The sequence below is a fragment of the Caballeronia sp. INML3B genome, from assembly GCF_023631305.1.
Taxonomy (GTDB): domain Bacteria; phylum Pseudomonadota; class Gammaproteobacteria; order Burkholderiales; family Burkholderiaceae; genus Caballeronia; species Caballeronia turbans.
Genome location: NZ_JALQDI010000001.1, coordinates 343855 through 399080, shown reverse-complemented (window position 1 = coordinate 399080; position 55226 = coordinate 343855). Strand labels below are relative to the sequence as shown.

Genomic DNA, 55226 nt, shown 5'->3' with positions numbered 1-55226 from the left:
TCGCGCACGAGGCGCGTGGACAGCACGGCGAGATCGCCGGCGGTCGTGTAGTGCTGCGGATCGGGCATGCCGTTCACATCGGCGAAGTTCGTGTGAGTCATGCCGATGCGCTTCGCTGCCGCGTTCATCAACTGCACGAAGTTGCTTTCGCTGCCGCCGACGAGTTCGGCCAGCGCGATGGCCGCATCGTTGCCCGACTGCACGATCATGCCGTAGACGAGATCGTGCACGGTGACCGGCTTGTTCGCCTCGATGAACATGCGCGACTCGTCCGTGCGCACGCGGCGCACGGCCTCGCTCGGCATGACGGTCTGATCCATGTTGATCTTCTTCGCCTTCAGCGCGTCGAAGACGAGATACGCGGTCATCAGCTTCGTGAGCGATGCGGGCTCGACGCGCTCATCGGGATTGCCCGACGCGAGCACCTGATTGCTGGTGGCATCGACGAGCACCCACGAGCGCGCGGTCACGTCGGGCGGCGGCACTTGCGCGAAGGCGCTCGCGGCGGCCAGCACGGCCGGCAGCACGAGTGCGGCTTTGATGGCGCGATGTTGAACGATGGAAACAGAAGGGAGAGACAGGCCGGCAGGGACAAAGCGCATAGGATCGATCGGCGGAAAAAGCAGGCTGCGACGAGGACGATCGGGGATCGGATGATCGGCGAAGCACGGGTTGAACAGGCTGACCGTCGCTGTCGGTCGGGCTGATCGCCAGGACAGCGGCACGGGGCGCCGCGGCGAAAAGCGCTCGTTCGACAGACGGACGCGAAAACGGTTCTCGGAAGCCGGAGTTTCGATGACCGCGACAAGTTCGTCGGAGCATCGCACGGCCGGAAACAGCGAAAAAATTCTGCGCCATTATACGCGTGGCCCGCTTCCGTTTTCCTTTGAATCTGCCCTTCTGCCGCGCGTTTTAACGTTTTTCAGGCTGCGCTTAGCCGCTTTTACCGATCAGGAAACGATGCGCGCGCACAGCCCTTCAGAAGCCTTGCGCCGCTCGCGGGTCGAGCGCGTGCTCAGCGCCACGCGTCGACGATCACGCGCTTGAGAATATGCAGCTTGCGGTGAAAGAAATGCTCGCCGCCCGGAATCACGACGACCGGCAGTTCCTGCGGCCGCGCCCAGTCGTAGACGGATCGAATCGGCACGGTGTCATCGACTTCGCCGTGGATCACGAGGGTGGTGTCCGGCACGGGCGCGACCTCCCAGCGGCTCGCGGCCGTGCCGACGAACACCATCCGCTCGATTTGCTTGCCCGCTTCGAGCATGCGCTTCGCGACATGCGACAGCACGAAGGTGCCGAATGAAAAGCCCGCGAGCACGATCGGCACGTCGGCCTGCCCGGGTTGCGCGCGCATGTGGTCGATCAGCGCGAGCAGATCGTCCTGCTCGCCGATGCCGTTGTCATGCTCGCCGCCCGTCGCGCCGACGCCGCGAAAATTCGAGCGATACGTCGTGTAGCCGAGCTGAACGAAAGTGCGCGCGAGCGTCTGCGCGACCTTGTTGTCCATCGTGCCGCCGAAGAGCGGATGCGGATGCGCGACGAGCGCGATGCCGCGCGGCGCTGAATCGGTACGGTCGAGCGCGCATTCGATCTTGCCGACCGGCCCGTCGATCAGAAATTTTTCGGTTTGCGCGTTCATGCCGGTTGATCGATGAGAAGACGTTCGACGATTTTTCCGTTGGCCAGATGCGACTCCACGATTTCGTCGATATCGGTTTCATCGACATACGTGTACCACGTGCCTTGCGGATACACGACCACGACCGGCCCGAACTCGCAGCGGTCCAGACACCCGGCCTTGTTGATGCGCACTTTGCCTTCGCCCGCGAGGCCGAGTTGCTTCACGCGTTTTTTCGCGTGCTCCTGCATGGCCTGTGCGTTGCAGTTCGCGCAACTGGGGCGCGGCGCATCGGCGTCGCGCTGATTCAGGCAAAAGAACACGTGATACTTGTAGAAGGAATCCATGAGCGGGGTGCGATGAGAGTGTCGGTCGATTATAGCGAGCGATGTTCGTGCCCGCCGCGACACGCCGGGCGACACGCCGGGCGACACGCCGGGCGTCACGCCGGGCGGCTCGCCTTGCGCGCGCGACGCCGCGCGAGCCACGCGCGCTCGGCCGCGGACGCGAGCCAGCCGAGCGCCGCATACGGCCAGACCCACGCGAGCCAGTGCGCGAGCCCGTTGAAATGCAGGTAGCGTCCCTGCCGCCAGTCGGCGAGCACGATGTCGAAATACGGATTCACCGGCAGCAGATTGACGAGCGCGAGCGAGGCGACGAGCGCGGCGCCCGCGAGCGCCGCGCGCAGTCCGCGCGGCAGCGACACCGACAGCACGCCCGCCGTCACCGCGATGGCAATGCCTTCGAGCGCGCCGTCCGTCGCCCAGTCGAAGGTCAGGCCCGCGCGCGATTGCAGGAAAGTCGCGCCCGCTTTCGCGAAGAGCGTCATCGCGACGAGGCTGAGCATCAGCCGGATGCGCGGCGCGCGCTTGCGCGTGAGCAGCGTCGCGAGCACGAGCGCCGCAAAGAGGCTCGTCGACGTGATCAGCGCTTCCCAGGCGTCGTCCGGGAGCAGCGCGCCCAACCGGTCGGGCCAGCTTTCGATGTCCCATGGCGCAGGCGTCCACGCGAGGATCGCGTCCTGCATCGACGGGTCGAGCTCGTCCCATAGCACGCGCGGCAGGTCGCCGCCGCCGAAGAGATACGGCGCGGGGAACATCGCCGCGAACGGCCACAGCGCCGACAGCCCGATGACATACGCCGCGTCGCGCTCGAACCACGTGAAGCGGATGCGCCGCAGCAGGCCGCGGTCGAGCAGCGCACTCGTCGCGGGCGCGATGAGCACGCCGCCGACGAGCGCGCCGAACGCATTGGCGGCGAGATCGAGATTCGAGGCGACGCGCGTCGGCAAATACGTCTGAATGGCTTCCATCGTGCCGGACAGCAACGCGCCGCCGGCGAGCGCCGCGCCCACCGCGAGCGTGCCGCGAAAGCGCGGATAGAGCGCGAGCACGATCAGCGAGCCGAGCGGCATGTAGCCGAGCACGTTCGTGATGACATCGAAGGCGGTCAGATACTGCGGCAGCGGATCGGCGAGATACGCGAACGGACTCAGGCCCAGCGAGCGCCAGCCCGAGAACGGATAGAGCGAACCGTAGACCACGAGCGCCGCGTATGCGGCGAGCGCCTGCCGGGAAAACGCCGACGGGCGGCGCTGCCATTGCTTGATCGTCATGAGCCGCCCGGACGCCTCCGCGCTGGGCGGATGGTGAAACAACAGAAGGTCATCGCGAAGCGGAAAGGGGTTGTGCGGCGAGCCACGCGGAAAGCTGCGCGATTACATCGTCCGATGCGGCCGCGAGCGCCCGCGCGCCGCCGGATGCATCGGCGCTCGGCGCAGGCGCGCTCGCGGCGAAACTGCGCTGGCCGACCACGCGGCCTTGCTGCGTCAGCGTCGCGCGCACGGACACGAGGCCATGGCTTTGCTCGGGCGCGTCGAAGACCTGTTCGAAGCTCGTCAGCTCGACTTCGAGCAGCGGCACGGCGCGCACCGGATCGGCGCCCGACAGGATCGGGCCGCGCGCCGCGAGCGCGTTGCGCAGACGCTGCGTGAGGAGCTGCGCGGGCGGCATCGTCCAGTGGCTGTCCGAATAGCTGCCCGTGCGCTGGGCGTCTACGTAGCTCAGGCGATACGCGAACGCATCGGTTTCCAGGCTGCGCGGCGCGGCCACCGCGAGCACCTTCACCGGCGGCGTCGGCAAGGCGTTGGCCGTCGCGCTGGCCGCAGGCGGCGCGCCGAGGTCGTAATGCGCGTTCGGCATCGCGGTGGACGTCGATCCACAGCCCGCGAGCAAGGTGACGCAAGCGAGCGCGAACGCCGCGACTGCTCCTTTCATGTCGATGTCTGCCATGTGTTTTTCTCGATCAATGCGCCGCTTTCGCGGGCCACGTGAAGCCCGGCTCGCCCGGTCCCGGCTCCTTTTGCGGCGGGCCGAAGAGCACGCTGCGCGGATTGGTGCTGAACGCGTCGGCGGCGCGATCGACCGAACGCGCGGCCGCGCTCACGTCGTCGCTGAACGAATAGAAGCGCGGCAACGCCTCGAAGCCGACGCGCGCCGTCACGAAGCGCAGCGACTCGTTCATGTCCGCGAGCGCGGCGCTCGCGTCCTCGGCGGCCTTGCCCGCCTTGTTCAGATTGATGACGAACGGGCCATCCGGACGATTCAGGTTCTGCACGAGCTGGTTGGTCGAGGCGAGCGTGGTGTTGATCTGCTTCAGCGTCTGCGGCAACTGCGCCGTGACCGGCTGCACCTGCCCCGCAAGCGTCGCGATGCTGTCCGCCGCGCCCTGCAGGCTCTTCGTCGTGGCCATGAGCTGATTGCGCACGTCGTCGGAGAGGAACTTGTCGGCGTCTTCGGACAGGCGCTCGAACTTCTTCAGGATCACGTCGCCGCGCTGCTGCAACTGTTCGAAAAGACCCGGGCGCATCGGCACTTCGGCGACGTGCTGCGGCGACGAAGCAAGCGGACTCGGATCATTGCCGGTGTCGTCGAGCTGCACGAACGCGATGCCGGTCACGCCCTGAAAGCCGAGCGTCGCGAAGGTCGAATGCGTCATCGGCGCGTTCTTGTCGACGAGAATGCGGATTCGGATCTGCCCCGGATGCGCCTTGTCGAAGCGGATCGACTCCACCTTGCCGACGCCCAGACCGCGATAACGCACGGACGCGTCCGTGAAAAGGCCGGTCACGTTGGTGCGCGCGATCAGGTCGTAGGGCACGCGCACGGTGCGATCCACGTTGAAGAAAAACACGGCGAAAGCGATGGCCAGCACGAGGGCGATCGTGAAGAGCCCGGTCCAGAACGCGTGTGATTTGTTTTCCATCGGCAGATTCCTTTGACTTCGCGGCGGCGTCGGTGGAGCGTCGTTCGGCTATTTGTTGACGGCGATCGGCGCGTCCTCGAGCGCGGCCGGCGGCAGTTTCGCGCGACGCTCGGGCGGCAGCGCCTGCAGCGCGCGACGCCCGCGCCGCCCGAGAAAATACTCGCGAATGAACGGATGATCCACCGCGCACGCCTCCTCCACCGGCGCCGCGACGAGCACGCGCCGGTCCGCGAGCACGGCGACGCGCGTCGAGAGCGCGACCATCGTATCGAGATCGTGCGTGACCATGACGACGGTCAGCCCGAGCGCGCGATGCAGCGTGGCGATCAGATCGACGAACTCGTCGGATGCCTTCGGGTCGAGGCCGGCGGTCGGTTCGTCGAGAAAGAGCAGCTCGGGTTCGAGCGCGATCGCCCGCGCGATGCCCACGCGCTTCACCATCCCGCCCGACAGCGCCGACGGCATCTTGCTCGCATGCTTGCACGACAGCCCGACCATCTCGAGCTTCAGCATCACGAATTCGCGGATCAGATCCTCGGGAATCTTGCCGAGCTCGCGAAACGGCTGGGCGATGTTGTCGTATACAGTCAGCGACGAGAACAGCGCGCCTTGCTGGAACATCATGCCGGAGCGCGTGCGCAGCATTTTCGCCGTTTCTTCGTCCATGCGCGCCCATTCCTCGCCGAGCACGCGAATGGTGCCCGATGTCGGCGATTCCAGCCCGAGAATCTGCCGCACGAGGGTCGTCTTGCCCGAGCCCGATCCGCCCAGGAGCGCAACGATCTCGCCACGCCGCACATCCAGATTCAGATGCTCGTGGATCACCGTGCGCCCGTAGCGCTTGGTGACATCGCGCACCTCGATCACCGGCTCCGCGATGACGGGCGGCGGCTGATGGCGAACGGCGGTGGCGAGCGTGGTCGACATGGCGGTCAGAGTCCGACGTGCTGAAACAGGATCGCGAACACGGCGTCCGCGAGAATGACGATGGTGATCGACGTCACGACGGACGTCGTCGTGCCTTCGCCGAGACTCTGCGAATTCGCCTTGATGCGGAAGCCGAAATGACACGCGGCGAGCGCGATCAGCATGCCGAACACGACGCCCTTGCCGAGCCCGATCCACAGATTGGCGATCGGCACCACCGACGGCAGCGAGCGGATGAAGAAGTTCATGTCGATGGACAGCACGAGCTTCGCCGCGAGCGCGCCGCCCGTCAACGCAATGATGTTGGTCCACATGACGAGCAGCGGCATCGCGACGCCGAGCGCGACCACGCGCGGCAGCACGAGCCGCAGGCCGTGGGGAATGCCCATGACCTGCATCGCGTCGAGTTCCTCCGTGACGCGCATGACGCCGATCTGCGCGGTGATCGCCGAACCCGAGCGCCCGGCGACGAGAATCGCGGAGAGCACCGGTCCGAGCTCGCGGATCACCGACAGCCCGAGAATATTCACGATGTACTGATTTGCGCCGAACGCCTGCAACTGCTGCGCGGACAGATAACTCAGCACGATGCCGATCAGAAACGCGACGAGCGCGGTGATCGCGAGCGCCTGTGCGCCGGCGCTGTAGATGTTCGCCGAGATTTCCGTCCACGGAATGCGCTGCGGACGCCGGACGAGCCCGGCGAGATCGAGCATGAAGCCGCCGAACATTGCGAGACCGTCGTAGAGGTGATCGAAGAAACCGAAGATCAGCTGGCCGAGGCGCGTGACGGGATCGACGCGATCGACGGGCTCGGGTTCCTCGCGCTCGGCATCGAGCAGCGCGACGCGCTCGAAGATTTCGCGCTGGGTATCCGACAGTGCGACGGTCGCAGGCATCCTGCGGCCCCAGACACGCCACAGCGCCTGACCGCCGACGTGATCGAGCCGCTCGACGGACAACAGATCCCACTGGCTGATCGCCTCACGCCCGATGGCGCGCAGCCGCCGCGTGACGCCGCTCTTCGCGCGGTCGCGGGCGAGCGCGAGCGCGGTCCACTGGCCCGAGAGCCGGACCACCTTGCCGTGCTGGCCGGCTTCCACTCTTAGGCGCGGCGGCGTGTCGAAGTCCAAGGATCGATGGCGCGGTGAGACGCGGTTGAAAGGGAGAGGACATTGTAGCGAAGTGTGCCATCGAGGCGCGGCGATGGTGGCGCGCATGGCGAACGGACAAATTCGCGGGCGGTCCCGCGCAGCAGGCGCCCGGACCCGGCGCCGCACGTTACGAGGCGAGGTTCGGGCGCGCGGAGCGGACGCCGCCGCAGCAGGCGAAAAACGCCCATCGCGCCGCTACAATATCCGCCATGAACTCAACTCCCTTCGCCCCCGACGCGCCCTGGCGCATCGACCGCACCCGGCTCGCGACGCTCGCCGAACGGCCCGCCCGCGACTGGACCATCGACATCGTCGACGAAACGGGCTCGACGAACGCCGACCTGATGGAGCGCTTGCGCGCGTCGCGTCGCGGCAGCACGCCCGCGCCGATAGCTCGCGTCGCGTATTCGCAGACCGCCGGACGCGGACGGCGCGGCCGCGCGTGGCTCGCCGAACCGGGCAATGCGCTGTTGATGTCGGTCGGCTGCGTGCTGAAGCGGCCGATCGAAGGGCTGTCGGGGCTGAGTCTCGCCATCGGCGTCGCGGTGCTCGATGCGCTTGCGCATCTGCCGCTTTCGCCTTCCGCACGGCCCGCGCTGAAATGGCCGAACGACGTCCTGCTCGACGACGGGAAGCTCGCCGGCATCCTGATCGAAACCGCGTGGAACACGCCGGACGCGACGGCGGTCGTGATCGGCATCGGCTTGAACCTGCATGGCGCGGAACAGCTCGCCGCCCAGGTCGACGATGCGAATCGCAAGGCCTCGCAGTCCGCGCCCGGCACCGCGCCCGCCACGCTCGCGCGCGCATGGCCCGACGCCAATCTCACCGACACCCTCGCCGCGCTCCTCAACGCGCTCGACGCGGCGCTGCCGCGTTTCGAAGCCGAAGGCTTCAGGCCGTTTCGCCAGCGCTGGCTCGACGCGCACGCGTGGGCCGGGCGCGAGGTCGTGCTGATCGATCAAGGCATGGAAGTGACGCGCGGGATCGCATCGGGCGTCGACGAGAGCGGCCAGTTGCTGATCGACGCGCCCGAGGGCCCGCGCACCGTCACGACCGGCGAACTCACGCTGCGCCTCGCGAGGGAGCGTCCGTGAGCGAAGCGCCGTATCTGCTCATCGACGCCGGCAACAGCCGCATCAAGTGGTCGCTCGTCGATGAAACCGGCGCGTCGCTGACGACCGGCGCCTTCGAGCACGCGCATCATTCGACCGTCGCCGATGACGCCGCGCTCGGCGAATGGTCCGAGTTGCCGACGCCGGCGAGCGCATGGATTTCGAACGTCGCGGGCATGCCGGTGCAGAACCGCATGCAACGTTTGATCGACGCGCGCTGGCCGACGCTGCCGCGCACCGTCGTGCGCGCGCGCGCCGAGCAGTGCGGCGTGATCAACAGTTACGCCGACCCGACGCGTCTCGGCAGCGATCGCTGGGCCGGCATGATCGCCGCGCGCGCCGCGTATCCTGGCGAGCATCTGCTCGTCGCGACCTTCGGCACCGCGACGACGCTCGAAGCATTACGCGCCGACGGCGTCTTCACGGGCGGCCTGATCGCGCCCGGCTGGTCGCTGATGATGGAATCGCTCGGCAGCCACACCGCGCAATTGCCGACGCTCGACGCCGCATCGGCGCGCGAGGCGCTGAATCAGACGCGCAGTCTCTTCGCCACCGATACCGCCGCCGCGCTCTCGGCCGGCTGCCTGCTCGCGCAGGCGGCGCTCATCGAGCGCGCGTGGCATGACCTGAAAGCGGACTGGCAAGCTGACGTCCGGCTGGTGCTCGGCGGCGGCGCCGCAAATGAAATCGCGGGCGCGCTCGACGTGCCGCATACGCGCCACGATTCCCTCGTGCTGTCCGGGCTCGCGCTCATTGCGCGCGACGCGACGGCGCGGCATTCATCCTGATTAACTGATTTGACTGACGGACGGAGCAAAGAATGCTGCGCTGGCTGATCGCCCTTCTGATTCTCGCCAACTTGCTGATGTTCGCGGTCATGCGCGGCATGTTCGGCCCGCTTCCCGCCGCGGGCGCGCGCGAGCCGCATCATCTGTTGCAGCAGGTCCATCCCGAAGCGCTCGCGACGCGCCCGCTCGGGCCCGAGGAAGCGTTCGATCAGCCGCGTGTCGGCGGACCGGCGCCTGCCGCCAACGTGCAGGCCGCGCCGCTCGGGCAATGAAATCGCGAGCGCGAATCAGGACTGCGCGCGGACCTTTTTGAGCAGCGCGGTCGTTGATCGATCGTGCTCGAACGCGATGGCGAGCGCCTTGCCGCCCCAGCCGCGCACGAGCGCCGATTCCGCCAGCTTGTCCATGTCGTAGTCGCCGCCTTTCACGAGCACGTCCGGGCGCAAGGCGCCGATGAGTTCCAGCGGCGTCGATTCTTCGAACTTTACGACCCAGTCGACGCTCTCCAGCGCCGCGAGCAGCGCCATGCGATCGTCCTCGCGATTGATCGGGCGATCGTCGCCCTTGCCGAGCGTGCGCACGGAGGCATCGCTGTTCACGCCGACAATGAGCGTCGCGCCGAGCGCTTTCGCGTCGGCGAGATAGGTCACGTGACCGCGATGAAGAATGTCGAAGACCCCATTGGTGAAGACGACGGGACCGGTAAGGGCCGGACGGCGCGCGGCGAGCGCTTCGCGCGTGGTGATCTTGCGTTCGAAAATGGCGGGCATGGCGGCGCGGGTTGCGATGTGCTGAAAGCGCGCATTGTGCCACGGCGCTTTGCACGCAATTCGAATCGATGCGGACACACATGCAAACGGCCCGCCGGTTCTACCCGGCGGGCCGTCTCGTCTCCAAGGCGTGGAGGCCTGACGCTCAGGCCGGTTGCTCGGCCGCCCCGCCCGACGCGGCTTGCAGACGCTGCGTCACTTCCTTGCGATAGCGATTCAGCTCCTGCGCGGTCGCAAACGAACGCTCGAACAGAATCGACAGGTTGTGCAAGATACGTTCGACGACCTTCTTCTCCCAGCTGTCGTCGAAGCGGATCTGGTCGTCGAGCCAGCGCTCGAGCCATTCCGGGTCGGGCAGGCGCGACTGCACGGTATCGCGCGGGAAGAGCGCCTGATTCACATGCAGATTGGTCGGATGCAGCGGCTTTTCCGTGCGGCGCGCGGAGGCCATCAGCACGCCGATCTTCGCGAACGCGGCGCGCGCGGTGTCGCCCGCATTCGCGAGCGCCTTTTTCATGTAGCGCAGATACGCACCGCCGTGGCGGGCTTCATCGCGCGAAATGGTTTCGTAGATGTGCTTGATGACCGGTTCCGTGTGCCATTCGGCCGCGCGGCGATACCAGTGGTTCAGACGGATTTCACCGCAGAAATGCAGCATCAAGGTTTCAAGCGGCGGCGCCGGGTCGAATTCGAAGCGCACCGCGTGCAGTTCCTCTTCGGTCGGCACCATGTCGGGCTTGAAGCGCCGCAGATACTCCATCAGTACCAGCGAGTGCTTCTGTTCCTCGAAGAACCACACGCTCATGAAAGCGGAGAAGTCGCTGTCATCGTGGTTGTCACGCAGGAACATTTCCGTTGCGGGGAGAGCGGACCATTCAGTGATCGCGTTCATCTTGATCGTCCTGGCCTGCTCGTCGGTGAGCAGGGACGCATCGAATTTGTCCCAAGGAATGTCCTTCTCCATATCCCAGCGGACGGATTCCAGCGATTTATAAAGTTCCGGATAAAGCATGGTGTTCATTGTCCACCCCTGATGCCACTTATGCGACGTTATATCTGTATTGACTTTGGCTGAGTTGCGCGAAAAGCTTGCACGCAAGCAGCCAAGCTTTCAATTTTACGCGGGATTCGGTCGGCCAAAGCCGAAAAGCGACAACGAGCGCGCAAATTTGGCGCTGCGGGACGCTCGCGCCCTGCGAAACACTGCACTTTCCCGTGCAGATGTTGCTGTTGTGCGTCTTGTTCTACCGTGGGTGAGGAGCGAAACCTGTGCCTGGGGTATCTTCAAGTGGCGCGATCCTGCCGCCGAAACCGTGCGGGCCGGCCAGTATGACGTGCTCACATGACAGCGACGCGCATGCCACGCGAACTCCGCGCTTAAAGCTCGCCGCGGCGAGCGTTTTTCATCTTAGCACGGTCGATTCACGCCATTGCGCGACAGTTTCATCGATCGGGGTCAACCCTGCGACGTGTTGCACGCCATCGTCGAGCTTGCGACGCAGCGCCGGGCTGCTTCCGCCGACCCAGATGCGCACATGCGGCGGAAGCAGGTTGCGCAGGTCGGTGAGGCCGTTCGCGATGGACTGCGCCGGCAGCACCGCGGTAAACGACAGCGCAACGATATCGACGTCATGCGCCGCTACTGCATTGACGATATCGTGCAACGGCGTCTGCAGGCCGAGCTGGACACAATCGCACTCGGAGAGCGTGAACATCGCTTCGGCCATCAGGATGCCGAGGCCGTGGCCCTCGCCGGAGAGCGTCGTGAGCAGTACGCGCGGACGGCCGCCGCGCCCGCGCACGGCGTCGGAGAGCGGACGCAACAGCGTGCGCATCGCCGACTGGATCGCTTCGCTGAACAGATGCTCGTGATAGACCTGCAAGGTGCCCGCCGCCCACGCATTGCCGATCCGCGCCGACAACGGCGCCGCGACATCCAGCACGAAACGCTCGAGCCCGTCGCGCGTCGCGCGTTTGAGAAGCACGAAGCGGAACTCGTCGTAAGCGCTCGTACGCAACAGCGCGATCAGATGATCCAGCTCGGCGTCCGGCGCGTCCTGCCCGACGCCCGAACTCTCGGCCAGCTGCTGCAATAAATCGATGGATTGCCCGAGCACCTTGCTCGGCCGGTGCCCCGCGTCGAGCAGGCGCTTCACGAGCCGCAGCTTCGTCACCTGCTCCTGCGGATAGAGCCGCTCGCCGCCGGGCGACCGCATCGGCTGCGGAAAGCCGTAACGGCGCTCCCAGACACGCAGCGTGTCCTTCGTCAGACCAATCTCCTGAGCGATTGCGCCAATGCCGATTCCCGTGACGCCCGTCGCCGCAGTGCGCGGCGGGTCGGGTTCCGGCGCGTCGGCGCCATCGGAAACCGGCTCTGAATCGAAGTCTTGTTCTGATGAGTTCGTCATGGACAAATCGTTTCGAGACCACACGTCGCGTTCGACGCAGATTACGTGCCCGGTATTGAAGGTGGACAAGTCCTATCGACGTCGATGTTTCATCATAGACAAAATCGAGACGCTCGTCGGGGCTGAAATACATTTCGGCACGTAGACCAAGCAATGGCGCGAGACGCGGTTCGATGCAACGTTGCGCATCGAAGGAACTGGCGGCGCATTGCGCGCCGCCGGCATGGGATCAGAACGGGAGCGCCAGTAGACGCGAACTCAGACGGGCTTCTTGCGCGGCGCAGCCTTGCGAGCGGGCGCTTTTTTCGCGGCGGCCTCCGATTTATCCGCGTCGCCGTGCGCCGGCTGCCCGGCATCGGTCTCGTCTGCGGCGGGCTGCTCGCCCGATTCGCCCGTCGGGTTCAGCGGGCCAGTCATGCCCGGCTGCAGCATGGCGAGATGCGCCAGTTGATTGAACTGTGATTGCAGCACGTTCCACCAGCCGGCAGGGTCGAAGCCGGGCGGCGGTGCGGACGCGTCGCCCGCCGCCGTCTCGCCTTGCGCCGATGTTCCGCTCGCCGGCGCTTCGCGCACGGGCTCCTGTTTCGGCGCGTCCGCTTTGGCCGCGCCGCTCATCGGCCAGCCTGCGGTCGCGGCCTTCGCATTCTCGGTGGCCGCGCTTTGCGCACCCTCGACAGACGACTGCGCAAACGCCCCGAACGCGCGCAGCGTCGCGAGCGTCGCGCGCTGCACTTCGAGCGCTTGAATCGCCGATTGCAGCATATTGAGATTGAGCTTCAGCCAGTGCTCGACGGCGCGCATGTCCGTCACGCGCTTGTCGAGTTCTTCGATGTTCGTGAGCGGCGCGAGCATGTCGGACATCATCGAGAGGGAAGGACCCACGCCCTGCCCGCCGCCCGGCATCGCGGCGGCGAACGGATTCAGGCGCATCAGTTCCCACATCTTGCCCATCATGTCGGCCTGGCCGAATCCGGGAAAACCGGGAATCGTGTAGGGCGGCGTGCCGCCAGTGTTATCGGTCATTCGACTCTCCTTGTTTTCGTGCGTGTGAGATTCGCGTAGCTCAGAACGGCGCGCCGCCCGGAAAGTCCGGCGCGCGCCGCTCGCGCAGCGAGCGCATGCCTTCGTGGACGTCCGGCCCCGCGAAACCCATGAATTCGAGCGCGAGCGACGCATCGAAGGTCGGCCCCGCCGAGCGCAGCCAGTTGTTCAGCGCGTACTTGGTCCAGCGGATCGCGGTTTGCGAGCCTTGTGCAAGACGATTCGCCACCTCGATCGCCTTCGGCATCAGTTCGTTCTCGTCGACGGCGAGCGACACCAGACCGATGCGCTCCGCTTCCTCGCCGCTCACCGGCTCGCATAGCAGCAGATAGTACTTGGCCTTCGCCATGCCGCACAGCAGCGGCCAGACGATCGCCGCGTGATCGCCCGCTGCGACGCCGAGGCGCGTGTGCCCGTCGATGATGCGCGCCGACTTCGTCGCGATCGAGATATCCGCGAGCAGGCCCGCGACCAGTCCCGCGCCGACCGCGGGGCCATGCATCGCGGAGACGATCGGCTTGCCGCAGTTGATCACGTTATAGACGAGATCGCGCGCCTCGCGCCATACGCGCGCGCGCACATCGAAGTCGTTCGCCATCTCCTCGACGAGCCCGAGATCGCCGCCCGCCGAAAAGCCCTTGCCTTCGCCGCGGATCAGCGCGACGCGTGTTTCGGGATCGCGATCGATGTCGCGCCAGATATCCGCCAGCTCACGATGCATGTTGGCGTCGGCGGTAGACAGGCCGCTCTTGTTCGCGCCCGCGCCGGGCATCACCACTTCGAGCACGCCGTGCGGACGGCGGCGCAACTCCAGCGACTTGTAGCTCGCGTAGAAGGAGAGATCGCTCATGGTTCTGTTCAATCGAGAGTTAGCGCGGCTGATAGATCCACTTGCCGTCGCGGATCTCGACCATCACGCGCGCGCGCTGATCGAGGCCGATGTGATCGTTGGGCGTCATGTTGACCTGCCCGTTGGTATCGGAGAAATTCTTCGTGCCTTCGAGCGCATCGCGCAACGCGCCACGGAATGCCGGCGTGCCCGGCGCGCCCGCCTTCAGGGCGATCGGCACCGCGCGATTGAGCAGCATGCCCGCGTCCCACGCATACGAGCCGAACGCCGATACCGTGCCCGCGCCCTGCTTCGCTTCGTACAGTTTGATGTATTCGAGCGCGAGGCGCTTGGCCGGATGATCGTCGGGCAACTGCGCGGCGACGAGCACCGGGCTCGCGGGCAGGAACGTGCCGTTGCAGTCCGCGCCGCACACGCGCAGGAAGTCGCGATTGCCCACGCCGTGATTGTGATAGACCTTGCCTTTGTAGCCGCGCTGCGCGAGGGTCTTCGGCGGCAACGCGGCGGGCGTGCCGGCCGCGCCGACGACAACCGCATCCGGCTTCGCCGCGAGAATCTTGAGGATTTGCCCGGTCACGCTCGGATCGGTGCGGTTGAAGCGCTCGTTCGCGACCACTTCGATCTTGTGCAATTGCGCGAACTTCGCGACTTCGGCGTAGAAGGTCTCGCCGAGCGCGTCCGCCTGTCCGATGTACGCGAGCGTCTTCACGCCGTGATTGCTCGCGTGTTCGGCGATCGCGGAGGCCATCATCGCGTCGGTTTGCGGTGTCTTGAACACCCAGCGGCGCTTGTCGTCGACAGGCTCGATGATCTTCGACGACGACGCGAGCGAGATCATCGGCGTCTGCCCTTGCGCGACGACATCGATCATCGCGAGCGAGTTCGGCGTGATCGACGAGCCGATGATCGCATCGACCTGATCCTCGCTCATGAGCTTCTTGGTCGACTGAACGGCTTGCGTGGTGTCGGAAGCATCGTCGAGCACGATGTAATCGACCGGCTTGCCGCCCATCTCTTTCGGCAGCAGCGCGACGGTGTCACGCGCGGGAATGCCGAGCGACGCGGCCGGCCCCGTGAGCGACAACACGAGGCCGATCTTCACGTGCTGCGCCGTTTGCGCGAATGCCGCTGTCGTTGCGGCGACCGTGAGCGCCGCGCCCGCCAGAAATTTCCACTTGCCTGCCGCCATCCGAGTCTCCTTTTTTTGATAGTTCTTCTGCCGCGCACATGCAGCCGGCAAAGTGTAAGGCGAGGCTTGCGCGCATCGCATCGGGCGAAACCCGTTGCGATGCGTGGATTCAGTGCCCGGGCGGGACGATCGCCTGATCGATCGCGCCGAAGATCGACTTGCCGCTTTCGTCGAACATCTCGATCTTCACGCTGTCGCCGAACTTCATAAAGTCCGTCTGCGGCGCGCCGTGCTCGATGGTTTCGAGACACCGCTTCTCGGCGATGCAGCAGTAGCCGCGCTTCGCGTCCTTGTTCGAGATCGTGCCCGAGCCGACGATCGAGCCCGCGCGCAGGTTGCGCGTCTTCGCCGCGTGCGCGATCAGTTGCCCGAAATGGAACACCATGTCCGTGCCGCAATCCGGCTGGCCGACCTTTTTGCCGTTCCAGTGCACGATCATCGGCCGATGCACCCGCCCATCGCGCCACGCGTCGCCGAGCTCGTCGGGCGTCACGGCGACGGGCGAGAACGCGGTCGCGGGCTTGCTCTGGAAGAAGCCGAAGCCCTTCGCGAGTTCCGCGGGAATGAGATTGCGCAGCGACACGTCGTTCACGAGCATCAGCAGACGCACGCTGCGGAGCGCTTCGTCGGGCATCGCGGCCATGTGGACATCGGACGTGATGACGGCGACTTCCGCCTCGAAGTCGATGCCATACGATTCGGTCGCGCACACGATGTCGTCCGTCGGGCCGATGAAATCATCGCTGCCGCCCTGGTACATGAGCGGATCGGTCCAGAATTCGGGCGGCATTTCCGCGTTGCGCGCGCGGCGCACGAGCTCCACGTGATTCACGTACGCCGAGCCGTCCGCCCACTGGAACGCACGCGGCAGCGGCGCCATGCAGGCTTTCGGATCGAACTGAAACGTGTTGCGCGCGCGGCCGGCGTTCAGCGCCTCGTAGACGTCCATGAGTTGCGGCGCGTAGAAGGTCCAGTCGTCGAGCGCGCGTTGCAGCGTCGAAACGATTTCATCGGCGATGGCCGCCGTGCGCAGATCGCGCGAGACGACGATCAGTTGGCCGTCGCGCGTGCCGTCCTTCAGCGTGGCAAGTTTCATAGAGCGGGAGTCGTTGGCTTGAGATGACGTTAAGGGAAATCTATTTTACGATGGTGAATCCCCTGGCTGTGATTTCGCGCTTCATGCAATCGACCCAATCCGCTCTTCCCGACGACGAAGACCACCTCGACGCCACCGACTCCACCGAGGAGAAAACGCGCTCCGGCATTCAATCGATCGAAGTCGGCTTCCGGCTGCTCGACGTGCTCACCAACGAGCCGCGCGCGATGATGCTGCGCGATCTCGCGCAGCGCGCGGGCATGAGCCCGGCGAAGGCGCATCGCTATCTCGTGAGTTTCCTGCGGCTTGGCGTGGCGTCGCAGGATCCGGTGTCGGGGCGCTACGAACTCGGCGGATTCGCGTTGCAGATGGGACTGGCGCGGCTCGCGCGCGTCGACGGCGTGAGGCTCGCGCGCATCGCGCTCGCGCAGATGCGCGACCGGCTCGATCAGACGGTCGGCATTGCGGTGTGGGGCAATCAGGGACCGACGGTCGTGCACTGGATGGAATCGAGTCATCCGGCGAAGGCGTCGCTCAAGCTCGGCGACGTGATGCCGCTGCTCTCGTCCGCGACCGGCCTGCTTTTCGCCGCCTATCTGCCGCGCAGCAAGACGCAACCGATGCTCGACCGCGAACTCGCCGCCATGAAGCAGACGATGGCCGACGTCGAGCCGCTTCTCGCCGAGGTGCGCGAGCACGGCGCGGCGCGCGTCGAAGGCATGCTGCTGCCGACGATCCACGCGTTCTGCACGCCGGTCTTCGACTCGACCGGCGAGCTCGCGCTCGGGCTTATCGCGCTCGGTCACGAAGGCACCTTCGATACGCGTTGGGGCGGCGAAATCGATTCCGCCCTGCGAGAATGCGCGCGCGGCCTGTCGTACGAATTGGGATATAAAGCGGGCGAGCGCTGACCGCGCCCGTCGATGCGGTAAGGAACATCGCTTTCATTGCGCGTGTCTTACGCGTTTCGCCTGGCCCGCACTGCTCCCTTTCACGCCTCCACGATGTCACTGTTTCAATTCCGCCGTCCTCGCCCCGCGTCGGGCGAGCCGCCCCACGCTGTTTTCGATTCCGCCATTCCGCGCCGCTGTGGGCGCTGGGTGCTGGTCGTGCTGATCGTCGCGGGCCTGCACTGGAGCGCGATGCGGTGGATCGAGCACAATCGGCAGCCGACGAATGTGCCGCCGGAGGCGCCGCCCGTACAGGTCGAATTGCTGACGCCCAAGCCGATTGCGCCGCCCGCGCCGCAGCCGCAGCCGCCCAAACCGGCCGATCGCGTGCCCACTCCGACGCCGCGCAAGCCTGCCGCCCCCGCGCCCACAGCGGCGCCCGCTCCCGCTCCGGTGTTGACCGCGGCGACGCCTCAGCCGGACGCGCCGGCGGCGGACGCAGGCGTGGCGGCGTCGGCGCCCGCGCAAGCACAGGCGCAAGCGCCATCGCCATTGCCCGCGGCGCAACCCGCCGCCGTCTCCGGCGACAAGCTCAGCGTTCCGCCCTCGGGCGAGTTGCGTTACGACACGCTCGTGAACGGCATGATGAACCAGACCGGCACGATCCACTGGATCAACGACGGCCAGCATTACGAAATGGTCGTGTCGATCCCGTTGCCTTTCGTCGGTCCATATGTGTATTCGAGCAAGGGTCATATCGACGGCTTCGGCATTGCGCCGGAACAGTATTCGGAACAGCGCGGCCGCCGCGCCGCCGACGTCGCCATCTTCAATCGCGAGGCGAAGCAGATCGTCTATACGAAGACGCCGCAGAGTCAGCCGCTCGCGGATGGCGCCCAGGACCGCTTCAGCGTCGTCATGCAGCTGGCGAGTCTCGTGCGCGGCGCGCCGGACAAATACAAGCCGGGCGTCACGCGGCAATTCAGCGTCGCGGACAACGACAGCAACGAGATCTGGCCGATAGAAACCGTCGGCGATGAAACCGTGCAGGCGCGCGGCGGCTTTACGACCGCCCGCCATTTCACGCGTCTGCCCCGCAAGGAAGGCGACCGCCGCAAGCTCGACATCTGGCTCGCGCCGTCGATCGGCTGGCTGCCCGTGCGGATTCTGCAAACCGAACCGAACGGAATGCAGATCGAGCTGCTCTGGGCCGGCAGCCTCAGCATGCCTTCGTCGGCAGGACAAGGTGTCACCTCGGGCACGCAAGATGCGTCTGAGGAAACCGCGCCCGCCCCGCCTGCGACGTCCCAGCCGGACAAACCGTAACGCGGCCGTCACACTGCGTGACACGGGTTCACGGCCGAAGCGCAGCGCTTTGCTTCGGTAACAGCATCGCAAACCGCACTCTTTACGGAACCGATATGCAGCTGACGATCAATGGCATCGACACACGCTATGTTCTCGACAACGAAGGCGGCGGTCCCTGGCTCGTCTTCATCCATCAGCTTGCCGGCGACCTCTCCGTCTGGGATCAGATGGCCGGCTACTTCCGCAACGACTTTACTGTCCTGCGCTATGACTTGCGCGGCCACGGCGAAACGGCGGTTTCGCCGGATCCGTTCACGATCGACGACCTCGCCGACGATCTCGCGGTTCTGCTCGACAGGTTAGGCGCGCCGTCGGCGCATGTCGTCGGGCTGTCGATCGGCGCAATGGTGGCGCAGAAGTTCGCGATCAACCATGCGGACAAAGTGGAATCGCTGACGGTCGTGGGCGCGCCGGCCTTTATTTCCGAGGATGCGCGTCCGACATTCGCGCAACGGGCAGCCTCCGTGCGCGAAAGCGGCACAGCGAGTATCGTGGAAGCGACGCTCGACCGCTGGTTCACGCCTGAATTCCGCAAGGCGCACCCCGAAGTGATCGAACAAATCGCGGATACGATCGCCGGCACGCCCGCCGAAGGATTCGCACGCGCCGCGGAAGCGGTCGGCCGTTTCGATGCGCGAGACAAACTCGCGTCCGTGAGGAAGCGCACGCTCGTCGTTGCAGGTGAGCATGACGTTGGCACGCCGCATGCTGCTTCAAAAGTTGTCGCAGACATGGTGCCCGGCGCGCGATTCGAACTTCTCAATGCGGCGCACCTTTCACCCGTGGAGGAATCGCAACGCTTTTCCGCAATACTGGCGGGTTTTATGCGCGATTCCACGTAGTTCTTCTGTTTTTTGCTGCAAAAGAAAGCCTCGATACAGCGGGCATCACATCGAGGCCACCCCTTGAATTCCAACCCAGTCGCTCCACTTAAGCGTCAGGATTGCCACGGAGCAAACAAGGAATAAGGAGTGTCGCCATGCAAATGATCTACAACAGCCCTAACTATTGCGTAGTCGAGTTTCCACCGCAGGACAACCATCTCGCCATGAAGGCGGGCGGCTATGAGATCGTGGACAAGAACACGCAGCGGGAAATTTTCATCGACGGCGAGCTCGCCGCGAAGTTTCGCGAGCACGTCCAGCAACTGATCGCGGAAGAGCCTTCGCTCGAAGATGTCGACGAATTCCTCGGCCAGTTCGACATCTTGATGAACCAGCCCGTCGTGCTTCACTGATGCATGCACGCGCGGGCGGCTCGCTACTGTCCGCGCCCGCCGCCGCACGGCCCTGCGGTTAAGGCGACACTCGCCATCCCCCGAAGACCCCGCCCTGCAAACGGCGGGTTTTTTTTCGGCGGCTTCACGCCGATGCGCGCCCGCCGCCCGGAGGCGAGCGCTCCGCGCTGCGGCTACAATGTCAGGCTATTTCACACTTGGTGCAGGCCTCGTCCGTCATGACCCAGAACGCCCTTCCGAAAGCCCCTGCGCGCGCCTATACGCGCGGCGCCGCGCTGCCCGCGCTGCTGCAGAAACGCATCCTGATCCTCGACGGCGCGATGGGCACGATGATCCAACGCTACAAGCTCGACGAAGCCGCGTATCGCGGCGAGCGCTTCAAGGACTACGGCCGCGACATCAAGGGCAACAACGAGTTGCTGTCGATCACGCAGCCGCAGGTCATCCGCGAGATTCACGAGCAGTATCTGGCGGCGGGCGCCGACATCGTCGAGACGAACACCTTCGGCGCCACGCGCGTCGCGCAGGCCGATTACGGCATGGAAGACCTTGCCGCGGAGATGAACATCGAGTCGGCGAAGCTCGCGCGCGAAGCCTGCAACAAGTATTCGACGCCGGCCAAGCCGCGCTTCGTCGCGGGCGCGATCGGACCGACGCCCAAGACCGCGAGCATCTCACCCGACGTGAACGACCCGGGCGCGCGCAACGTCACGTTCGACGAGCTGCGCGACGCGTACTACGAACAGGCCAAGGCGCTGCTCGATGCGGGCGTCGATCTGTTTCTCGTCGAAACGATCTTCGACACGTTGAACGCGAAAGCGGCCTTGTTCGCGCTAGATCAACTCTTCGACGATACCGGCGAGCTGGTGCCGATCATGATCTCGGGCACGGTCACCGATGCATCGGGCCGCATTCTGTCCGGGCAGACGGTGGAAGCGTTCTGGAACTCGCTGCGTCACGCGAAGCCGCTCACGTTCGGCCTGAACTGCGCGCTCGGCGCGGCGCTGATGCGCCCGTACATCGCCGAACTGGCGAAGCTGTGCGACACCTACGTGTCCTGCTATCCGAACGCGGGCCTGCCGAATCCGATGAGCGACACCGGATTCGATGAAACACCGGACGTGACATCGGGATTGCTGAAGGAATTCGCAACGGCGGGCCTCGTGAATGTCGCGGGCGGGTGCTGCGGCACGACGCCGGAGCACATCGCGGAGATCGCGAAAGCGCTCGCTGAAGTGAAGCCGCGCGCCTTCCCCTCGCAATATCGCGATGCAGCCTGACATCGAACAAGAGATAACAGACATGACCGATCACACGATGCGTCTCTCCGGCCTCGAACCGTTCAACGTCACCGACAACTCACTCTTCATCAACGTCGGCGAGCGCACGAACGTGACCGGATCGAAGGCGTTCGCGCGCATGGTCCTGAACGGCCAGTTCGACGAAGCGCTCGCCGTCGCGCGGCAGCAGGTCGAAAACGGCGCGCAGGTCATCGACATCAACATGGACGAAGCCATGCTCGATTCGAAAGCCGCGATGGTGCGCTTTCTGAATCTGATCGCATCGGAGCCCGACATCGCGCGCGTGCCGATCATGATCGACTCGTCGAAATGGGAAGTGATCGAAGCGGGCCTGAAGTGCGTGCAGGGCAAGGCGATCGTCAACTCGATCTCGCTGAAGGAAGGCGAAGATGCGTTCCGGCATCACGCGAAACTGATCCGCCGATACGGCGCGGCATCGGTCGTGATGGCATTCGATGAGAAAGGCCAGGCGGACACGTTCCAGCGCAAGACGGAAATCTGCAAGCGCTCCTACGACATCCTCGTCAACGAGGTCGGCTTCGAGCCCGAGGACATCATCTTCGATCCGAACATCTTCGCGATCGCGACGGGCATCGAGGAGCACAACAACTACGCGGTCGATTTCATCAATGCGACGCGCTGGATCAAGCAGAACCTGCCGCATGCGAAGGTGAGCGGCGGCGTGTCGAACGTGTCGTTCTCGTTCCGCGGCAATGATCCCGTGCGCGAGGCGATTCACACCGTGTTCCTGTATCACGCGATTCAGGCGGGCATGGACATGGGCATCGTGAACGCGGGCCAGCTCGGCGTGTATGCCGACCTCGACGCCGAACTGCGCGAGAGAGTCGAAGACGTCGTGCTGAATCGCCGCGAGGACGGCACGGACCGTCTGCTCGAAGTCGCCGACAAGTTCAAGACCGGCGCCGCGAAGAAGGAAGAGAACCTCGAATGGCGCAATCAGCCGGTCGAGGCGCGTCTGTCGCACGCGCTCGTGCACGGCATCACGAACTTCATCGTCGAAGATACCGAAGAAGTGCGCGCGAAGATCGAGAAGGCCGGCGGGCGTCCGATCAACGTCATCGAAGGGCCGCTGATGGACGGCATGAACATCGTCGGCGACCTGTTCGGCGCGGGCAAGATGTTCCTGCCGCAAGTCGTGAAATCGGCGCGCGTGATGAAGCAGGCGGTCGCGCATCTGATTCCGTTCATCGAAGAAGAGAAGAAGCGTCTCGCCGATGCCGGCGCGGACGTGCGGCCGAAGGGCAAGATCGTCATCGCGACCGTGAAGGGCGATGTGCACGACATCGGCAAGAACATCGTGTCGGTCGTGCTCCAGTGCAACAACTTCGAAGTGGTCAACATGGGCGTGATGGTGCCGTGCGCGACCATCCTTCAGAAGGCGAAGGAAGAAGGCGCGGACATCATCGGGCTTTCCGGCCTCATCACGCCGAGTCTCGAAGAAATGGCTTACGTCGCCTCGGAAATGCAGCGCGACGATTATTTCCGCGGCAAGCAGACGCCTTTGCTCATCGGCGGCGCGACGACTTCGCGCGTGCATACCGCCGTGAAGATCGCGCCGCATTACGAGGGGCCGGTCGTGTACGTGCCGGATGCGTCGCGTTCGGTGTCGGTGGCGTCGAGCCTCCTGTCGGACGAAGGCGCGGCGAAGTATCTCGATGAACTGAAGAGCGACTACGACCGCATCCGCACGCAGCACGCCAACAGAAAAGCGCAGCCGATGGTCACGTACGACGAGGCGCGCGCCAACAAGACGAAGATCGACTGGAGCGCGTACACGCCGAAGAAGCCGACCTTCATCGGGCGGCGCGTGTTCAGGAACTATGACCTCGCGGAACTGGCGAACTACATCGACTGGGGTCCGTTCTTCCAGACGTGGGATCTCGCGGGTCCCTATCCGGCGATTCTCAACGACGAGATCGTCGGCGAGTCGGCGCGGCGCGTGTTCTCCGACGGCAAGTCGATGCTCTCGCGCCTGATTCAGGGCCGCTGGCTCACGGCGAACGGCGTCGTCATGCTGCTGCCCGCGAACACCGTAAACGACGACGACATCGAGATCTACACGGACGAATCACGCTCGAAAGTCGCGTTGACGTGGCGCAATCTGCGTCAGCAGAGCGTGCGTCCGGTCGTCGATGGCGTGATGCGCCCGAACCGCTCGCTCGCCGATTTCATCGCGCCGAAGGAGTCGGGCGTGAAGGATTACATCGGGCTCTTCGCGGTGACGGCGGGCCTCGGCGTCGACAAAAAGGAACAACAGTTCGAAGCCGATCACGACGACTACAGCGCGATCATGCTCAAGGCGCTGGCCGACCGTTTCGCGGAGGCTTTCGCCGAAGCGCTCCACGCGCGCGTGCGCCGGGAACTGTGGGGCTACGCGTCGAGCGAAACGCTCGACAACGATGCGCTGATCGCGGAGAAGTATGTCGGCATCCGCCCGGCGCCGGGTTATCCGGCGTGCCCGGATCACCTCGTGAAGCGCGACATGTTCGAAGTGCTTCAGGCGAACGAAATCGGCATGAGCGTGACCGAGTCGCTCGCGATGCTGCCGGCCGCGAGCGTGTCGGGCTTCTACATCGCGCATCCCGACAGCACGTACTTCTCGGTGGGCAAGATCGGCGACGATCAGCTCGCGAGCTACGCCGAACGCATGGCGCTGTCGACCGCGGATGCCGAACGCGCGCTTGCACCGCTGCGCTGAAGCCCAGCAATGACAAACGACATATCCCTCGCCTGATGGCGGAAATATGCACGAAACAGGCGGGAAATTTTTGGTTTCCGTAGACTTGTCAGCGCGAAAGGCCGTCGCCATGACGGCACACGCACTCTTTTCGTCAACGGAGAAAGTCGCATGAAGAAGATGACGTCCGCCGTAACCGTAGCTTTCGCCGCGGCCTTGCTAGCAGCATCGAGTTCGGCTGCGTTCGCGCAGGCGAGCAGCACTCAGGCGTCTTCGTACTCGCCGCCGCAGTCGGAGCACAAGAAGAAGCCGAAGAAGCCGAAAAAGCCGCATACGCCTGCGAAGCCCGCCGGCGCGGAAAGCGGCCAGTCGCAATAATCCGCAGCACAGCGACTAGGCCGTCAGACGTTTCATCGGAAGAAAAAAACCCGCATCGGCAACGATGCGGGTTTTTGTTTGCCGGCGCGGCGGATCACGTGAAATCAGACGCCCCAGAGAATATCCGTGTTGTGCTTTTGCGCGAGGCGCAGCATGTCGAGGAACGGATAAGCGCGCTGCGCGAGCCCGATGGGAATCTCGTGCGGCTCGTGCCCTTCCTCGCCTTCGTGGAAATGGCCGTCGTGCTCGGCGCGCACTTTCTTGTCGGTGACGATAGCGGCTTCGAGTTTCTGAATGGCCGAAGGCAGTTCTTCGTGCGTGACGACGCCCCTCTCGGTGAGCTGTTTGCCGATGATGCCGAGCAAGTACTCCGCGAGGTCTTCGAGCATCATGACATCCGGTGCGGCAGGAGTTTTGAATGTGATGAGCATGGCATGGTCCTTTTGTTTATGTTGGGTCATGGGCGGTTTGCAAACCAAACGCGCAGACGAGCCGGTCTCCCTGACAACATGACGACACCCTGATTCGACATATTAGCACCTGCTAAAATCCCCACTTTGTAGGTATATAACCGGGCTTACTCCGTTATATGTCTGCGAGGCCTCGCAGACATGGCGAATGGCGTCCGCAACGAGCCGCAACCGGGCCGCAAGCGCGCGCCATCCTCAATCCAATCGCCATACCCATCCGGACTCGCTCCACTGGATCACATTCAGCATGCTGCCCGCACATAAACACACTCTCGAAACGCTCATCACCGACGCGGTCCAGCAGGTCGCGCAAGCCACTCAAGGCGCCAGCGAAGCGGCCTTCGTCACGCCTTCGATCGTCCTCGAACGACCGAAGGTCGCGGCGCACGGCGACGTGGCATCGAATGTCGCGATGCAGCTCGCCAAGCCGCTGCGCGCGAATCCGCGCCAGCTCGCGCAGCAAATCATCGATGCGCTGCTCGGTCTTCCGGCCGCGAAGGGTCTCGTCGAGAGCGCCGAAGTGGCGGGTCCCGGCTTCATCAATCTGCGTCTTGCCGCCACGGCGAAGCAAGCGGTGATCCCGGCCGTGCTGGGCGATGGCGCAACGTTCGGCCGCTCGACGCGCGACACGGGCAGGCACGTGCTCGTCGAGTTCGTGTCGGCGAATCCGACCGGCCCGCTGCACGTCGGCCACGGCCGTCAGGCCGCGCTCGGCGACGCGCTCTCGAACCTGCTCGAAACGCAGGGCTACGACGTGCACCGCGAGTTCTACTACAACGACGCGGGCGTGCAGATCAACAACCTCGCCGTCTCGACGCAACTGCGCGCGCGCGGCCTCAAGCCGGGCGACGCCGAGTGGCCCGAGGCCGCATACAACGGTGAGTACATCGCCGACATCGCGCGCGACTACATGGCGGGCGAAACCGTCGCGGCGAAAGATGGCGAGCCGGTCAAGGGCAAAGGTGACGTCGACGATCTCGAAGCCATCCGTCATTTCGCGGTCGCGTATCTGCGTCACGAACAGGACATGGATCTGACCGCGTTCGGCGTGAAGTTCGACCAGTTTTATCTGGAGTCGTCGCTGTACAAGGAAGGCCGCGTCGAGAAGACGGTCGCGGCGCTCGTCGATGCAGGCAAGACCTACGAGCAGGACGGCGCGCTGTGGCTGCGCACCACCGACGACGGCGACGACAAAGACCGCGTCATGAAGAAGTCCGACGGCACCTACACGTACTTCGTGCCGGACGTCGCGTATCACGTGACCAAATGGGAGCGCGGCTACACGAAGGTCATCAACATCCAGGGCTCGGACCATCACGGCACGATCGCGCGGGTGCGCGCCGGCCTGCAAGGACTCGGCGTCGGCATTCCCAAGGGCTATCCCGACTACGTGCTGCACAAGATGGTGACCGTCATGCGCGACGGCCAGGAAGTGAAGATCTCCAAGCGCGCGGGCAGCTACGTGACGGTGCGGGATCTGATCGAATGGTCGGGCGGCCTCACGCCGGGCCACGAAACCGCGCCTGACCAGATCGACGAAGACACCATCCGCCGCGGCCGCGACGCCGTGCGCTTCTTCCTCATTTCGCGCAAGGCGGATACCGAATTCGTGTTCGACATCGACCTCGCGCTCAAGCAGAACGACGAAAACCCGGTCTACTACGTGCAGTACGCGCACGCGCGCATCTGCACGATTCTCAGCGACTGGAAGGAACGCTACGCGGGCGACGTGTCGAAGGCGGCGCAGGCCGACCTTTCGCCGCTGTCGAGCGACCGTGCGATGGCGCTGCTCAACAAGCTCGCTGAATTTCCGGAGATGCTCGCCCACGCCGCCGACGAGCTCGCGCCGCACGCGGTCGCGTTCTATCTGCGCGACCTCGCTGGCGAATTTCACTCGTTCTACAATGCGGAGCGCGTGCTCGTGGACGAAGAGAAGGAACGCACCGCGCGCATCGCGCTGCTGGCCGCCACGCGCCAGGTCCTCGAAAACGGTCTCGCGACCATCGGCGTTTCCGCTCCTCGAAAGATGTAATCGTCCGCTGCCCCGCTACGCGCACCGAAATTCGGAATTTTCGGCGTGCGCGGACGGGAGCCTGGCGCAGGCGTGTCTTGACCCACGGCTATAATCGTCGCCCAACCAGAAGACTTTCACGCAGGTGATTCATACGATGGCACAACCACGCCGTACATCGAAGCAGTCGAAACAAACCGGGGGGACGTTTATCGGCATCGTGCTGGGCCTGATCGTCGGCCTCGCGATCGCCGTGATCGTCGCGCTCTACATCACGCGCGCGCCCACGCCCTTCGTGGCGAAGGTCGCGCCGCCTGCGGACGCCAACTCCGCACCCGCCGCCGCGCAGCCGTACGACCCGAACCGTCCGCTGCAAGGCAAGTCGCCGGGCCAGGCCGTGCCGCAAGCCGCGCAGCCTGCGCCGCCGAACACCGCGCCGGGCCAGACCAACAACCAGACGCAGTCGTCGGGCGTGCTCGACGAGCCGCAAATCGTCGAGGTGCCGCCGTCGGGCGGTACTGCATCCGCGCCGAAGACCGCGAGCACGACGCCCGCGAAGAAGCCCGAAAGCGCGCCGAACGCAACGAGCAACGCCAACGCCACGCCGCCGAAGGGCGGCTCGGCGCCCGCTACGGCGAAAGCCACGCCGCCCGCGCCCGGCGAACCGAACACCGGATATTTCCTGCAAGTGGGCGCATACAAGACCCAGGCGGATGCCGAGCAGCAGCGCGCGCGTCTCGGCTTCCAGGGCTTCGAATCGAAGGTCACGCAGCGCGATGCGGGCGGTGTGACGTACTATCGCGTGCGCATCGGGCCGTTCGCGAAGTTCGAGGACATGAACACCGCGCGTCAGCGGCTGTCCGACGCGGGCGTCGATACGGCCGTGATCCGTTTCTCGAAGCAATAACGCAGCAAACGAAATCGCGTGTGTGCGCGGCCGCGAGACGGCCGCGCAGGCGCAAGCGCCCGGGCGTTTAAGTGTGGCTTAAGCGTCGTATGTCCCACTTATGCACCTGCTTTTTGTTCCGTCGCGTATCCATTGCGTACCCTCCTCAATCATGAAAAAAATCTTTAGCGCGTTGGCTCTCTCCCTTGGCATCGCAGCCGCATCGATGAGCGTCGCGAGTTCGGCGATGGCCGCGCCCACCGCAGGCAAGGACTACACCGTGCTGCAGGCGGCTCAGCCGATCGCGTCGCCCGCAGGCAAGGTCGAGGTCATCGAATTCTTCTGGTATGGCTGCCCGCACTGCAACGAATTCGAGCCGTACATCGAGGCATGGGCGAAGAAGCAAGGCCCGGACGTGGTGTTCAAGCGCGTGCCGGTGGCGTTCCGCGACGACTTCATCCCGCACTCGAAGATGTATCACGCGCTCGATGCGCTCGGCGTCGCCGAGAAGGTCACGCCGGCCGTGTTCAACGAGATCCACGTGAAGAAGAACTATCTGCTGACGCCGCAGGCGCAGGCGGACTTCCTCAAGACGCAGGGCGTCGATCCGAAGAAGTACATGGACGCGTATAACTCGTTCTCGACGCAAAGCGCGGTGCAACGCGACGCCAAGTTGCTGCAGGATTACAAGATCGACGGCGTGCCGACGATCGTCGTGCAGGGCAAGTACGAAACCGGTCCGGCGATGACCAACAGCCTGCCGGGCACGACGCAGGTGATGGACTTCCTCGTTCAGCAAGTCCGCGACAAGAAGCTGTAATCCCGTTCGCCGGCATGACTGCAGTTCGCCTGAAGGTCTTCATCACCGGCGCATCGAGCGGCATCGGCCTCGCACTGGCCGAGGAATATGTAAAGCGCGGGGCCGTGCTCGGCCTCGTTGCCCGCCGCGCCGATTCCCTCGCCGCCTTCGCGGCCCGCCATCCTCAAAGCACCATCTCGATTTACCCCGCCGACGTGCGGGACGCCGACGCACTCGCCGATGCCGCGCGCCGCTTCATCGCGGAGCACGGCGCGGCGGATATCGTCATTGCGAACGCCGGCATGAGCCGCGGCGCGCTGACAGGCCACGGCGATCTCGACACTTTCCGCGCCGTGATGGACGTGAACTACTTCGGCATGGTCGCAACATTCGAGCCCTTCGTCGAGTCGATGACAACCGCGCGGCACGGGACGCTCGTCGGCATTGCGAGCGTCGCGGGCGTGCGCGGATTGCCGGGCGGCGGTGCGTACAGCGCGTCGAAATCGGCGGTGGCGAAATATCTCGAAGCCTTGCGCGTCGAGATGCGACCGCTTGGCGTAGCCGTCGTCACGATCGCGCCGGGCTACGTGCGCTCGGAGATGACCGCGCACAATCCGTATCGGATGCCCTTTCTCATGGACGCCGACCGCTTCGCCGAGAAAACCGCCGACGCGATCGAACGCAAGGTGCGCTATGCGACCTTTCCCTGGCAGATGCGCATAGCAGGCGCGCTGATGCACGCGTTGCCGCGCTGGCTCTACGACGCGCTCGCCGAGCGCGCGCCGCGCAAGCCCCGCGCGGGCGAGTGAAAAAAAACCGGCTGCGCACAAAACGCAGCCGGTCTTTCATTTGGCGGAGCGCCTGACCGGAATCATCCCGGTCAGGTCATCGGCACATCAGAACGCGATATAAGCCCGGTTGTTCGGCAACTCGTATCCGACATACACATGCCTGCCGAAGAAGAACGGCAGGCCGAAGTCGAAGAAGTTGGACATGCCCAACTGGCCGCCGAGACTATTGAAGGCGAACTTGCTCCTGCCCTGTGTCAGCGTGCTCGCGTTGGCGAGCAGGAACGGCACGACCGCGCTGTTGCCTTCCGTGCCGGCGATCGTCGTCGACAGTGACTGCTGCGAGCTCGGGCAATAGAACGCACTCGAACTCGAGCACAGCGGGAAGCTGTCCTGGAAGAAGTTGCCGTTCGATCCCGTGTCGAAGAACGTCTTGTACGTCTTCCCCTTGTAGGTGCCGCTCAGGTCGCCGTAGGGGTCCGTGCCGTACTTCGTCACGTTGCTCACCGAATTGTTGCTCTGCGTGCCGATGCCGAATATCAGCACGCCGGTCGCACTGGCCGCGCCGTTATCGGGGACCGGCGGCAACTGCACGATCACGCCGTTGTTGTTGACCGCGAACTTCGTGACGGGATTCGTCACCTGCTGCGCGAGCGGCACGGCGACGGGCGAGCAATTCGCGCCGTTATTGCACGAGAAGTACATTGCGTTGAGCGACGTGCTTACGCATCCGTTGCCGCAGTCGTACGTTTGCGGGCCGATGCCGAGAATGCCGTTCGCGCCGATGTCGTCGATCGTATTTTCGTCGCTGCCGGACGGACAGCCGTTATCGCCGGTCGGCGCCGCCGACGCGTCGAGGTCGCCGATGATCTGGATCGGCACGTTCGACGCGACTTCCGTACCCATCTTCACGTCGGCGGTGCGCACGGTGCCCCACGTATAGCCGTCGGCGAAGCCCGCGCATTCGGCGAGTTGACCGCCGTTCGATGCGCGCGAACCGGGCAGGCTTCCGAGCACGGATTGCGCCGCCGATCCGAGAATGCGCAGGCCGAACGACGCTGTATCGAGCTGAATGTTGTTGATCTGCTGGCACACCGACGAGCCCGGCGCGCACACCGTCACCGACACGTTCGGAATGTTGACGAAGCCCGCGACGCCCGAGTTGACGTTGATCGGCACCGCGTTCGTGCCGTTGGGCGCGATGGGCTGCGCGTTCGCGCTGCTGGTGCTCGAGCTGCCGCCACCCGAGCCGCCGCCGGAGCCGCCGCCGGACGAGCCGCCGCTGCTGGAACTGGAGTCGTCGCCGCCGCCGCCGCCGCACGCCGCGAGCATGACGGAAAGACAGAGCACGCCGAGCCAGCGGGCGAAGCCGCCGCGTCGGGAGGAAGAGATGGCGGGATCACCGCTTGTCGTTCGATGCATACTGAGACTCCCGTCGCTTACTGGATATCGCTGGCGGACACGCCGGCGGGCAACGATTGCGGCAAATACGCGCTGCCCGCGAACGAGCCCATGTGACCGCCCGATTCCACGACGAGCCCGGAACCCTGCACGCTCACCGGCCCACGGCCGCCGCGTGCGGCGCGCTGCGCCTTCAGGCCCTGCTGATACTGCGGGAAATAGTTGCCGAGCAGGCTGGCGAGATCCGGCACGCGCGGCCCATGCCACGCGATGCCGAACACGACGCCCTGCGCGGACAGGTATTCATTGACGATCGTGCCGCTCGCGAGCGTGGTCGAGCGAACGGTGTAGTTCGACGCCGATGTCGCCGATGCGTTCGACGCACCGCTTGCGACCGCTGCGCGCGCGACCGCTTTCGTGGATTCGGCGGTGGCGCCCTGCGGCGCGTTCATCGGCTCGCCGCCGAGCACTGCATAGGCGGGTGCAGCCGCGCACACGCTCAACGCGCCGGCGACGAACGCGAGCGCGCTTACAAGATGCCCATGACGGGATTGCTTCGGTGCCTTCACTGGGCCTCCTCTGGGTTACTGATTGCCCGCGCGCCTCTGCTCGCGGCCGGCTCTTGACGATTAAGTGACAGATGCGCCACTGGAATTCGTCCCTGTTTTTTCGAGCACGGGATATCGCCAGTATGCCAGCCACGAGGAATAGACCAAACGTTCGCGAGCGCACACAATAAAAACGCGAAGCGCAATGGTATGCGCTTCGCGTGACTTTGCAACGCTGCGTACGTCGAATTGACGGCCACTTACGAAACGCCTCAGAAGCCGAGACTCGCGAGCAGATCGTCCACTTGCGATTGATCCTGCACGACGTCGCTGCGCCCTTCCGGATTGATCTGCGGTCCGTTGAGCAGGCCTTCCGGACTGCCGGTCGCCGACGACATCAACGCCGCCGCCGATGCCGCGAACTGCTCGCGCCGCTCTGGCGCGATATTTTCGAGCAACACACCCAGCAATTGTTGCTCGATCAGATACACGACGTCCGTGATCTTCTTGATCACCTGCCCGGTCAGATCCTGAAAGTCCTGCGCGAGCATGATTTCGAGCAGCTGCGCGTTGGTCGCCTGGGTCCGCTCGGGCACGCTTTGCAGGAACGTGCGCGTCTGCGCGAGAAGCTCGCCCGCTTCGCCCTGCGCGAGCGGCGCCTCGTACCATTTGGCCCAGCGCGCATCGAGCGACTGCGCCTCCGTCTGCATCGCTTCCTGCACGGGCTTCGCGAGCTCGATCGCGTTGAGCGCGCGCTCGGCGGCCTGCTCCGTCATCGTCGCGACGTATTTCAACCGGTCGCGCGCGTCGGGCACGGCTTGCGCGGCGGCTTCGACCTGCTTGTCGAGGCCGAGCTCGCGCATCGAGTCGCGCAAGGTGCGCGTCAGTTGCCCGATGCGCGCGAGGATGCGATCGCTCGACGGATCGCCTTCGCTTTCGGCAACCGCGGCTGCGAATTCAGTGGTCAGATCGTTCACGATCAGCTCCCGGCTTTGGCCATCTTCTCGAGAATCTTGGTGAGCTTCTCGTCGAGCGTGGCGGCCGTGAAGGGCTTCACCACATAACCGTTCGCGCCCGCTTGCGCCGCCGCGATGATGTTTTCCTTCTTCGACTCCGCCGTCACCATCAGCACCGGCAGATGCGCGAGCGCCGCGTCCGCGCGGATCTGCTGCAGCATCGAAAGGCCGTCGAGGTTCGGCATGTTCCAGTCGGTGATCACGAAGTCGAAGCCGCCGCCGCGCAGGCGTGCGAGACCCGCCGCGCCGTCTTCGGCTTCGTCGACGTTGCCGTAGCCCAGTTCCTTGAGCAGGTTACGCACGATACGGCGCATCGTCGGAAAATCGTCGACGACGAGGATCTTCATGTTCTTGTCCATCTTTACTCCCTTGAGTTCTCAACGCGGCCGCGCCGCTTAAATCCAAAAAGTTCAGACGCGCTGCACGCGTTCGCCCATCGAGGCAAGGCGCGCCATCACGCGCCGGCTCATTTCAGAGAGCGGCGCGACTTCGCTTGCGCCGCCCATTGCAATTGCTTCGCGCGGCATGCCGAACACCACGCAGCTCGCTTCGTCCTGCGCGAGCGTGTATGCGCCCGCCTGCTGCATGTCGAGCAGACCGGCGGCGCCGTCGCGGCCCATGCCGGTCAGGATCACGCCGATGGCGTTCTTGCCCGCGTGCTGCGCCGCCGAGCGGAACAGCACGTCGACCGACGGCCGATGCCGGTTTACCGGCGGTACATCCGACAGATGCGCGACATAGTTCGCCCCGCTTCGCGCGAGCACCAGATGCGCGTGGCCCGGCGCGATATAGGCGTGACCCGGCAGCACGCGCTCGCCGTGCTCCGCTTCCTTCACGGTGATACGGCACAGGCCGTTCAGGCGCTGCGCGAACGACTTCGTGAAGCCCGGCGGCATGTGTTGCGCGATCAGCACCGCGGGCGCATCGGGCGGCAGCGGCACGAGCACTTCGCGGATGGCTTCCGTGCCGCCCGTCGAAGCCCCGACGATCACGAGCTTTTCCGTCGACACGAGCGGATTGTTGAAATGCGGCGCGGGCTTGTGCGCAGCCGCGTTCGACGGCGCGCCCGCCGCGTGCGTGGTCTGCTTCACGCGGGCGCGCGACGCGGCGCGAATCTTGTCCGCGAGCTTTTCGGCGTAGTCGAGCATGCCGTCGCGAATGCCGACCTTCGGCTTCGTGACGAAATCGACCGCGCCGAGCTCCAGCGCGCGCAGCGTGATTTCGTTGCCGCGCTCGGTCAGCGACGACACCATCACGACCGGCATCGGCCGCAAGCGCATCAGCTTCTCGAGAAAATCGAGGCCGTCCATGCGCGGCATTTCGACATCGAGCGTGAGCACGTCCGGGTTGTGCAGCTTGATCAGCTCGCGCGCGACGAGCGGGTCCGGCGCGGTCGCGCACACGTGCATGTCGGGCTGCGAATTGATGATCTCGGTCATCAGGCTGCGCACGAGCGCCGAGTCGTCGACGCACAGCACCTTGATCGTCGGCACGGCCTGCGCCTTCGTATTCGTTGCGTGGGTGAGTGTCATGCTTCCTCCACGGTCTTCATGCGCGATGTGAACAGTTCCGCGCGCGGCTTGCCCTGCGCCGTGAACAACTCCGCGCGCGGCTTCGCGACCGTCGCGCTCGACTGAAACAATTCGACGCGCGCACGCGCCTTCGCAAGCCGCTCGGCGCGCTCTTCCGGCGTGCGCTGCACGAGCGCCTGCTCGCGTTCGACCACGATCGGATCGTGCGCAGTCTTCAGCTTCTTGACCATCACCTGGCCCGAGCGCGGCATGAACGCGACCTTGCGCGGATGCATGCCCTGCAAATCCTCGGCGACGATGCGAATCTTCTCCAGGGCGAGATAGCGCCGCACGAACTCCGAATTGCGATCGCCGATATTGATGGTCGTCATGCCCGCGAGCACCGCGCCGCCGCCGAACACCTTCGCTTCGAAGCGCTCGCGCCGGCCGCCGCGCTTGATGAGCTCGTTGATGAGCACTTCCATCGCGTAGGCGCCGTAGCGCATCGAATCGGACGATGCATGCGACGCGTCGGAACCGTCGTCGGGCAGCATGAAGTGATTCATTCCGCCGATGCCCGCCGTGCGGTCATTGATGCACGCCGCCACGCACGACCCGAGCACGGTGACGAGCACCATGTCCTCGCTCGTCATGTAGAACTCGTTCGGCAGGAGCTTTACGCCCGGCTTCTTGAAATGATTGTCGAAATAGAGATTCGACGCGATCGGCAGTCCGCTCATGCCGCCTCCCCAGCGAGCGCGCGCTGCGGCTTTGCCGTCGGCTTCAGGTCGCGCGACAGCTCGTACACGGTCTGCCCGCGCAGCCTGAACGCCTGCGATACATACGTGAAGTTCTCCGAATGCCCCGCGAACAACAGCGCGCCCGGCTTCATCAGCGGTTCGAAGCGCGAAAGCACTTGCCCTTGCGTCGGCTTGTCGAAGTAGATCATCACGTTGCGGCAGAAGATCGCGTCGAACGGGCCTTTCACGTCGTAGCGCGCATCCGTCAGATTGACGCGGCCGAAGTTCACCATCGCGCGCAGTTCCGGGCGCACTTTCACGAGCCCCGCGTGCGAACCCGTGCCCTTCAGGAAGAAACGCTTGAGCCGCTCGACGGACAACGCCTTCACCTGATCGAGCGAATACACGCCCGCTTCGGCCTTCGCGAGCACCTGGCTGTCGATGTCGCTCGCGAACACCGTGCACTGGCGCGCCGCGTGCTCGCCCAGCGCTTCGACGAGCGTCATCGCGATGGAATACGGCTCCTCGCCCGTCGATGCCGCCGAGCACCACACAGAGAACGGCTGCTGCCGACGTTTCACGAACTCCGCGAGAATCGGAAAGTGATGCGACTCGCGGAAGAACGCCGTGAGGTTCGTGGTGAGCGCATTGACGAACGCTTCCCACTCGACGTTGTCGTCGTTCGTTTCGAGGCGATCGAGATACTGCCTGAACGTGTCGATGCCGCAGGCGCGCAGTCGGCGCGCGAGGCGGCTGTACGCCATGTCGCGTTTGTGATCCGACAGCGAGATGCCCGCGCGCCGATGAATCAGCTCGCGGATGCGGGCAAAGTCCGCCGTCGTGAATTCGAAATCGCGCTCGACTTCCGGACCGCGCACACTGGCGGCCAGCTCGATGCGCGGGTTGCGCGTTGCCATCATGATGTTTCGTGCTTCCTTGACACCCTTAGCGGCGCCGGATGGGGCGCGTTCTTCGCGCGTGGCCATGCGGACTCGCGCGCGCCGTGCGTTTCGATGAAACGCCGGCTTTCGATCCTGATGCGCGATGCCTGCATGGCCGTGTTCGTTTCGGATTCGGTTAGAAGGTTTCCCAGTCGCCGTCGTCGGCGGTCGTCGCCTTGGCGCGCGGCGCGGGTGCGGACTTCACGACGCTGGCGGGCTTGACCGTCGGCTTGCTGGCGGGCTTGCCTGCTTCCTTGATAACGGCCGCTTCCGGCGCAACTTTCGCGTTTCCTGCGGGCGTCACGCGCTTTTCGACTGTCGGCGCGGGAACAGCCGAAGGCTCGATGCGCGCCGCCGGTGCCGACGCCTTGATGCGCGCCGCCGCCGTCGATGCGCTCGCGCGCACCGGTGCCGCGCTTTCGAGGCGCCATTGCGCGACCACGTCCTTCAACTGGCGCGTCTGCTCTTCGAGCGACGCCGCGGCCGCCGCCGCCTGCTCGACGAGCGCGGCGTTCTGCTGCGTCACGCTGTCCATCTGCGTGACGGCGCGGTTGACCTGCTCGATGCCGTCGGACTGCTCTTCGGACGCCGCGCTGATTTCGCCCATGATGTCGGTCACGCGGCGCACCGCCTGCACGATCTCGCCCATGGTCTGGCCGGCGCGCGCGACGAGTTCCGTGCCGCTGTCGACCTTCGCGGCCGAATCGCCGATCAGTGCCTTGATCTCCTTTGCCGCCGCCGCGCTGCGTTGCGCGAGCGAGCGCACTTCACCTGCGACCACCGCGAAGCCGCGGCCTTCCTCGCCCGCACGCGCCGCTTCGACGGCCGCGTTCAACGCGAGAATGTTGGTCTGGAACGCGATGCCTTCGATCACGCCGATGATGTCGACGACCTTGCTCGAGCTCGACGCGATCGCGTGCATCGTCTCGACGACCTGCTCCACGACCGCGCCGCCCCGCGACGCGATATCCGATGCGCTCACCGCGAGCTGGCTTGCCTGGCGTGCGTTGTCGGCGTTCTGCTTCACGGTGCTCGTCAGCTCTTCCATGCTCGACGCCGTTTCCTGCAGTGACGCCGCCTGCTCCTCCGTGCGCTGCGACAGATCCGTGTTGCCGCTCGCGATTTCATGCGCGCCGACATCGATCGATTCCGCGCCGCGATGCACCGAGCCGACCATCGCGGTCAGGTTGCCGCGCATGCGTTCGATGCCCGCGAACAGGCGGCCGATTTCGTTGGTCCGGTCGGTGTGCGCGGACTGCGTGAGATCGCCGCGCGAGATGCGGTCGAAGTGATCGACGGCATCGTTGATCGGCTTGACGATGAGGCTCGAGAGCGCCATGCGGGTGCCGATCAGCATCAGCACCGCGAGCACGAGCACCGCGCCGATCGCCATGTTGAGCGCCGCGATATGCGAAGCCGTGCTCGTGCGCGAACGCTCCGCGTGCTCCTGATGCGACGCCACCGCGGCCGTCACCGCCTGATCGAACGAGACGAACATCGGGCTGATCTTCGTGTCGGCGATCGCGTGATACGCGGCCATGTCGTTCGCACGGATTGCGGCGAATTCCGGCTCCACGCCGGTCTTCACGAGCGCGTCGCGTTGAGCCACGAGCGCGTCGAGCGTTTCCTTCGGCAGCATCGGCTTCGGCGTGTCGAGGTAGAGCTTCCAGTTTTCGTTGCTCTTGTCGAGCAGATACTGGCCGCGATCGATCGCCTTCTTCGCTTCTTCCGTGCTGCCCGCTTCGGTGAGCGAGCGCACGCGGTCGAGCGTGATGCGCGAGCGCAACAAATACGACGACGTTTCCGACAGCGCGCGCATCGCGACCAGGTCTTCCTGCGCGAGCGACGCAAGCGATGCGCCGGCGGAGTTGAGCCCGGTGAGCGCGAGCGCGCCGATCAGCGCCGCGCATCCGGTGAACAGCAAGGCAACGAGCGTGAGCGTCGTGCGGATCGACAACTTCTTCAGCATGGCTTCTTTCTCGCTTCGCTCGTTATGCGGCGACGGAGTCGATCAACTCCATCTCGCGGCTCGTCATGAGCTTTTCGATGTCCATCAGGATCAGCATGCGGCCGTCGACCGTGCCGAGACCGGTCAGATATTCCGTCGCCAGCGTGCCGCCGAATTCGGGCGCGGGCATGACCTGCTCCTGCGTGAGCGTGAGCACGTCCGACACGCCGTCGACCACCATGCCGACCACGCGATGCGCGACGTTCAGGATGATCACGACCGTCTGGTTGTCGTACTCGACGCGGCCCAGATTGAACTTGATGCGCATGTCGACGATCGGCACGATGATGCCGCGCAGGTTGATCACACCCTTGATGAACGCGGGCGCATTCGCGATGCGTGTAACGTTGTCGTAGCCGCGAATTTCCTGCACCTTCAGGATGTCGATGCCGTATTCCTCGGCGCCGAGCGTGAACACGAGGAATTCCTGTCCGGCGGCTTCGGCGTGCTGGGCGTCGCGACGCATGGTGCCGGTCTGCGATGCGTTTTGAATCGATTGAATGTCTGCCACGAGAGCTCCCTTTTGGCCTGTCGTTGGTCTGATGGTGTTAGTGAGAGTGCGCGCCGTGCTGTGCGCGCGATTCGCGGTTGAGCGCGGCCACGTCGACGATCAGCGCGACACTGCCGTCGCCCAGGATGGTCGCGGCGGAAATGCCGTGCACCTTGCGGTAATTCGTTTCGAGGTTCTTGACGACGACCTGCTGCTGGCCGACGAGCTCGTCGATCAGCATCGCAAAGCGGCGTCCTTCCGTCTGCATGATGGTGACGATGCCCTGCGTGGGCTCGGTGCGCGCGCCTTCGACGTCGAACACGCGATGCAGCGCGACGAGCGGCAGATATTCGCCGCGTACACGCACGACGCGCTCGCCGTTCGCGACCGTGTAGATGTCTTCGGCGACCGGCTGCAGCGACTCCATCACGAAGTTCAGCGGCAGAATGAAGATCTCGTTGCCGACCTTCACCGACATGCCGTCGAGAATCGCGAGCGTGAGCGGCAGCACGATCTTCGTCGTCGTGCCCGCGCCCTGGCGCGACATGATTTCGACATGGCCGCCCATCGACTGGATGTTGCGCTTCACCACGTCCATGCCGACGCCGCGGCCGGAAATATCGGTCACCTGTTCGGCGGTCGAGAAGCCCGGCATGAAGATGAGTTGCCAGACTTCTTCGTCGCTCATGGACTCGGAAACCTGCATGCCCTGCTTCTGCGCCTTCGCGAGAATCTTGTCGCGGCGCAGGCCGGCGCCGTCGTCGCTCACTTCGATGACGATGTTGCCGCCGTGATGCGCCGCCGACAGCACGAGCTGGCCGGTGGTGGACTTGCCCGCCGCGCGGCGCGCTTCCACGGTCTCGATGCCGTGATCGAGCGAGTTGCGCACGAGGTGCGTGAGCGGATCGATGATGCGCTCGATCAGGCTCTTGTCGAGCTCGGTCGCCTGACCGAACGTGACGAGTTCCACTTCCTTGCCGAGCTTGCCGGCGATGTCGCGCACGAGGCGCGGGAAGCGGCTGAATACGTAATCCATCGGCATCATGCGGATGGACATGACGGCCTCTTGCAGGTCGCGCGCGTTGCGCTCGAGCTGCGCCATGCCGTTGAAAAGACGGTCGTGCAAGGCGGGATCGAACGTGCTCGTGGTTTCCGCGAGCATCGCCTGCGTGATGACGAGCTCGCCCACCAGATTGATGAGCTGATCGACCTTCTCCACGCCGACGCGAATCGAGCTGCCTTCCGCCGATGCGGCGGCCTGCGGGCGCCCTTTCTTCTCGGCGTCGCTCGCCGCGGATTTCGTCGGTTGGGCAGCGGACGGGACCTGCAAGCCCGCCGCCGCCGCCGATTCTTCTTTCACTGCTTCCTTGCCAGCCGCGGATGCGGGCGCTGCGTGCGCCCGCGATTGCTTCGGCTCCTCGTGTAGCGTGGGTTGCACTGCCGGTACTGCTGGCGCTGCTTCGGCGGATTGCGCCGCCGCGTCGCCACGGCCGATCGTGATCTGCGTTTCGTCGATCACGAAGCAGCACACGGCGACGATATCGTCGGCCGGGACGTCCGAGTCGAGCCAAACCACGTACTCGGCGTCCGTCTTCTTGTCTCCGACGATGCTTCCCAGATTCCCCAGCTCCTCGATCAGAGTCGCCAGGTCCTTCTCGCCCACCCCCCGTAGCGTAATTTTCAGGTGGGGTCCTGCTTCCGCCGCCGGCGTGCCGGCAGCGGCTCCTGCATTCGTGTTCCCATCGGTCAGCTCGAACGCGCCGTCCCAGTTGCCGTCGTCCTCGATCGCGTCCGTCGCCTGCGCGATCACATGCACGGGCGGCGCGTTCGGGCCTTCGTAGGCGGGCGCGGCGTTCATGGTCGCCGCTTTGCTTGCCGCTTCGTTCTCCCTGCCCGGCAGCGCGGGCGGCTCGATCTGGCTCGCCTGGCCGCCTTCGGCGTGCTCGTTCTTCAGGCGTTCCAGCTTTGCGCAGATCGCCGCGGCCGCGGCCGCATCCGGCTCCGCGCTCGCGCGATAAGCGGCAAGCTGATCCGAGAGCACGTCCTTCGTCGCGAGGAACGTGTCGATCATGTCGCGGCGCAGGACGAGCTCGTTGTTACGCGCCCGGTCCAGCAGCGATTCGAGGATGTGCGTCGTTTCGGTGAGCGCGGTGAAGCCGAATGTCGCCGCGCCGCCCTTGATCGAATGCGCCGCGCGAAAGATCGCCGCGAGGTCTTCCGGGTCCGGATTCGCGATGTCCAGAACGAGCAGCAGTTGCTCCATCTGCGCGAGCAGTTCATCCGCTTCGTCGAAGAAGGTTTGATAGAACTGGGTAATGTCGAGTGTCATGCTTGAGTCACCATCGGCGCGTTCGTGCGCGGGTTGTCTTTGGCTTTCGCTTCAGTTCAGTTCAGTGCTGCGTGTCTTCAGAGAGCGCGGCAACCAGTTCGGTCAGCAGGTCCGGATCGAGCGGTTTCTCGATCCAGCCCGTCGCGCCCGCCGAGCGCGCCGCGTCCTTGAACGGCTCACCGCCTTCGGTCGTGAGGACCAGAATCGGCGTCGCCCGGTAGGCGCGGTTCGCGCGCAGCGCCACGATCAGATCGAGCCCGCTTCTGCCCGGCATGTGCTGGTCGGTCAGGACGAGATCGAAGTGCTCCGCGAGCGCCCACTCCAGCCCTTCGTCGCCGTCCGACGCGACGGTCACTTCGTAACCCGCCGTCGCCAGCGTCGCCGAGAGGATTTGCCGCATCGCGGCTGAATCGTCGATTGCCAGAATGTTTTTGATCATGTTTGTCTCTTGCCGTGATGACGGTCGAAACGTGCCGAGTCTTGAGCCTGTTTTTCGGGGAATTTGCTCACCGCGCCGCAGGCCTGGCCGCGCTACCGCCGATGAAGCCGAACGAGGCCGATGGCTTGCCTTGCGCATCCGTGCCGTTGTCGAGCGTGGCGCCCGGGGAGCCGTCGTCGCGCAGCATCGACATTTCAGTCTTGCGATTGAGCACGATGACGCTGATGCGCCGGTTCTCCGGGTCGAGCGGATCTTTCTTGTTCAGGTTCTGCGTGGAGGCGAGTCCGAGCACGCGCATGACTTTCGCTTCGTCCATGCCGCCCGCGACCAGCTCTCGCCGCGACGCGTTCGCGCGGTCCGCCGACAGTTCCCAGTTGCTGTAGCCCTTTTCGCCGCCCGCGTACTTCACGGCGTCGGTGTGTCCCTGCACGACGATGTGGTTCGGCACGTCGTTCAGCGTTCTGCCGATCTCGCGCAGGATGTCGCGCATATAGGGCTGCACGGCGTCGCTGGAGAGCGCGAACATCGGGCGTTTCTGGGTATCGACGATTTCGATGCGCAAGCCCTGTTGCGTCGACTCGATGCGGATTTGCTGCTTGAACTGGTGCAGCGTCGGATTGGCCTCGATCGCCGCCATCAGCTTCACCTGAAGATCGTGCAGGCGCACCTGCTCGCGTCGCTCCAGTTCGCCTTGCGCGGCCTTGAGCAGTTGCTCGTCGGTGTCGGACGAGGCGCGCTGCGCGAGTTGCGTGCTGCCATCGGACCTGCGCGCCGAACCCGCTTCGTTGCTGGAGATGTCGCGCCCGCCGCCGGTGATGATGCTGTTGTCCATGCCGACGCTCTTGCCGCCGACCATCGCGGCCTTGAGCGGCATGTTGAAGTACTCGGCGATGCCGCGCCGCTGCACCGGCGATGTCGACGAAAGCAGCCACATCAGCAGGAAGAACGCCATCATCGCGGTCATGAAGTCCGCGTACGCGAGCTTCCACGCGCCGCCGTGATGACCCTTCTTGCCGGCGACCACGCGCTTGATGAAGATGGGGCGTTCGCTGTCGTTGCTCATCGCTGTGCTCCGGTCACTTCGACTTGACCCGGCGCACGTGTTCTTCCAGCTCGGAGAACGACGGACGTTCCGTCGAGAACAGCACCTTGCGGCCGAACTCCACCGCGATCGCGGGCGCGTAACCGTTCAGGCTCGCGAGGATCGTCACCTTGATGCACTGAAACATCTTGGTCTGCTCCGCGACGCGCTGCTCCGCGACGTTCGCGAGCGGTCCGATGAAACCGTAGGAAAGAAGAATGCCGAGAAAGGTGCCGACGAGCGCCTGCGCGATCATCTCGCCGAGAATCGCGGGCGGCTGGTCGGCGGAGGCCATCGTGTGCACGACGCCCATCACCGCCGCGACGATGCCGAACGCGGGCATCGCGTCGCCGACCTTCGTCAGCGCGTGCGCGGGCGCCTCGCCCTCGACGTGATGCGTCTCGATCTCCTCGTCCATCAGGCTTTCGATCTCGAACGCGTTCATGTTGCCGCTGACCATGAGGCGCAGATAATCCGTCAGAAATTCGACGATGTGGTGATCGTTGAGAATCCTGGGGTACTGGCTGAAGACCGGGCTCTTCGACGGATCTTCGATATCCGCCTCGAGCGCGAGCGTGCCTTCCTTGCGCGCCTTCGCCAGCAGCACGTAGAGCAGGCCCATCAGCTCCATGTACATGTTCTTGTCGTACTTCGCGCCCTTGAAGAGCGTCGGGAGGACCTGAATGGTCGCCTTGATGGTCTTGACGTTATTGCCGAGGATGAACGCGCCGACGCCCGCGCCCCCGATCATCAGAATCTCGACCGGCTGCATGAGCGCGCCAAGGTGCCCGCCTTCGAGCGCGTAACCGCCAAAGACGGACAGCAATGTCACGAGCGATCCAACGAAAATCAGCACAGTCGAGTCCTCACGTTTTGATGCGGTAAGACCGCCGTTAAGTGGTTTACGGCACTCGACTGAAAAACTTTGGGGGCAAATCGGCGGGGACGGCAAACGGTAAACCCCGCGTGGAAGCGGGGCTGCGCTGCAAGCGGCTTCAGGCCGCGATGCGCGGCGCAGACGCCTGAGCGCCGGAGGATGCAACCGCCTTGCGCGTCTTGCCCGCGCGCGACGGCGGCTGGCACAGACCGCAGACATAACCCGTGCGCAGATCATAAGCGTGCGCGACGAAGCGCCCGCCGCAGCGCGTGCAGGCGTTCGTCTGCAACATCCCGGATTCGAAGTAGCGCACGAGTGTCCACGCGCGCGTGAGCGACAGCACGGGCTCGTCGCCATAAAGCGCGGCATGCTCCAGATAGAGGCGGTAGCTTTTCACGATCGCCTGGATGGTGCTCTGCGTGCCTCCGGCGCCGCCGTGCTGGTCGATGAACCGGTAGATGCCGTGAAACAGCGACGAATGAATGTTCGGCTGCCAGGTCATGAACCAGTCCGTCGAGAACGGCAGCATGCCCTTGGGCGGCGACGCGCCCTTGAGCTCCTTGTAGAGCTTGATGAGACGGTCGCGCGACAGGCTCGTTTCCGCTTCGAGCAGTTGCAGCCGCGCGCCCAGCTCAATCAACTCGATCGCCAGGGTGATTTCGCGGACTTCCCCGACCACGCTTTTCGTCGCCATCTGTTTTCGCGGGCGATTCAGGCGATCTGCTCGACGGGACCGTCGGCCAGCAGGATCGCTGCATGGGCGTGCGCGAGCGCAGCGCTCTTCTCCTTGTCGGCAAGCGATGAGAGAAGCGTGTGGTCGTCGAAACGAAAGCGGCACAGCAAATGGCTCGACGACGCGACTTTCACCGCCTGGGCGAGCGTGAGTGAGGTCAGCACTTGCGCGACCTGCTCGGAAAGCCCGAGGCGATACATCGCCGAAACGCGGTCTTCCTGAAGGAGCCGCTGTGCGAGGAGCAAGTACGACAGATTCACCTCGCGGATTTCCGCGAGCGTACTCGTATTGCTGATCGTCATGTTTTCCCCGAATCGATACTTTGGCTGGTCAGGCCCGGCGGGAACGTTTGCTCGAATTCGCAAAGGACAGCGAATGCGGCCCCGCGCACGTTGTCTGGTTTCGCTTCGATTGTCGCCGATGCTCGCGGCCGCGCCTGTCGGACAAACCTTCCGACGAGAAGACGGAGTTTCGCGAACTTTCATGTAGGAATATTTCTTACACGCCGAGCCCGCCGATTGCCGATCGGCAGACAGGAATATCGGCATTTATTCGTCTGACTTAATGCCGTAATTTCGTTTTATCGAGGCCGGGCGTGCCGGAGAGACAATACGAGCAACGTCCTCCGCTCGGGAACGGGAATTGCTTCCTAAAACCTGCGGTGTGTTTCACGCTTCAAATCCGTCGACAACGTCTTTTTCGGTGCAATTTTTGACTTCGTAACAGCACATGTTTCGCGCTGTAACAACGATAAGCGATTGAAAAATGACGTGAAATGCCGCTCTCGATACCGATAATGGGCAGTAAGGGATAACCCGGTCGCGATGGTTTTCAGCTCCGGGCCGATCTCGGGCGGCGTCTACACCATCACGCAGCCCGCCCGAATGGCATGTGTTGAGCGCTCGACCGGAGCGTGACTGCAATGCCTTACCTACATGGAGAGTCACGTTATGCGAATCGCACAAATTGCACCGTTGCACGAAGCAGTACCTCCGAAGTTTTACGGCGGCACTGAACGCGTCGTGTCTTATCTGACCGATGCGCTCGTCGAGCTCGGCCACGATGTAACCTTGTTCGCAAGCGGCGATTCCCAAACCAAGGCGACGCTCGACGCGGTGTGGCCGCGTGCGTTGCGTCTCGACCCGACCGTGCGCGACGCGCTCGCGCCGCACATGCTGTTGCTCGAAACCGTCCGCCAGCGCGCCCACGAGTTCGACGTGCTGCACTTTCACCTCGACTACATGCCGTTCCCGCTGTTCACGCAGATGGACACGCCGTTCGTGACGACGCTGCACGGCCGCCTCGACCTGCCGGAACTGCAGCCGATCTTCAACACGTTCACCAAGGCGAACGTCATTTCGATCTCGGATAACCAGCGCAGCCCGCTGCCGCAGGCGAACTGGCTGAACACGGTTTATCACGGTCTGCCGAACGAACTGCTGACGCCGCAGCCGCACAAGAAGCCGGAATATCTCGCCTTCCTGGGCCGCATCTGCCCGGAGAAGCGCGCCGATCTGGCGATCAGGATCGCGGCACAGAGCGGTCTGCCGCTGAAGATCGCCGCCAAGGTGGACAAGGCCGACCAGGAATACTTCAAGTCGACGATCGAGCCGCTGCTCTCGCAGGCGCATGTCGAGTTCATCGGCGAGATCACCGAGGCGCAGAAGCCGGAATTCCTGTCGGGCGCGAAGGCGCTGCTCTTCCCGATCGACTGGAACGAGCCGTTCGGTCTGGTGATGATCGAGGCGATGGCCTGCGGTACGCCGGTGATCGCGTTCAACCGTGGCTCGGTGCCTGAAGTGATCGATCACGGCGTGACGGGCTTTATCTGCGAAGACGTGCCGGGCGCAGTCGGCGCGCTGCAACGTCTCGATGAGCTGTCGCGCACCGAAATCCGCGCGCAGTTCGAACGCCGATTCAGCGCGCACACGATGGCGCAGAACTACGTCGAGAGCTATACCGCGATGCTCCAGGCCGCGAAGCGCCCGGTGCTGCGTCAGGTTGCAGTCGGCTGATACCGCCGCCTGTTTGTCAAAATCGCATCGAATGCCGCCCGCTGCCGGGCGGCATTTTTTTATGCACGCGCCCTTCGGGCGCCGCGCTTTCCCCGCCCATAAGGAAGAATCCGAAGTCCAGTCCGATGCCCGTGAATCGAGAGCCGATCGACCATTTTTGACAGTTCGCAAAAGACTCCGCGCTTAAACTCCGCTGCGCAAGCGCGCCACGCGTTCTTGTTTTAAATCAACGGCTTTTCATTCTTTCACGAAGGCAGAATCATGCATTTGTCGAAGCGTCTCGGCGCTGAAGTTTTCGGTACTTTCTGGCTCGTGCTGGGCGGCTGCGGAAGCGCCGTGCTCGCCGCTGCCTTTCCTCAACTCGGCATCGGTTTCGCCGGCGTTTCGCTGGCATTCGGTCTCACGGTGCTCACGATGGCCTACGCCATCGGTCACGTTTCCGGTTGCCACCTGAATCCGGCTGTGAGCATCGGTCTCGCGACGGCTGGCCGCTTCCCGGTGCGCGATCTCGTGCCGTACATCGCCGCGCAAGTGATCGGCGCGACGCTCGGCGCATGGGTCATCTACCTGATCGCCACGGGCAACCCGAACTTCGAATTCGCGTCGAGCGGATTCGCCGCGAATGGCTTCGGCGAACACTCTCCGGGTCATTTCTCGATGGCGGCGGCGCTGGTCTGCGAAGTCGCGATGACGTTCTTCTTCCTGTTCGTGATCCTCGGCGCCACCGACGACCGCGCGCCGAAAGGCTTCGCGCCGCTCGCGATCGGCCTGTGCCTGACGCTCATTCACCTGATTTCGATTCCGGTCACCAATACGTCGGTGAATCCGGCGCGCTCGTCGAGCCAGGCGTTCTTCGTCGGCGGCTGGGCGCTCGACCAACTGTGGCTGTTCTGGATCGCGCCGATCGTCGGTGCCATTCTCGCGGGCGTGCTTTATCCGGCTCTGACGCGCCAGAAATAAGCGTCGGCGGAAAAATCAGCAGTAAAGGAAAACGGGCGCGACAGGCGCCCGTTTTTGTTTTTGCGCCACGGCGCGCCTTCGAATGATTAAACGGGCGCGACAAATGTAATGCCGAATTACGCAGCCTGCTTATGAATTGTCTCGGCGCCCTTTTCGCCACGAAACAGGATGACGCGAAAGCGCCGCCCGGTAAGGCGTTCAGCGATATCGCCCGATCAAGTCCACTTCCCGCGTCCCTTACGCCGCCCTTGCACACCGTAACAAGTCCTCGAAGCATGTAAGACGGCGGGCGCTTACATTGAGCTCATGCGACACACGTCGCCTTAAAGGAGAAAGACAATGAAGCGCATGGTCACCCAAATGCTCGTCGCGACCGGCCTTGCAATCGGTGCTGTGGGAGCGGCTCAGGCTCATGGCGATCTGCACATCGGCGTTTCGCTCGGCGCGCCGGCTTACGTGACGCCGGCTCCGGTGTACGTGCGTCCTGCGGTGCCGGCGTATGGCGCGCCGTACTATCGCCATGAAGCGCCGCGCTGGCACCGTGGCTACGACCACGACTATGGCCGCTATGACCGCGCCGGCTGGAACCACCGCGGCTACGGCAACAACTGGGGCCACCGCGGATAAGCGCAAAGCGCCGCCGGCGAACCCGGCGGCCCGGCGCCACGGACGCTCAGTCGGGCGTCTGTCCCGGCGACGCCAGCTCGTCGCGGATACTGAACAGCTTGCGCAAATGGTGCGCGACGCCGGCCTCGAAGTTGTTCCCGACGCGCGGCACGTTCGGCAGCCGCTTGATGAGATCGGGGTTCGCGTTGTTCATCATGAACGGATGCCCGGCAGTTTCGAGCAGGTCGATATCGTTCATGTTGTCGCCGAACGCGACGCACTGCGCGGTATCGACATCGAGCCGCTCCAGCACGAAACGCAGCGCCCGTCCTTTTGATACGTCCGACGTCATCACTTCGAGGCAATCCGGCAGCGAATACGTGACGTAGAGCGAGTCGCCGAATTCGCGCTCGAGATTCGCGGCGATTTCCTTCAGATCGGCCGGATCGCCGATATACAGCACTTTCGCGATGTTCTCGCCATCATGCTCGCGCAGATCCATCACCTCGTACTTGAAGCCTGAATCCTGGTGAAAGACCAGCAGTTCGGGCGCGTGGCGGTCGATGAGCCAGGCGTCGTCGGCGAACAGATTGACGATGACGCGCCCATGCGCGCCCGCGAGATCCGGCTGCACGAGTCGGCGCACGGCGGCGGGATCGAGGTCGCGCGAGTAGATGCGTTCGTCGCCGGGCGCATGCACGCGCGCACCGTTCGACGTGATCAGATAGGCGTCGACGCCGAGCAGATCGCGAATGCCTGCGACGTCGCGGTAGTGCCGGCCCGTCGCGATGATGATGGGCACACCGCGCGCCGCCAGCGTGCGCACGGTTTCAGCGGTGAAGGGGTCCAGCTGATGGTCGCTGTTGAGAAGCGTACCGTCGAGATCAGTAGCGATGACCGAGTACATGACTGCCTTTGTGGTGCCGCAAAGCTCAGTATTTTATCGCGCCGGTCTGCCGGCAGCCCCGAATGCGGACGCCGCGCGCCGCGCCAGTTCGAGCGCGCCCGCCGCCGAATCCGCGCGCGGCGCTCGTACCCGTTCCCGCAACGCGGCCGGCACGAACGGCTCGTACGGCACGGCGAGTCCGCCGCACAACGCGACTGGCAACGCGCCCGACTTATCCAGCGCCGAGACCAGACGCTCTATTTCGAGTGCCGCGCGTTTGAGCAGCCGCGCCGCGACCGGATGATCGTGGAACTCGAACACGGTCGGCGCGAGCGTCGCGTAGGCGGTCTGGTTCGCGGCGCAGAGCCACACGACGAGACTGTCGCGATCCGTCGCGCCGGTGCGCGCGAGCAGCGCACGCGACCATTCGTCTTCCGCCGCGCGTCCATCGAGCACGCGCTGAAGATGAACGACCGCGCGCAAACCAAGCCACGCGCCGCTGGCTTCATCGCCGCTCGGGAAGCCGTAGCCGCCCGCGATGCGGCAAACGCCCGCCTCGTCCAGCGACGCCGCGATGCTGCCCGTGCCGAGCGCGACGATCACGCCGGATTTGCCGCCGTGCGCGCCGAGCACGGTCGTGTAGGCGTCGCTTTCGACGCTCAGCGCGCGCACGTCCGGCGCGCACGCATGAAACGCCGCGAGCCAGTCCGCGTTGTTCACACCCGCGAGTCCGCAGCCGAGCACGCAGTTGCGCCAGTCGAAGGGCAGCGCCGCGGCGTCGAACGCGCGCCGGCACGCATCGCCGATGGATTGCCAGGCGCGTTCGACCCCAAGCCCGAGACCCGAAGGCCCGCCGCTCGCGCGGGCGAGTTCGGTGCCTTGCGCGTCTGCGAGGACCACGCGCGTTCCGCTTCCGCCGCCGTCGATGCCGAGCAGGAAGCCTTTGAATTCCGATGTCGAAGATGTAGTCATGCGCGCAAGCTTACCGGTGGCCACGGCGCGCGCCAATCGGCCGAATGGCATAGATGGCGCGGCGCGAACGTTCGGCTATGCTGGCGCGATCCAGAATAATGACGAGGACTCGCAATGGCAGACACCGATCACATCCGCTGCGCCTGGGCCACGACCGACGCGATGATCCAGTACCACGACGACGAATGGGGCGTGCCCTCGCGCGACGATCAGCATCTGTTCGAAATGCTCGTGCTGGAAGGCGCGCAAGCCGGCCTTTCCTGGTCGACGATCCTCAACAAGCGCGAAGGTTATCGGGCGCTCTTCGCGGCGTTCGACATCGACAAGGTGGCGCGCTTCACCGAGAAGGACATCGAGCGGATCGTGCAGGATGCGCGGGTCGTGCGTAACCGGGCGAAGATCGAATCGGCGGTGCTCAATGCGCGGGCCGTGCAACAGATCCAGCAGGAACACGGCTCGTTTGCAGACTTCGTCTGGTCATTCGTCGACGGCAAAACCATCGACACGCCGCGCGATGCCGCGAACCCCACGCCCGCGTCCACGCCTGAATCGGATGCATTGAGCAAGGCGCTCAAGAAGTACGGGTGTAAGTTCGTCGGCACGACCATTTGCTACGCCTTCATGCAGGCCACGGGCATGGTCAACGATCACGCCGCGAGTTGCCTTTCGCGAGGAAAACCCAAGACCAAACGGAAGGTCGTGGCCAAATCCGCACATTGAGGCAATTCCTATGCGGAAAATTTTTGCTTTTTGACAACATATTTGAGCACAGCACGCACACATAAGGGTAAATCCTTATGGAAGGCGATTTTTTTGCAGTGAAGCACGCGCAATCGCCCGAACTGCAAGGATTTTGGCCGGGTTTTCCGCACTGCACGAACGTACGGCCCGTGTAAAAATGGCGTCCTCGCGTGCGCTGGCGCACCTTTTTACCGGACCGAACCGTTATAACTGACGGCGTACGGACCGTTCACTGAGTGTAGAAATCCGACGCGAGCACACGGGGCCTTGTGAGACCGCAGGCCCAGGCCGGGAAACCGCCATGCTCGAGGCAGTGTCCGGGCGGCGAAGCGTTGATTCAGGTTGCATCACTTTCGCAACGACGCCGCCGCATTCGGAAAGCAGGTGCAGGTTCTCGAATACATAACGCTTGGCCGCTGCGCAGGGGCGCAGGGGAGATGATCATGAAAAGCTTGAACTTCCTGACCCATCAGGAGATTTTCAACGGCGCGGTACAGCATCTTTTCGTGCAAGGGCAAGCGGCTCTGCTGCCGCGCGGCGGCGGCGCGTATCGCGGATATTGCGGCGGCTGTCCTGTCGGGAGCTTCATCAAGCCGCGCGACTACATCACCGCGATGGAAGGCGTGCCCATTCGCTACATCGCGAAGCCGCCCGAGCAGGTGCCGGCGTACATGGATGTCGGCGTCGCGGCGCTCAGGCGCGCGCTGCTTCGTGCGCGCATCAACGTGTTCGATCCCAACACCGTCGAATTGCTCTCCTGCCTGCAGAACGTGCATGACGTCTTCGGCAGATGGGAATGGCGCGAACGTCTGACATCGATCGCGCGTCAGTTCGGGCTGTCCGCCGAACTTCTCAAAACGGCTGCGTGATATTGCAGGTGCTGTGATGTTGAGCCCTATTACGATGTTGAGCCTGAAGGAGATTTACGAGCGCGTCAGCGAGCACTTGCTGACGCAGCGTGCGGTGTCCGAAGACGACAACGGGTCGTGCCGGCTCCGCAGTCCGGAAGGCCGCAAGTGCGCGATCGGCTCGCTCGTGCGCGACGATCTGTATGAGCCGGAGCTGGAAGGCGTCGGGATCTCGTACTATCGGCACGCGCGCGACGGCGAGCTGCTGCGCGCGCTGTACGCATCGAAGGTGAATGCCTACGATCCGAACGTCATCGATCTGCTGATCGAGCTGGAGGAAGTGCACGATTACGCCGATATCTCCGATTGGCCGGATCAGCTCGCGGCGCTCGGAAAGCGTCACGCCTTCGTGTGACGCCTGCAATCCTGTAGTTCGAGGCACAAACAAAACGGCGGTGCGCCCTTACGGGTCGCACCGCCGTTTTGCCATGCGGGTGAGGACCCGAAAATCCTCGCCCGTGAAAGACGCTTAGTGCATCTTCTTCGGCAGCATCTGGCTGCGCAGGCGCTTGCGCAGGCGCGCGACAGCAGCGGCCTTCTTGCGCTTGCGCTCGGTGGTCGGCTTTTCGTACGACTGGCGCTCGCGCAGTTCGGCGATCAGGCCATTGCGCTCGATGGTGCGGCGGAAACGCCGAATCGCGACATCGAACGGCTCGTTTTCTTTGAGGACGATAGTGGTCATGTAAATCCTGAGTTTGCTAAACGTATTTTCAAGCGCGCGACGTTACGAGCTGCCGCGCCCCGGCACTCCGATCGTCCGCCGGACACGAAACGGCGCGACGGACACGAGCAAAGCGGCCACGGAGGCCGGAAAAGAGAGCGTTGGGATTCAGCCGCGGAAGCGGCATGCGCTTTCGAAAGAACCACACGAAGGCGCGTTTCGGAGCCGTTCGCCGCTGCTCGTTGACGTTGTCATTTTCAGAGGCGAAGGCATGAAATCGGGCACATTTCTCGATTCGGGCGCGATGTTACCAGAACACCGCGCCACTGCCAACTCCCCCGATCCATCCAACTCATTGATGCAACAGATTTATTTCTGCCACGCGCTGGCTTCGTCGAGGAGCTGGATGTCGTCGGCGGCGAGTCGCAGGCGCGTCGCGGCAGCGAGGCTTTCCAGTTGCGCGACCGACGTGGCGCTGGCGATCGGCGCCGTCACGCTCGGGCGCGCGATCATCCATGCGAGCGCGACGGTCGCGGGCGTCGTGTCGTTGCGCTTCGCGACTTCGTCGAGCGCATCGAGAATCCTGAAGCCGCGCGGGTTCAGATATTTTTCGACGCGCGAGCCGCGTGTCTTGTGCAGCGTGTCTTCCTTCGACCGGTACTTGCCCGACAGAAAGCCGCTCGCAAGCGCGTAGTACGGCACGACCGCGATCTTGTGCCGTGTCGCCACCGGCTCCAGACCGGTTTCGTAGTCTTCGCGATCGTAGAGGTTGTATTCGGGCTGAAGGATCTGATAGGCCGGCAAGCCCGACTCCTTCGCGAGGTTCAACGCCGCGTCCAGCCGCTCGCCCGAGTAGTTCGACGCGCCGATCACCCTCACCTTTCCCGCCTTGATGAGCTGCTGATACGCGGCGAGCGTTTCATCGAGCGGCGTGTTCTCGTCGTCGTAATGAGAGAAGTAGACGTCGATGTAATCGGTCTTCAGGCGCCTCAGCGAATCGTCGACGGCCGCCGCGATGTTGGCCGCCGTCAGCCCGGCGCGCGTGGAGAGCTTGCCCACTTTCGTCGCGAGCACGACTTTGTGACGCTTGCCGCTTTCCTTGAACCACTTGCCGATGATCGTCTCCGATTCGCCGCCCTGGTGGCCGTCCACCCAGGCGGAATAGACGTCGGCAGTGTCGATGAAATTCAGGCCGTGATCGACGAACGCGTCGAGGATCGAGAACGACGTGCGCTCGTCGGCGGTCCAGCCGAACACGTTGCCGCCGAAGACGAGCGGCGCGACTTTCAGTTCCGATGTGCCGATGCTGCGTGTCTGCATGTGTGCTCCAAATGCGCGAAAAGGACGGACCAAAAAGGATACGCGGGAAAGCGGCGCCTTGCCCGGCGAGCTTCCGCAGGCTTACGAACGCATTCATTACACAAATCGTTTGCGCGGGGCCTTAAGTTTTTTTCGAGGGGCCCGATAACCACAAGTAGGCGGCCGGCTATCACCGAGCGCAGGACCGCCAGGCAACACTCGGTGCCAAAGCCAAAGCCATACAAAGTCTCCCAGGAGAGCAAAAAATGATCGGTATCAATAGCAATATCAACTCGCTGGTTGCCCAGCAGAACCTCAACAGCACGCAGAGCGCGCTGTCGTCGGCCATCACCCGCCTGTCGTCGGGCAAGCGCATCAACAGCGCTGCTGACGATGCTGCCGGCCTCGCGATCTCGAACCGGATGCAAACGCAGATCAACGGCCTGAACCAGGGCGTTTCGAACGCGAACGACGGTGTGTCGATTGCGCAAACGGCTTCGAGCGCGCTCTCGTCGATGACCTCCAGCCTGCAGCGTATCCGTACGCTGGCCGTGCAAGCCGCCAGCGGTTCGCTCTCGTCGAGCGACCAGGCTTCGCTGCAGAAGGAAGTGTCGCAGCAGATCGCTGAAGTGAACCGTATCGCTTCGCAGACGACGTACAACGGCCGGAACATTCTGGACGGCTCCGCTGGCAGCCTGAGCTTCCAGGTCGGCGCGAACGTCGGTCAGACGATCAACCTGGACCTGAGCCAGGACATGGGCGCGAATTCGCTCGGCGGCGGCATGGTTCAGAAGGGCAACACGCTCGGCACGTTCTCGAACCTGTCGCTGACGACGGGCGGCGGCTACACGTCTTCCGGCGCGGCGATCACCTCGATCAACGTGCTGTCGGACGGCAAGGGCGGCTTCACGTTCACCGACCAGAACAACGTCGCGCTGAACTCGACCGCTGTCTCGGCCATCTTCGGCACGGGCACCGCGGGCACGGGCACGGCTGCAGCGCCGCATGAAAACACGCTGTCGTTCAGCTCCGGCGTCGCCGGTTCGATGGGCGCGGCGGTGAGCTCCGCGATCGCCGACCTGACGAAGTCGATCAACAAGATCAACACGCCGGACACGGTGGCGAACCTCGACATCAGCACGACGACGGGTGCCAACGTCGCGCTGGTCTCGATCGACAACGCGCTGCAGACGCTCAACAACGTCCAGGCGACGCTGGGTGCCGCCCAGAACCGTCTGAGCGCAATCGCGTCGTCGCAGCAGGCTGAATCGACCGATCTGTCGTCGGCTCAATCGCAGATCACCGACGCGAACTTCGCGCAGGAAACGGCGAACCTCAGCAAGGCTCAGGTGCTGCAACAGGCTGGTATCTCGGTGCTCGCGCAAGCGAACTCGCTGCCGCAGCAAGTTCTGAAGCTCCTCGGCTAAGCAATCCGCCCAGGCAGCACCCGACGCCGGATCTTCGATTTCGAAGATCCGGCGTCGGGCCGTCACGGCGACGAAGCCGCGTTTCGACCGCTTGCGTGTGCGCCCGTACTCACGAACGCACACGCAAGAGGTTGTTTCCCGCAACGAGCAGTTGACTGCGATCACGCGCATTCAATCGACAGCGCGATACACGGAGTTACCCGATGTCCACGATCAGTACGACCACCACGGCGGCGACCGCCGCGCAGACCCAGGCGGCTGCAAACGCGGCGCTTGCCGAAGCAGCGCAATCCATCATCAGCGGCGCGACCGGTAACTCGTCGATGGATGTCAATTCGCTGGTCACGGCGATGGTGAACGCGAAAACGGCCGGCCAAAGCGCATCCCTGGCCGCCGCGCAAACGAACGACAACACGAAGCTTTCGGCGATCGGCACGCTGTCGTCGGCGCTTTCGACGCTTCAGACCACGATGACGAGCCTGACCGACGGTTCGCTGATGTCGACGTTCACGACCAACGTGACCGGCACGGGCATCACCGCGACGGGCGCCACCGGCGCCGTGGCAGGCAGCTACGACGTGACGGTCTCGCAGATCGCGAAGGCGCAATCGCTGACCTCGACCGGCTTCACGACGGACAAGCACCTCGGCACCGGCACGATGCAGATCACCGTCGGCTCCAAGTCGATGTCGATCAACATCACGAGCAGCAACAACACGCTCTCGGGCATCGCCGCCGCCATCAACAACGCGTCGGGCAACCCGGGCGTGAGCGCGACCATCGTGACGGGCACCGACGGCCAGCACCTCGTGCTCAACTCCACGACGACGGGCGCCTCGAACGTCATCTCGACCACGATCAGCGGCGCGGCGGACGGCAGCGACCTGAACAAGCTCGCGGTCTCATCGACGGCCGGGCAGAACGGCGCGGCTTCCACGATCTCGGACGCATCCGGCAGCAACGGCTGGTCTCAAAGCGCCTCCGCGCAGGACGCGATGTACAAGGTCGGCGGCGTCTCGGGCACGAGCTCGAGCAATACGGTCACGAGCGCGATCAAGGGTGTGACGCTGAACCTCACGTCGGCGGCCGTGACGACGCCCGCGAGCACGCAGACGGTAACCGTCACGCAGGACACGTCGTCGATTTCGAGCGCGATCTCGAACTTCGTCAACCTGTACAACACGGTCGTCTCGACGATCAACTCCTATACCTCGTTCGACAGCACCGCGTCGGTCGGCTCGCAGGGCGGCGTGCTGCTCGGCAACTCCGCGGTCAACACGATCAAGAACCAGCTTTCCGCGATCATCGGCAGCGCGGTCGGCAAAGGCAGCGGCTCGATCTCGCTGGCGTCGCTCGGCATCAATCAGGTTTCGTCGCTCGATGCAACAGCGGAGCAGCCGGCCGGCACCCTGACCATCGACACCGACAAGCTCAACAGCGCGCTGACGAACAATGCGACCGGCGTGTCGCAGCTCTTCAACGCGATCAACGGCGTCGGTGCGCAGTTGACCGACAAGATCACGAGCTATCTCGGACCGAACGGCCTGCTCACGTCCGAGACCGACTCGATCAACAAGGATCTCGCCAA

58 protein-coding genes (2 of these 58 only partly in view) are annotated in these 55226 nt (G+C 64.4%); 23 read left to right on the top strand and 35 right to left on the bottom strand.

What is annotated here, in order from left to right; genetic code table 11:
• Nucleotides 1–602: the beginning of a D-alanyl-D-alanine carboxypeptidase family protein gene (locus tag NCS58_RS01855; RefSeq protein ID WP_061116944.1), read on the bottom strand. 613 nt of this gene lie to the left of the window's left edge; only the first 602 of its 1215 coding nucleotides appear in the window; it begins with the start codon at nt 600–602; its stop codon lies off the left edge, out of view.
• A gap of 193 nt (nt 603–795) precedes the next feature.
• On the opposite strand from NCS58_RS01855, the gene NCS58_RS01850 reads away from it, so the two are divergent.
• Nucleotides 796–1047: a hypothetical protein gene (locus NCS58_RS01850; RefSeq protein WP_143756291.1), complete on the top strand. Its 252-nt coding sequence runs from the start codon at nt 796–798 to the stop codon at nt 1045–1047.
• Here the strand turns inward: NCS58_RS01850 and NCS58_RS01845 are convergent.
• From NCS58_RS01845 to NCS58_RS01815, 7 genes are all read right to left on the bottom strand, one after another.
• The gene (locus NCS58_RS01845) at nt 1016–1642 is read right to left on the bottom strand and encodes an alpha/beta hydrolase (protein ID WP_250537731.1); all 627 of its coding nucleotides are present in this window, start codon (nt 1640–1642) and stop codon (nt 1016–1018) included. The two genes, NCS58_RS01850 and NCS58_RS01845, sit on opposite strands and share 32 nt — an antisense overlap.
• Entirely contained in the window at nt 1639–1968 is a 330-nt protein-coding gene (locus tag NCS58_RS01840) for a ferredoxin (protein WP_250537730.1), read from the bottom strand. Before NCS58_RS01840 ends, NCS58_RS01845 begins: the two co-directional genes overlap by 4 nt.
• Before the next feature lie 95 nt (nt 1969–2063).
• Nucleotides 2064–3236 (bottom strand): VanZ family protein, encoded by a 1173-nt coding sequence (locus NCS58_RS01835; protein ID WP_061116833.1) that lies wholly within the window; start codon nt 3234–3236, stop codon nt 2064–2066.
• 49 nt (nt 3237–3285) lie between these two features.
• The gene (locus NCS58_RS01830) at nt 3286–3912 is read right to left on the bottom strand and encodes an ABC-type transport auxiliary lipoprotein family protein (protein WP_250537729.1); all 627 of its coding nucleotides are present in this window, start codon (nt 3910–3912) and stop codon (nt 3286–3288) included.
• 13 nt (nt 3913–3925) lie between these two features.
• Nucleotides 3926–4885 carry an MlaD family protein gene (locus tag NCS58_RS01825; protein ID WP_250537728.1) on the bottom strand — a complete coding sequence of 320 codons (960 nt, stop codon included), beginning with the start codon at nt 4883–4885 and terminating at the stop codon, nt 3926–3928.
• A gap of 48 nt (nt 4886–4933) precedes the next feature.
• Nucleotides 4934–5812 carry an ABC transporter ATP-binding protein gene (locus tag NCS58_RS01820; RefSeq protein ID WP_061116830.1) on the bottom strand — a complete coding sequence of 293 codons (879 nt, stop codon included), beginning with the start codon at nt 5810–5812 and terminating at the stop codon, nt 4934–4936.
• 5 nt (nt 5813–5817) lie between these two features.
• A complete protein-coding gene (locus NCS58_RS01815; RefSeq protein WP_061116829.1) occupies nt 5818–6945 on the bottom strand; it encodes an ABC transporter permease in 1128 nt (375 codons plus the stop codon).
• A 230-nt stretch (nt 6946–7175) separates the two neighbouring features.
• Between NCS58_RS01815 and NCS58_RS01810 the strand changes: the two genes are divergently transcribed.
• Genes NCS58_RS01810 through NCS58_RS01800 form a run of 3 tightly spaced genes read left to right on the top strand, consistent with a single transcriptional unit; the run spans nt 7176 to nt 9141 of the window.
• On the top strand, nt 7176–8063 hold the full coding sequence (locus NCS58_RS01810; RefSeq protein ID WP_061116828.1) for a biotin--[acetyl-CoA-carboxylase] ligase: 888 nt from the start codon (nt 7176–7178) through the stop codon (nt 8061–8063).
• The gene (locus NCS58_RS01805) at nt 8060–8869 is read left to right on the top strand and encodes a type III pantothenate kinase (protein WP_250476196.1); all 810 of its coding nucleotides are present in this window, start codon (nt 8060–8062) and stop codon (nt 8867–8869) included. Before NCS58_RS01810 ends, NCS58_RS01805 begins: the two co-directional genes overlap by 4 nt.
• A 32-nt stretch (nt 8870–8901) precedes the next feature.
• Nucleotides 8902–9141: a hypothetical protein gene (locus NCS58_RS01800; RefSeq protein WP_061116826.1), complete on the top strand. Its 240-nt coding sequence runs from the start codon at nt 8902–8904 to the stop codon at nt 9139–9141.
• Nucleotides 9142–9156: 15 nt separating this feature from the next.
• On the opposite strand, the gene rfaE2 is transcribed toward NCS58_RS01800, so the two are convergent.
• From rfaE2 to NCS58_RS01765, 7 genes are all read right to left on the bottom strand, one after another.
• Nucleotides 9157–9639 carry a D-glycero-beta-D-manno-heptose 1-phosphate adenylyltransferase gene (gene rfaE2 / locus NCS58_RS01795; RefSeq protein ID WP_250476195.1) on the bottom strand — a complete coding sequence of 161 codons (483 nt, stop codon included), beginning with the start codon at nt 9637–9639 and terminating at the stop codon, nt 9157–9159.
• Nucleotides 9640–9784: 145 nt separating this feature from the next.
• Nucleotides 9785–10660, bottom strand: coding sequence for an acyl-ACP desaturase (locus tag NCS58_RS01790; protein WP_061116825.1), 876 nt, complete (start codon nt 10658–10660; stop codon nt 9785–9787).
• A gap of 382 nt (nt 10661–11042) precedes the next feature.
• Nucleotides 11043–12047, bottom strand: a complete 1005-nt coding sequence (locus NCS58_RS01785) for a MerR family transcriptional regulator (protein WP_061116824.1) — start codon at nt 12045–12047, stop codon at nt 11043–11045.
• Between the two features lie 258 nt (nt 12048–12305).
• Nucleotides 12306–13070, bottom strand: a complete 765-nt coding sequence (locus NCS58_RS01780; protein WP_061116823.1) for a PhaM family polyhydroxyalkanoate granule multifunctional regulatory protein — start codon at nt 13068–13070, stop codon at nt 12306–12308.
• Between the two features lie 40 nt (nt 13071–13110).
• On the bottom strand, nt 13111–13938 hold the full coding sequence (locus tag NCS58_RS01775) for an enoyl-CoA hydratase/isomerase family protein (protein WP_061116822.1): 828 nt from the start codon (nt 13936–13938) through the stop codon (nt 13111–13113).
• A 19-nt stretch (nt 13939–13957) separates the two neighbouring features.
• On the bottom strand, nt 13958–15127 hold the full coding sequence (locus NCS58_RS01770) for an ABC transporter substrate-binding protein (protein ID WP_250537727.1): 1170 nt from the start codon (nt 15125–15127) through the stop codon (nt 13958–13960).
• A gap of 109 nt (nt 15128–15236) precedes the next feature.
• On the bottom strand, nt 15237–16223 hold the full coding sequence (locus NCS58_RS01765; protein ID WP_250537726.1) for a fumarylacetoacetate hydrolase family protein: 987 nt from the start codon (nt 16221–16223) through the stop codon (nt 15237–15239).
• Nucleotides 16224–16306: 83 nt separating this feature from the next.
• Between NCS58_RS01765 and NCS58_RS01760 the strand changes: the two genes are divergently transcribed.
• The 7 genes from NCS58_RS01760 (at nt 16307) to NCS58_RS01730 (ending at nt 24095) form a co-directional block, all read left to right on the top strand.
• Nucleotides 16307–17134, top strand: coding sequence for an IclR family transcriptional regulator (locus tag NCS58_RS01760; protein WP_409241781.1), 828 nt, complete (start codon nt 16307–16309; stop codon nt 17132–17134).
• A gap of 93 nt (nt 17135–17227) precedes the next feature.
• Entirely contained in the window at nt 17228–18439 is a 1212-nt protein-coding gene (locus NCS58_RS01755; RefSeq protein ID WP_250537724.1) for a DUF3108 domain-containing protein, read from the top strand.
• A 95-nt stretch (nt 18440–18534) separates the two neighbouring features.
• The gene (locus tag NCS58_RS01750) at nt 18535–19323 is read left to right on the top strand and encodes an alpha/beta fold hydrolase (protein ID WP_061116818.1); all 789 of its coding nucleotides are present in this window, start codon (nt 18535–18537) and stop codon (nt 19321–19323) included.
• A 137-nt stretch (nt 19324–19460) separates the two neighbouring features.
• Complete coding sequence (locus NCS58_RS01745; protein WP_014190215.1) at nt 19461–19718, top strand: DUF3567 domain-containing protein; 258 nt, start codon at nt 19461–19463, stop codon at nt 19716–19718.
• 218 nt (nt 19719–19936) lie between these two features.
• Nucleotides 19937–20998, top strand: a complete 1062-nt coding sequence (locus NCS58_RS01740) for a homocysteine S-methyltransferase family protein (protein WP_061116817.1) — start codon at nt 19937–19939, stop codon at nt 20996–20998.
• The gene (metH, locus tag NCS58_RS01735; RefSeq protein ID WP_284502080.1) at nt 20988–23738 is read left to right on the top strand and encodes a methionine synthase; all 2751 of its coding nucleotides are present in this window, start codon (nt 20988–20990) and stop codon (nt 23736–23738) included. Before NCS58_RS01740 ends, metH begins: the two co-directional genes overlap by 11 nt.
• Before the next feature lie 150 nt (nt 23739–23888).
• On the top strand, nt 23889–24095 hold the full coding sequence (locus NCS58_RS01730) for a hypothetical protein (protein ID WP_061116815.1): 207 nt from the start codon (nt 23889–23891) through the stop codon (nt 24093–24095).
• A gap of 104 nt (nt 24096–24199) precedes the next feature.
• Here NCS58_RS01730 and NCS58_RS01725 read toward each other — a convergent pair whose 3' ends face one another.
• The gene (locus tag NCS58_RS01725; protein WP_061116941.1) at nt 24200–24526 is read right to left on the bottom strand and encodes a DUF1840 domain-containing protein; all 327 of its coding nucleotides are present in this window, start codon (nt 24524–24526) and stop codon (nt 24200–24202) included.
• A 286-nt stretch (nt 24527–24812) separates the two neighbouring features.
• Here NCS58_RS01725 and argS point away from each other — a divergent pair, with 286 nt between their 5' ends.
• From argS to NCS58_RS01705, 4 genes are all read left to right on the top strand, one after another.
• A complete protein-coding gene (gene argS / locus NCS58_RS01720; RefSeq protein ID WP_250537722.1) occupies nt 24813–26597 on the top strand; it encodes an arginine--tRNA ligase in 1785 nt (594 codons plus the stop codon).
• A 136-nt stretch (nt 26598–26733) separates the two neighbouring features.
• On the top strand, nt 26734–27483 hold the full coding sequence (locus NCS58_RS01715) for an SPOR domain-containing protein (RefSeq protein WP_250476182.1): 750 nt from the start codon (nt 26734–26736) through the stop codon (nt 27481–27483).
• Nucleotides 27484–27634: 151 nt separating this feature from the next.
• Nucleotides 27635–28282 (top strand): thiol:disulfide interchange protein DsbA/DsbL, encoded by a 648-nt coding sequence (locus tag NCS58_RS01710; protein ID WP_250476181.1) that lies wholly within the window; start codon nt 27635–27637, stop codon nt 28280–28282.
• A gap of 14 nt (nt 28283–28296) precedes the next feature.
• A complete protein-coding gene (locus tag NCS58_RS01705) occupies nt 28297–29070 on the top strand; it encodes an SDR family oxidoreductase (protein WP_250537721.1) in 774 nt (257 codons plus the stop codon).
• An 87-nt stretch (nt 29071–29157) separates the two neighbouring features.
• Here NCS58_RS01705 and NCS58_RS01700 read toward each other — a convergent pair whose 3' ends face one another.
• From NCS58_RS01700 to flhD, 15 genes are all read right to left on the bottom strand, one after another.
• Nucleotides 29158–30471, bottom strand: coding sequence for a DUF3443 domain-containing protein (locus NCS58_RS01700; RefSeq protein WP_250476180.1), 1314 nt, complete (start codon nt 30469–30471; stop codon nt 29158–29160).
• 17 nt (nt 30472–30488) lie between these two features.
• On the bottom strand, nt 30489–31019 hold the full coding sequence (locus tag NCS58_RS01695) for a DUF2844 domain-containing protein (protein WP_061116809.1): 531 nt from the start codon (nt 31017–31019) through the stop codon (nt 30489–30491).
• 251 nt (nt 31020–31270) lie between these two features.
• Nucleotides 31271–31975 carry a protein phosphatase CheZ gene (gene cheZ, locus NCS58_RS01690; protein ID WP_061116808.1) on the bottom strand — a complete coding sequence of 235 codons (705 nt, stop codon included), beginning with the start codon at nt 31973–31975 and terminating at the stop codon, nt 31271–31273.
• A gap of 2 nt (nt 31976–31977) precedes the next feature.
• Nucleotides 31978–32373 (bottom strand): chemotaxis response regulator CheY, encoded by a 396-nt coding sequence (gene cheY / locus NCS58_RS01685; RefSeq protein ID WP_035497920.1) that lies wholly within the window; start codon nt 32371–32373, stop codon nt 31978–31980.
• A gap of 51 nt (nt 32374–32424) precedes the next feature.
• Entirely contained in the window at nt 32425–33546 is a 1122-nt protein-coding gene (locus NCS58_RS01680) for a chemotaxis response regulator protein-glutamate methylesterase (protein ID WP_284502079.1), read from the bottom strand.
• The gene (cheD, locus tag NCS58_RS01675; protein ID WP_250537720.1) at nt 33543–34265 is read right to left on the bottom strand and encodes a chemoreceptor glutamine deamidase CheD; all 723 of its coding nucleotides are present in this window, start codon (nt 34263–34265) and stop codon (nt 33543–33545) included. The genes NCS58_RS01680 and cheD overlap by 4 nt, the downstream gene beginning before the upstream one ends.
• Nucleotides 34262–35185: a CheR family methyltransferase gene (locus tag NCS58_RS01670; RefSeq protein WP_250537719.1), complete on the bottom strand. Its 924-nt coding sequence runs from the start codon at nt 35183–35185 to the stop codon at nt 34262–34264. Before NCS58_RS01670 ends, cheD begins: the two co-directional genes overlap by 4 nt.
• Nucleotides 35186–35342: 157 nt before the next feature.
• Entirely contained in the window at nt 35343–37175 is a 1833-nt protein-coding gene (locus tag NCS58_RS01665; RefSeq protein ID WP_061116805.1) for a methyl-accepting chemotaxis protein, read from the bottom strand.
• Between the two features lie 22 nt (nt 37176–37197).
• Nucleotides 37198–37680: a chemotaxis protein CheW gene (gene cheW / locus NCS58_RS01660; RefSeq protein ID WP_086960815.1), complete on the bottom strand. Its 483-nt coding sequence runs from the start codon at nt 37678–37680 to the stop codon at nt 37198–37200.
• 82 nt (nt 37681–37762) lie between these two features.
• The gene (cheA, locus tag NCS58_RS01655; RefSeq protein WP_250537718.1) at nt 37763–40033 is read right to left on the bottom strand and encodes a chemotaxis protein CheA; all 2271 of its coding nucleotides are present in this window, start codon (nt 40031–40033) and stop codon (nt 37763–37765) included.
• A gap of 61 nt (nt 40034–40094) precedes the next feature.
• The gene (locus NCS58_RS01650) at nt 40095–40472 is read right to left on the bottom strand and encodes a response regulator (RefSeq protein ID WP_061116802.1); all 378 of its coding nucleotides are present in this window, start codon (nt 40470–40472) and stop codon (nt 40095–40097) included.
• 67 nt (nt 40473–40539) lie between these two features.
• Complete coding sequence (gene motB, locus NCS58_RS01645; protein WP_061116801.1) at nt 40540–41535, bottom strand: flagellar motor protein MotB; 996 nt, start codon at nt 41533–41535, stop codon at nt 40540–40542.
• 13 nt (nt 41536–41548) lie between these two features.
• Complete coding sequence (gene motA / locus NCS58_RS01640) at nt 41549–42409, bottom strand: flagellar motor stator protein MotA (RefSeq protein WP_061116800.1); 861 nt, start codon at nt 42407–42409, stop codon at nt 41549–41551.
• 139 nt (nt 42410–42548) lie between these two features.
• A complete protein-coding gene (flhC, locus tag NCS58_RS01635) occupies nt 42549–43124 on the bottom strand; it encodes a flagellar transcriptional regulator FlhC (RefSeq protein WP_061116799.1) in 576 nt (191 codons plus the stop codon).
• Nucleotides 43125–43141: 17 nt separating this feature from the next.
• Complete coding sequence (gene flhD, locus NCS58_RS01630; RefSeq protein WP_250476187.1) at nt 43142–43459, bottom strand: flagellar transcriptional regulator FlhD; 318 nt, start codon at nt 43457–43459, stop codon at nt 43142–43144.
• Between the two features lie 654 nt (nt 43460–44113).
• Here flhD and NCS58_RS01625 point away from each other — a divergent pair.
• From NCS58_RS01625 to NCS58_RS01615, 3 genes are all read left to right on the top strand, one after another.
• Nucleotides 44114–45178: a glycosyltransferase family 4 protein gene (locus NCS58_RS01625; RefSeq protein ID WP_061116797.1), complete on the top strand. Its 1065-nt coding sequence runs from the start codon at nt 44114–44116 to the stop codon at nt 45176–45178.
• Nucleotides 45179–45439: 261 nt separating this feature from the next.
• The gene (gene aqpZ / locus NCS58_RS01620) at nt 45440–46138 is read left to right on the top strand and encodes an aquaporin Z (RefSeq protein ID WP_061116796.1); all 699 of its coding nucleotides are present in this window, start codon (nt 45440–45442) and stop codon (nt 46136–46138) included.
• A gap of 339 nt (nt 46139–46477) precedes the next feature.
• Complete coding sequence (locus NCS58_RS01615) at nt 46478–46765, top strand: hypothetical protein (RefSeq protein ID WP_250537717.1); 288 nt, start codon at nt 46478–46480, stop codon at nt 46763–46765.
• Nucleotides 46766–46811: 46 nt separating this feature from the next.
• Here NCS58_RS01615 and NCS58_RS01610 read toward each other — a convergent pair whose 3' ends face one another.
• Entirely contained in the window at nt 46812–47651 is an 840-nt protein-coding gene (locus NCS58_RS01610; RefSeq protein ID WP_061116794.1) for a Cof-type HAD-IIB family hydrolase, read from the bottom strand.
• Nucleotides 47652–47684: 33 nt separating this feature from the next.
• On the bottom strand, nt 47685–48602 hold the full coding sequence (locus NCS58_RS01605; protein ID WP_250537716.1) for a BadF/BadG/BcrA/BcrD ATPase family protein: 918 nt from the start codon (nt 48600–48602) through the stop codon (nt 47685–47687).
• Nucleotides 48603–48716: 114 nt separating this feature from the next.
• Between NCS58_RS01605 and NCS58_RS01600 the strand changes: the two genes are divergently transcribed.
• The 3 genes from NCS58_RS01600 (at nt 48717) to NCS58_RS01590 (ending at nt 50606) form a co-directional block, all read left to right on the top strand.
• Entirely contained in the window at nt 48717–49322 is a 606-nt protein-coding gene (locus NCS58_RS01600) for a DNA-3-methyladenine glycosylase I (RefSeq protein ID WP_250537715.1), read from the top strand.
• A 464-nt stretch (nt 49323–49786) separates the two neighbouring features.
• Nucleotides 49787–50212: a hypothetical protein gene (locus NCS58_RS01595; protein WP_061116938.1), complete on the top strand. Its 426-nt coding sequence runs from the start codon at nt 49787–49789 to the stop codon at nt 50210–50212.
• 16 nt (nt 50213–50228) lie between these two features.
• Complete coding sequence (locus tag NCS58_RS01590) at nt 50229–50606, top strand: hypothetical protein (RefSeq protein ID WP_250537714.1); 378 nt, start codon at nt 50229–50231, stop codon at nt 50604–50606.
• Nucleotides 50607–50720: 114 nt separating this feature from the next.
• Here NCS58_RS01590 and rpsU read toward each other — a convergent pair whose 3' ends face one another.
• Entirely contained in the window at nt 50721–50933 is a 213-nt protein-coding gene (rpsU, locus tag NCS58_RS01585) for a 30S ribosomal protein S21 (RefSeq protein WP_008351904.1), read from the bottom strand.
• 348 nt (nt 50934–51281) lie between these two features.
• Nucleotides 51282–52232 (bottom strand): aldo/keto reductase, encoded by a 951-nt coding sequence (locus NCS58_RS01580; RefSeq protein ID WP_250476174.1) that lies wholly within the window; start codon nt 52230–52232, stop codon nt 51282–51284.
• Nucleotides 52233–52477: 245 nt separating this feature from the next.
• Here NCS58_RS01580 and NCS58_RS01575 point away from each other — a divergent pair, with 245 nt between their 5' ends.
• Both NCS58_RS01575 and fliD read left to right on the top strand, forming a co-directional pair.
• On the top strand, nt 52478–53638 hold the full coding sequence (locus NCS58_RS01575; protein ID WP_061116790.1) for a flagellin: 1161 nt from the start codon (nt 52478–52480) through the stop codon (nt 53636–53638).
• Between the two features lie 203 nt (nt 53639–53841).
• On the top strand, nt 53842–55226 hold the 5' portion of the coding sequence (gene fliD / locus NCS58_RS01570) for a flagellar filament capping protein FliD (protein WP_250537713.1). Its footprint extends 178 nt past the window's final position; only the first 1385 of its 1563 coding nucleotides appear in the window; the start codon lies at nt 53842–53844; the stop codon falls past the right edge of the window.

Excerpts from the sequence above, each read along its gene's own strand:
- aqpZ (WP_061116796.1), top strand. The coding sequence starts at position 45,440 with ATGCATTTGTCGAAGCGTCTCGGCGCTGAAGTTTTCGGTACTTTCTGG.
- cheY (WP_035497920.1), bottom strand. The coding sequence starts at position 32,373 with ATGGACAAGAACATGAAGATCCTCGTCGTCGACGATTTTCCGACGATG.
- NCS58_RS01835 (WP_061116833.1), bottom strand. The coding sequence starts at position 3,236 with ATGACGATCAAGCAATGGCAGCGCCGCCCGTCGGCGTTTTCCCGGCAG.
- NCS58_RS01750 (WP_061116818.1), top strand. The coding sequence starts at position 18,535 with ATGCAGCTGACGATCAATGGCATCGACACACGCTATGTTCTCGACAAC.
- argS (WP_250537722.1), top strand. The coding sequence starts at position 24,813 with ATGCTGCCCGCACATAAACACACTCTCGAAACGCTCATCACCGACGCG.
- NCS58_RS01780 (WP_061116823.1), bottom strand. The coding sequence starts at position 13,070 with ATGACCGATAACACTGGCGGCACGCCGCCCTACACGATTCCCGGTTTT.
- NCS58_RS01765 (WP_250537726.1), bottom strand. The coding sequence starts at position 16,223 with ATGAAACTTGCCACGCTGAAGGACGGCACGCGCGACGGCCAACTGATC.
- NCS58_RS01600 (WP_250537715.1), top strand. The coding sequence starts at position 48,717 with ATGGCAGACACCGATCACATCCGCTGCGCCTGGGCCACGACCGACGCG.
- NCS58_RS01650 (WP_061116802.1), bottom strand. The coding sequence starts at position 40,472 with ATGATCAAAAACATTCTGGCAATCGACGATTCAGCCGCGATGCGGCAA.
- NCS58_RS01590 (WP_250537714.1), top strand. The coding sequence starts at position 50,229 with ATGTTGAGCCCTATTACGATGTTGAGCCTGAAGGAGATTTACGAGCGC.
- NCS58_RS01575 (WP_061116790.1), top strand. The coding sequence starts at position 52,478 with ATGATCGGTATCAATAGCAATATCAACTCGCTGGTTGCCCAGCAGAAC.
- NCS58_RS01715 (WP_250476182.1), top strand. The coding sequence starts at position 26,734 with ATGGCACAACCACGCCGTACATCGAAGCAGTCGAAACAAACCGGGGGG.
- NCS58_RS01700 (WP_250476180.1), bottom strand. The coding sequence starts at position 30,471 with ATGCATCGAACGACAAGCGGTGATCCCGCCATCTCTTCCTCCCGACGC.
- rfaE2 (WP_250476195.1), bottom strand. The coding sequence starts at position 9,639 with ATGCCCGCCATTTTCGAACGCAAGATCACCACGCGCGAAGCGCTCGCC.
- NCS58_RS01810 (WP_061116828.1), top strand. The coding sequence starts at position 7,176 with ATGAACTCAACTCCCTTCGCCCCCGACGCGCCCTGGCGCATCGACCGC.
- NCS58_RS01730 (WP_061116815.1), top strand. The coding sequence starts at position 23,889 with ATGAAGAAGATGACGTCCGCCGTAACCGTAGCTTTCGCCGCGGCCTTG.
- metH (WP_284502080.1), top strand. The coding sequence starts at position 20,988 with ATGCAGCCTGACATCGAACAAGAGATAACAGACATGACCGATCACACG.
- NCS58_RS01755 (WP_250537724.1), top strand. The coding sequence starts at position 17,228 with ATGTCACTGTTTCAATTCCGCCGTCCTCGCCCCGCGTCGGGCGAGCCG.
- flhC (WP_061116799.1), bottom strand. The coding sequence starts at position 43,124 with ATGGCGACGAAAAGCGTGGTCGGGGAAGTCCGCGAAATCACCCTGGCG.
- motB (WP_061116801.1), bottom strand. The coding sequence starts at position 41,535 with ATGAGCAACGACAGCGAACGCCCCATCTTCATCAAGCGCGTGGTCGCC.
- cheW (WP_086960815.1), bottom strand. The coding sequence starts at position 37,680 with ATGCGTCGCGACGCCCAGCACGCCGAAGCCGCCGGACAGGAATTCCTC.
- cheA (WP_250537718.1), bottom strand. The coding sequence starts at position 40,033 with ATGACACTCGACATTACCCAGTTCTATCAAACCTTCTTCGACGAAGCG.
- NCS58_RS01785 (WP_061116824.1), bottom strand. The coding sequence starts at position 12,047 with ATGACGAACTCATCAGAACAAGACTTCGATTCAGAGCCGGTTTCCGAT.
- NCS58_RS01770 (WP_250537727.1), bottom strand. The coding sequence starts at position 15,127 with ATGGCGGCAGGCAAGTGGAAATTTCTGGCGGGCGCGGCGCTCACGGTC.
- NCS58_RS01665 (WP_061116805.1), bottom strand. The coding sequence starts at position 37,175 with ATGCTGAAGAAGTTGTCGATCCGCACGACGCTCACGCTCGTTGCCTTG.
- NCS58_RS01845 (WP_250537731.1), bottom strand. The coding sequence starts at position 1,642 with ATGAACGCGCAAACCGAAAAATTTCTGATCGACGGGCCGGTCGGCAAG.
- NCS58_RS01790 (WP_061116825.1), bottom strand. The coding sequence starts at position 10,660 with ATGAACACCATGCTTTATCCGGAACTTTATAAATCGCTGGAATCCGTC.
- NCS58_RS01705 (WP_250537721.1), top strand. The coding sequence starts at position 28,297 with ATGACTGCAGTTCGCCTGAAGGTCTTCATCACCGGCGCATCGAGCGGC.
- NCS58_RS01710 (WP_250476181.1), top strand. The coding sequence starts at position 27,635 with ATGAAAAAAATCTTTAGCGCGTTGGCTCTCTCCCTTGGCATCGCAGCC.
- NCS58_RS01580 (WP_250476174.1), bottom strand. The coding sequence starts at position 52,232 with ATGCAGACACGCAGCATCGGCACATCGGAACTGAAAGTCGCGCCGCTC.
- rpsU (WP_008351904.1), bottom strand. The coding sequence starts at position 50,933 with ATGACCACTATCGTCCTCAAAGAAAACGAGCCGTTCGATGTCGCGATT.
- NCS58_RS01625 (WP_061116797.1), top strand. The coding sequence starts at position 44,114 with ATGCGAATCGCACAAATTGCACCGTTGCACGAAGCAGTACCTCCGAAG.
- NCS58_RS01595 (WP_061116938.1), top strand. The coding sequence starts at position 49,787 with ATGAAAAGCTTGAACTTCCTGACCCATCAGGAGATTTTCAACGGCGCG.
- NCS58_RS01820 (WP_061116830.1), bottom strand. The coding sequence starts at position 5,812 with ATGTCGACCACGCTCGCCACCGCCGTTCGCCATCAGCCGCCGCCCGTC.
- NCS58_RS01740 (WP_061116817.1), top strand. The coding sequence starts at position 19,937 with ATGACCCAGAACGCCCTTCCGAAAGCCCCTGCGCGCGCCTATACGCGC.
- NCS58_RS01825 (WP_250537728.1), bottom strand. The coding sequence starts at position 4,885 with ATGGAAAACAAATCACACGCGTTCTGGACCGGGCTCTTCACGATCGCC.
- NCS58_RS01800 (WP_061116826.1), top strand. The coding sequence starts at position 8,902 with ATGCTGCGCTGGCTGATCGCCCTTCTGATTCTCGCCAACTTGCTGATG.
- NCS58_RS01775 (WP_061116822.1), bottom strand. The coding sequence starts at position 13,938 with ATGAGCGATCTCTCCTTCTACGCGAGCTACAAGTCGCTGGAGTTGCGC.
- NCS58_RS01680 (WP_284502079.1), bottom strand. The coding sequence starts at position 33,546 with ATGACACTCACCCACGCAACGAATACGAAGGCGCAGGCCGTGCCGACG.
- NCS58_RS01610 (WP_061116794.1), bottom strand. The coding sequence starts at position 47,651 with ATGTACTCGGTCATCGCTACTGATCTCGACGGTACGCTTCTCAACAGC.
- NCS58_RS01760 (WP_409241781.1), top strand. The coding sequence starts at position 16,307 with ATGCAATCGACCCAATCCGCTCTTCCCGACGACGAAGACCACCTCGAC.
- cheD (WP_250537720.1), bottom strand. The coding sequence starts at position 34,265 with ATGAGCGGACTGCCGATCGCGTCGAATCTCTATTTCGACAATCATTTC.
- NCS58_RS01830 (WP_250537729.1), bottom strand. The coding sequence starts at position 3,912 with ATGGCAGACATCGACATGAAAGGAGCAGTCGCGGCGTTCGCGCTCGCT.
- NCS58_RS01615 (WP_250537717.1), top strand. The coding sequence starts at position 46,478 with ATGAAGCGCATGGTCACCCAAATGCTCGTCGCGACCGGCCTTGCAATC.
- NCS58_RS01725 (WP_061116941.1), bottom strand. The coding sequence starts at position 24,526 with ATGCTCATCACATTCAAAACTCCTGCCGCACCGGATGTCATGATGCTC.
- NCS58_RS01840 (WP_250537730.1), bottom strand. The coding sequence starts at position 1,968 with ATGGATTCCTTCTACAAGTATCACGTGTTCTTTTGCCTGAATCAGCGC.
- NCS58_RS01605 (WP_250537716.1), bottom strand. The coding sequence starts at position 48,602 with ATGACTACATCTTCGACATCGGAATTCAAAGGCTTCCTGCTCGGCATC.
- NCS58_RS01850 (WP_143756291.1), top strand. The coding sequence starts at position 796 with ATGACCGCGACAAGTTCGTCGGAGCATCGCACGGCCGGAAACAGCGAA.
- NCS58_RS01670 (WP_250537719.1), bottom strand. The coding sequence starts at position 35,185 with ATGATGGCAACGCGCAACCCGCGCATCGAGCTGGCCGCCAGTGTGCGC.
- NCS58_RS01745 (WP_014190215.1), top strand. The coding sequence starts at position 19,461 with ATGCAAATGATCTACAACAGCCCTAACTATTGCGTAGTCGAGTTTCCA.